Genomic DNA, 57,671 nt, shown 5'->3' with positions numbered 1-57,671 from the left:
GTGGATCGAAACAAATCAGCATCCGCAAGCTCCTGCTCCGATACTGGGTCGCCCGTTCCCACGCGGGCGTGGATCGAAACTCATAGGCATCGGCGGCCTTCGATATTTCGGGAGTCGCCCGTTCCCACGCGGGCGTGGATCGAAACCTTTAAGTAATTCTTCGTCAAGGACTCTATCAGTCGTCGCCCGTTCCCACGCGGGCGTGGATCGAAACGCGGCGGGACTGCGCCTGCTCGACGCCGACGCCGACGTCGCCCGTTCCCACGCGGGCGTGGATCGAAACTCGCCGATCGGAACGCCTTCGCCGGCCGCCAGCAGGTCGCCCGTTCCCACGCGGGCGTGGATCGAAACCCGTAGGTTCGTGTCCGTCGAACCCACGAGCTAAGGTCGCCCGTTCCCACGCGGGCGTGGATCGAAACACGCGTGGACGGCGTCGAAAGAGCGTCAGAGCTAGGTCGCCCGTTCCCACGCGGGCGTGGATCGAAACATCCTCCCGCTTTATGCTTCAGCGGACGCTAGCATGTCGCCCGTTCCCACGCGGGCGTGGATCGAAACATCGAGAAATCGCGCCGCATCGGCGAGACCTGGGCGTCGCCCGTTCCCACGCGGGCGTGGATCGAAACACGCCCGCAGGGCGTCGTTGACGTCCTTGCCCCAGTCGCCCGTTCCCACGCGGGCGTGGATCGAAACATGGCCGAGGCGCGCAAGCGCGGCCTTTCCGAAATGTCGCCCGTTCCCACGCGGGCGTGGATCGAAACGACACGACAGAGCACGACCCGAAAGCCGCCACGAAGTCGCCCGTTCCCACGCGGGCGTGGATCGAAACACGCCATGCTGACCGAGATCGCCACCCTCTTCAATGTCGCCCGTTCCCACGCGGGCGTGGATCGAAACGAGCGGCCGGCGAGGATCTTCTGGACCTCTTCATTGTCGCCCGTTCCCACGCGGGCGTGGATCGAAACATTCCGGTCAGCGCGGCCCGCGCCGCGGCGTAGGTCGCCCGTTCCCACGCGGGCGTGGATCGAAACTTTTCCTTGGCAAAACGCACCACGCCATGGTCTTGTCGCCCGTTCCCACGCGGGCGTGGATCGAAACATTGTCCATCACCCGCCCGCCAATTCCTTGCGCCGTCGCCCGTTCCCACGCGGGCGTGGATCGAAACTTCAGCCCGTAGCGATCCTCGCTCCAGTCGACCGGTCGCCCGTTCCCACGCGGGCGTGGATCGAAACTCGGCCGAAAGCTTGTCGTGGCCCGGGCCGATCGGGTCGCCCGTTCCCACGCGGGCGTGGATCGAAACCGTTTGGGCACTCTGCGGTCAGGCGATCTGGCAGTGTCGCCCGTTCCCACGCGGGCGTGGATCGAAACTTTTGGCAGGTCGTTATTCGCGACAAACGAACGGGTCGCCCGTTCCCACGCGGGCGTGGATCGAAACATCTGATCCACTTCGTGGCCGCCACCTCCTCCCGTCGCCCGTTCCCACGCGGGCGTGGATCGAAACGGCCGCTTTTGGACAACACCTATTCCAACGGCACGTCGCCCGTTCCCACGCGGGCGTGGATCGAAACTCACCGGTCGGGCGCTGTTCCGTTCGCGTGTAGCGTCGCCCGTTCCCACGCGGGCGTGGATCGAAACTCCGCCGATACGGACGAGAAGGTGACCGGCCGCGCGTCGCCCGTTCCCACGCGGGCGTGGATCGAAACATCCTTGGCGCTATCGATTACGGGGCCAAGCACGGGTCGCCCGTTCCCACGCGGGCGTGGATCGAAACCCTCGATGGCCTGGCGTAGTAACCTAATCCCAATCGTCGCCCGTTCCCACGCGGGCGTGGATCGAAACCCGACCTTCTGCTCGTCGAGCTCGCGAACGAATAGTCGCCCGTTCCCACGCGGGCGTGGATCGAAACCGGATTTCGAGCTGACCTCGGCCGACGTCGACGCCGGTCGCCCGTTCCCACGCGGGCGTGGATCGAAACCTTAGGGGGATGACGGTGGGTCAGTTCAAGCAGTGTCGCCCGTTCCCACGCGGGCGTGGATCGAAACACAAACTCCATGAGCGTGCATCGTTCCGAGGGAACGTCGCCCGTTCCCACGCGGGCGTGGATCGAAACTCGGCAGCTCAGGCGTCCAACTCCTCGATACAGAGTCGCCCGTTCCCACGCGGGCGTGGATCGAAACTCTCGGGAAAACTCTCCGGTGAACAGCCCCGGAGGGTCGCCCGTTCCCACGCGGGCGTGGATCGAAACTTCTCGAAACCGGCATCGTCAACGGCGTCGTATCGTCGCCCGTTCCCACGCGGGCGTGGATCGAAACAAGCTGACGCATTCGGATGACGACAGCACCTATTGTCGCCCGTTCCCACGCGGGCGTGGATCGAAACCTCAGCGTAGACGAGGTCGAGGGCGTGGGGCGCCAGGTCGCCCGTTCCCACGCGGGCGTGGATCGAAACGGCGCCTTCCCGGTCGTTGCCATCGGCGCGACCGCGTCGCCCGTTCCCACGCGGGCGTGGATCGAAACACTTCGGGCTCTATCAAATCACCGAGGTCATCGAGTCGCCCGTTCCCACGCGGGCGTGGATCGAAACACCGCCGGCCAACCGAACTGCACCTGCCGGCGCATGTCGCCCGTTCCCACGCGGGCGTGGATCGAAACAAGTTTCAAGTGTAATTTTCTCCGGGGCGGGGGGGTCGCCCGTTCCCACGCGGGCGTGGATCGAAACTTTTGAGCCGCGGCACAGGTCGACGAGTTGCCCGGTCGCCCGTTCCCACGCGGGCGTGGATCGAAACCCTTCGATGGCTTGAGCATAGAGATCGGTGAGCAGTCGCCCGTTCCCACGCGGGCGTGGATCGAAACAAGAGCTTCCTCATGCCGGCGGTTGCGCCAGACGTCGCCCGTTCCCACGCGGGCGTGGATCGAAACCCGGCCTAGACGAGAACACGGTTGTGCCGCTCGGGGTCGCCCGTTCCCACGCGGGCGTGGATCGAAACTGCTAGACCTCGGTCCGCCGGCCCCGGCAAGATCGTCGCCCGTTCCCACGCGGGCGTGGATCGAAACAATCCGTTCCAGGCGCTGAACGCCACCATGCCGAGGTCGCCCGTTCCCACGCGGGCGTGGATCGAAACTTCGACAGGAACAGGGCGCGCCCATGTGGCGCAGAGTCGCCCGTTCCCACGCGGGCGTGGATCGAAACACCAATCACATGCTCGCCATGCTTTCGTCCGCGTGTCGCCCGTTCCCACGCGGGCGTGGATCGAAACTTCGCGAAGGCGATGTGCCGAGAATAAGGCCGATGTCGCCCGTTCCCACGCGGGCGTGGATCGAAACCTTCCGTGCGTCATATCATTGCGCAGTCGAACCGGTCGCCCGTTCCCACGCGGGCGTGGATCGAAACCCTGATCGGTCGTGACCGTCTTGCGTAGCGGCCCTGTCGCCCGTTCCCACGCGGGCGTGGATCGAAACATGCGGTTTTTGGCTACGGCCTCGGCGTCGATCACGTCGCCCGTTCCCACGCGGGCGTGGATCGAAACAAGCGCTCAAGAATATCGTCAGGAATGCGCTGCGTCGCCCGTTCCCACGCGGGCGTGGATCGAAACAGATTGCCATTCGATCATTTTCCCCCGGCCTCCGTCGCCCGTTCCCACGCGGGCGTGGATCGAAACCCTGATCGGTCGTGACCGTCTTGCGTAGCGGCCCTGTCGCCCGTTCCCACGCGGGCGTGGATCGAAACTGCGCCTGTTCGATGATCTCGCTCTGGCGATGCGGTCGCCCGTTCCCACGCGGGCGTGGATCGAAACAATCAGTCGCTCTCACCGCCTATGCCGCTGTTATCGTCGCCCGTTCCCACGCGGGCGTGGATCGAAACTCCCGGTATGTAACGACAGTCCGGAAATCGAGTGCGTCGCCCGTTCCCACGCGGGCGTGGATCGAAACCTGCAATAATGATCCTTGCCAAACAGGCGGAAAGGTCGCCCGTTCCCACGCGGGCGTGGATCGAAACCTTGATCGTGAAGAGCGGGAGGCAGCCTAACCATGTCGCCCGTTCCCACGCGGGCGTGGATCGAAACTCGCCCTCTCCGCGCAGGAGGGCCGGTCATGAGCGTCGCCCGTTCCCACGCGGGCGTGGATCGAAACCCGTCGATCTCTCGAGCAAAGGCAATGGCATATGCGCATCGTGCGCCAGCGTGGAAAAAGAGGACTCGGAGCATGAGGCCAGTTGATCTTCTGATTATCGGAGCCGGACCAGCCGGTATGGCAGCCGCGGTCACCGCACGGCGAGCAGAGCTCGATGTCCTCGTGATCGACGAGCAGCCAGAGCCCGGCGGCCAGATTTGGCGTGGCATCGAGACCGTTGCGGCGACGGAACGTGGCAAACTGCTTGGCCCGACCTACCTTGGAGGGCTCTCGGCCGCCGAGGCCTTCCGTGCAAGTGGTGCAGCCTACGAACCAGGCTCGCAGCTTTGGCAGATCGAACCCGGCTTTCGCGCCTTCGTGACCAAGTCGGGCAAGGCACGGATCATCGAAGCACGTACCATTCTGCTTGCCACCGGTGCGCAAGAAAGGCCTGCGCCATTTAGAGGATGGACTCTCCCAGGCATCCTCACGGTCGGCGCCGGCCAAATCCTTCTCAAGAACGCAGGCCAAGTGCCGACAAAGCCTGTTTGGCTCGCAGGCAGCGGACCGCTGATGCTGCTTTACATGACTCAACTTTTGAAGGCGGGGGGCAAGATCGGTGGGTATCTCGATACGATGCCAACGGGGCGGATGGCCTCAGCCTTACGACATCTCCCAGGCGCACTGAGAAACATGGGGGACCTTTTCAAAGGGATCGGGTGGTCACTGGCTCTTCGGATGTCCGGCGTTCGACGCATCCGCCATGTTACGGATATCGAGGCTTTGGGAACGGATCGACTTGAGACGATACGTTACCGGACAGCCTCGGGTGCAGAAGAGGCGGTGCAAGCGGACACCCTTCTCGTGCATGAAGGTGTGATCCCTGGCATTCACGTTGCGCTGGCGCTCGGCTGCGCAGTGACTTGGCGTGACGATCAGGATTGCTACGTTCCCACCCTCAATGCGTGGGGGGAGAGTTCTCAACCGAAGATTTTCATCGCAGGAGACGGCGCTGGTATCGCTGGCGCAAATGCTGCCGCACTGCGTGGTGAGATCGCCGCTTTAGGCGTTGCAGTGAGACTCGGCAGGATCACATCAGAAGGCGCGGCCGAAGCTGCGAGGCCCGCTCGAGCGAAGCTTGATCGCGAACTGGCGCTCCGCCCGTTTCTCGATGCGTTGTTCCGACCGCGTAGGGCAATCTTTGTCCCGGACGACGAAGTCGTTGTCTGCCGCTGCGAGGAAATCGCCGCCCGCGAGATACGTACGATGGCGGGGCTCGGGCGTCCCGGCCCCAATCAGGTGAAAGCCTTCACCCGGGCAGGGATGGGGCCCTGTCAGGGGCGCCAATGTGGCTATACCGTTAGTCACATCATCTCGGCTGCACAGCACCGACCGATGGAGGACGTTGGCTTCTACCACATCCGGCCTCCTCTGAAGCCAGTAACCCTCGGAGAACTCGCCTATCTTTCCGACGAGGCACCAAGGCCGTGACTACCGACACCGTCGATTTGGCCGGGTTTGAGGAAGATTGGAAGGCTGCAAGAGCGCGACGATGCTTCCGATCAGATCAATGCACTCAAACGGACTCGTTGGCGGTCCAGGCTGACAAGCCGCTCGTCGAAATTTCACCACCACATTTTGGGTAATCTTATGCGTGTCGCCATCATTGGTTTCGGCGGGATTGGGCGTGGCTACACCGCTTATCTCATTAATCACGGCCATGAACCTGTTGTCTGGTCGCCCAGCGGAGCCGCCCTCGTAGATTTCGATGGCGGGGCGCCGCTTCTCATTTCCGGTAAGCTTGAGGGTTCCTATCAAATCCGAGTAGTTCGCGATCCTGACCAAGCATTAGAAAGCGCCGAAGCGATCATTATCACTGTTCAGGCAAACGGGTTCAAGAATGCCTTCGATGAGCTTGCGCCGCGATTGAGAACGGGTCAGTGCGTTATCATCAGCTCCCATTGCTCGTTCGCAGCGCTTTATCTTCACCGTTTACTTTCACAACGCAGCGTGGATTTGCCGATCGCCGTCTGGGCAACCACAGTTCTGACCGCGCGAAAGACGGGTCCGCGCAGTGCTCATATTTCCGGTGTTCGAACAAGGCTTGATGTCGCGACGTTACCGACCCGGCACAGAAACGTGAGTCTCGAAAAGTGCCACGCCCTGTTTGGCGACCGCTTCGATCTGCGAGAGAACATGCTTGCAATCATGCTCAGCAACCTTAATCCGCCGGCGCATGTCGCGAACATGCTCGGAAATCTCACCCGTGCTGAACGAGGCGAGGACTGGTCAAACTACGGCTCGATCACGCCAGGGGTCGGTCGCATCATCGACGCAATGGATGTTGAACGGATGGTTCTAGCGAAGACTTTTGGTCTCAAGGTTCGCAGTGTCCAGGACCACTACGTCCACTCCTTTGGCGTCGCTCCGGGGCCTGTCGGTGAGATGGCTGCGGCGGTTTACAAGAAGCGGCCGGAGTTGCTCGGTCCGAGGTCCCTAGAGACCCGCTTCATCACCGAGGACGTACCATTCGGGCTGGTGCCCCTTGAGGCACTTGGAGAGATTGCTGGACTGGACCTCCCGCTGCACCGCGCCGGGATTGCTCTATTTGACGCCATCTGTGCGCGTAATTTTCGTTCGGAGAATGACCTTTTGCCAGCACTCAATCTTAACCGTCTGGGCGTCGAACAGCTCTATCGGGAGTTGCGTGGCGACTAAAGTGTCCGATCGAACTCAAGCTTCAATTCGCCTGGCAACCTCCATAAGAAAGCATCACCGCTCCCGCCAACATACATCAACGTCGTGATGAGGCGTGAAATGTTTCTAAGTATTCTCGACATCTTCAAGATCGGTATTGGTCCTTCTTCATCTCATACTATGGGACCGATGACGGCGGCTGCGAGCTTCCTGGATCTACTAAATCAGAACCCGGTGTGCTACCGCGTCGTTCGACTAAGAGTATCGCTCCACGGATCACTTGCTTTCACGGGAAAAGGACATGCGACAGATCGCGCAGTGGCGCTGGGCCTTCTCGGCTGGCGACCTGCGGAGATCGAGCCCGATGTGGCGGAACGTCAACTCCAAACGCTTTACGAAACGAAAACCCTACGGCCCAAGGGGCTTCCAGTTCTCTCGTTCGACCCCGAAAGTGATATCGCGTTTGACTTCGGTCCTCCTTTACCGGGTCATGCGAATGGACTTGTATTTGCCGCGATGGATTCCACCGGGGCCGCACTGCTTTCTGAAACCTACTATTCGATCGGCGGAGGTTTTGTAGTCACGGCGGCCGAGCGCGAAATGCCAAAAGGAGCTGTCGCTGCTGATTTGGCGCCTTGGCCGTGTCCGTTTGAAAACTCAGCTATGATGCTTCGCATGGCGCGTCAAAGCGGGCTATCGGTTGCCGCGATGAAGAGGGAGAATGAGATCTGCATTCGCACGCCGGAAGAGGTTGACGCCGGAATTGGTCGAATCGCGTCGGTGATGGATAGCTGCATCGACCGGGGCCTTAGTCGGGAAGGCGAATTGCCAGGCGGCTTGCAGGTGCGCCGCAGGGCAAAAAAGATCCATCAGCAACTGCTAGCCGAGCGTCGGACAAATAGTGGCCAGCCACATTCAGCGACTGACTGGCTTAGCGTTTATGCCATGGCAGTCAACGAGGAAAACGCGGCGGGCGGCAAGATCGTGACGGCGCCCACAAACGGCGCAGCCGGCGTCGTTCCTGCTGTGCTCCGATACTACCTGGATCACTGCAGTGGAGCGGATCCCAGCAAGGTTTCAGATTTCCTTCTGACGGCAGCAGCGATCGGCGGGCTGATCAAGCATAACGCGTCGATTTCTGGCGCGGAAGCCGGATGCCAGGGCGAAGTTGGCTCGGCCGCTGCGATGGCCGCTGCCGGTCTTTGCGCGGTGCTCGGCGGCACACATGAGCATATCGAGAACGCCGCCGAGATCGCGCTCGAGCACCATCTTGGCATGACCTGCGATCCGGTCGCCGGCCTAGTCCAAGTGCCCTGTATCGAGCGCAATGGTATCGGCGCCACGAAAGCTGTGGCTGCAGCCTCACTTGCTCTGCACGGTAAGGCGATCATTCCGATCGACGACGTCTGCCGGGATTACTTCTTCCACCTGACGCCCGCAAAGTTGGTACGAAAAATCTCTAGGGGCGAGATTGCTCTTCCGCTCGTGCGGATTGAGGAGAGTCAGAAATGCGCGAAAGGTATTCATCTCGCCGATCTGGCCAAATATCTTGAGTTCCGTGCGGAGGCGGCCCGGAAAGAGATGAGGGCCCTTACCGAGTAGCAATGCCGTGAGGAATGCCCTTGCGGCGGCATTGGTCACCAAAACCCCTTGGAAGTCCTGTCGCGGTCAGCTCTTGTGGCAAGGCGAACTACGCTTGTCCTCGCGTTTCGGTACTGCCTTACCCGACACCTTCGACACTACGTTTCGAAGGTAGACCGCGTAGTGTTAGAGCGTTTCCATAACCATCGTGGAGCTTTTCCTGTCGGAGTTTGAACGATACTTACGGTTTGAGGTTGAGTGGCAGCGATAGCTCTAAGACAGGCATCTTCTGTTGATCGCGCCAGACGAGCATTAAGAGTGGGTGGTCGCTTCTCACCCGTGACGGTCGCAGTTTTGACATCAGATCGGCAAGTTTGTCTCCTGCCACTGCTGCCAGCGGATCTCCTGTCAGCGAGAGCTGGCGCATGTCGAACGTTAGGGAATTCGTGCCACTCCCGAACAGGAAACTCAGATCGGGAAGGGATCGGACGACCATGCCGTTGACTTCGAAGTCGGCTGTCGTCATCCACGGTTCCCAGAGGCTCTCTTGATTACCCGTATCGGTGTTGACGAAGACCTTGGCGTTCAGGGTGGTCACGAGATCGGTTCCGTGATCGACGGTTGCACCAAGGTCATCAATGGCGCTAATCCAATTGGCCAACGCATTGACGTCGTGCGCCCTGACCTCCCTGCCTTCCGCCGGCACTTTGCCTTTGGTGAAAGCCGCCTCGTCTATTACGACAGGCGTGCGCCCCTCTGATTTCCAGGACGAGAACCGCTCGCCGAGGAAGAACTGTGGGGCTATATCGGGAATGCCGTCATTTCCGACGTCGCGCCAATTCCTGACCACGCGCAATCGTGCACGGCTGACGAGGGATGGCGTGTCGAGCACTGAGACCCTTATCAGTACCGATGCGAGCTCCGGCGGAACGATGTCATCATAGCGCGGGCCGGATGTCGCATCGGGCCTGGTGCGGGCGAGCACTTCGAACGCGACGACGGCGCCGATCCCGTCGATCGCCCCTTTGCCTATGGTCTCACTCAAGCTCCATGCCCCCCCTGCGGGCGGGCGTGTAATCCTGAACGTCCGTACGCGCTCAGCGTCGGATAACTTGTTTGCAGCAGAATTTGGAAGCTCAAGCAAGGTTGCGCCTTCCTGACCGGATCGGAACCAAGCATCAAGGCTCTTCTCCAAGTCCGCCCGCGTAACCTGGGGCGGCGGCGGCGGGGTGGTCTGAGAGGTCTGGCGGAGCCTTCGGAACGCCTGAAGCAATTTGTCGTTGCTGTCGGGCCGGGAAACAGACTCTTCAGGCTCTGTCGGCGGAGCGCCCTTCCACATCTCCACCTCAACCTCGTAGGTGTCGTCTTCGAGGTTGACTGACCAGTTTTCGCTTGGCTTCTGCAGGTCGAGCTCAAACCAGAAATGAGAGATGCTGGTGGTGAGCAAATGCCACCCGGCCGTCAACGGCCCCGCCGTGGCGACGATACTGGGAAGATAGCGGGCCGGGCCGGTCGATGATTTGGCCTTCTCGATGCGTTTGTAGCTTTTCGCTGGGCCCGTGGCGGATTTGACGGTTACCGCTTTCAGGTCCTTATGGACATCGCGATCGTATTGGATTGGCCATTTGGCATTGGGACTCACTCGAGGGGGTGTCCCCGGAGCACCCTTGAAGTCGAGGAAAACGGGTGTGCTACTCCAGACTTTATCGCCCAGAAACGCATCCACGCTGCGAGCGCGGGGCGGCGGCAAGCGCTCGGGCAGGAGATAAAAGGTCCGCAGGTCCTGCGAGCCATTGGGGTTTGTTTCTTTCAAACGCCAATCGGGGAAGACATGCACGACGTTGGCAGCGATGCCTCGATTGACCGGAGGGGACAGGATGTCCTCTCCTCGAACCGCTGTCACAAAGTCGGCGGCCAGGACGTCGTTGATACTCCTCGGAAGTCCGAAAAGATCACCATCGTTCGGATCAACGCCGCGATAGGTGTTAGGCTTGATTTCGATTAGATCGTCGTAAACGCGATCAGGAAGTAGATCGGCGAAATAGTAGGCCGGTTCGCCCTTGAGGATTGCGCCCTGGAAGTCAGACGCGGGAAACTTGTCGCTATCTTCCGTCACCCTGTCTTGATCGTCGATTAGACGCTTCATGACGCCAAGCTCGATCAACTCGCTGCTGAAGGTGGAGTGATTGACTGCGGGAGTGGGATCGGCTGCTCGCACGAGCTTACGGTTGAAGACGCCGACGCCTATGGCGCGCAAGCTCGTAAAGAGCGAAGGCGATGCGAGGAGTTTCTCGCGCACCAGTTTGTGCGGCGGTTTAGCGAGGTCGGACAAGGAATTCAGCACCTCGCCGGCGTGCCAGTGCAGTTGCTGCGCAGGTGTGCTGCCGGCCGTTGCCGGCGGAACGTCGACACGGCTATAGAGCTTCATCATACGCTCGACGGCGCCGCCGGGCTCTTGTTCAAGGATGGAGCGCAGGGTTCGGCGAAGCAGGACAGCGTCAGCCGCTGTCAGTTCATCAATCAAATTCACGCGGTCGCCGATCGGGCGACCTTGAAGAATGTCCTCTGTGAGGCGCAGGAGAAAATCGAGAAAGTCGATGGTCGCGCGACGATCCGCAAGCACCGGATGCGCGTTCGGCAACACGAAAGCGTGCGGCATGAAGAAGAGGTCGGCCACACGGTCCACCGGCGGCGTCGGAGCTATCGGCGCCAGAAACTTGGTGGCACCCGGACCCATTCCGCGCAACGCAGGCCGCTGACCGGGATTAGGGTCCTGGGCCTCAATCCAGGTCGTCGATGTGAACAGGCGCGAGGTTGGCGCAGATAGGTAGAGGGTCAGATCATCAAGGGCGGTTTTCGCGAGACCGCTTCCGGCCTCAGGTCCGTCAGCAGCGAGCGGAATTAAGCCACCTTTTGCCCAATCACTCTCGGCACGAACGTCGTCAGGACGTGTCAAGGTCAGACGCGCACGGAGCATGGAGGCCGTTTGATCGAACGTGCTGCTTGGTGCGACATAAAGAGCCGCCAGGTGATCCGCTTTCGTCGACAGCGTCTCGCAGAGCTTTTCGAATTTGGCGAAGGTGCCATCGAGCGCGGAGAAGAGCTTCTGAAGGTCGGTGCCCGCTACGCTTTGTATCGCAACGGTCGTCACGGACGCAGGCCGCATGCCTAGAGCGAGCGTTGCATGTGCGCCTGATCCGATCACGGCCGCGTTGTCATAGACCCAGGACTCGATCGCAAGCTCGACATTGCCTCGATCAAGACTGTCGCGAAGCTCCGCCAGAGCTCGATAGAAATTTCGGAGTGGGCCGGGGGTGTTGGTGTTGTACTGTTCGAAGGCGAGTTTTAGCGCTTCGCGACGAACGACGATCTTGATCTCGGCCTTACCTGACGGGCCAACCTCGATGAGCTCAAGGAGCGGCTCGCGACTATTCGTCTCATCAGCCTTACCGGAGTTTTTGCGTTCAGGGACCATGATGTCGGCTGGGCTGACGACGTCCACCGATCGCCGCAAGTCGACGTTCGGCAGCGTCAAGCCGACCCGGTGTCCGAGCTGGTGCTCGAGGTAGCCGGAAAGCGCGAGTGGCTTGCCCGCTGCATTCCAGAGCTGAAAGCGCGTCTCTTCGCCTTCGTCGTCGTTTCGTGCGGCTTCCTGATCGAAGTGCTCGGCAAGCCAGTACCATGCCTGCGGGCCGGTCGGGGCGACCGGTCCTCTATGCGCCCAAGGGCGATCGAGCTTCGGATCGTTTTCAGGCAGCGGCAGTTGCGCATCAGGATCCGAGAGATTTCTGACCATGCCTTTGATTGGCAACGCGAGCTTGAGCCGGAGCTTGTTAGCCTCCGAAAATTGCACGGCCTGAATGTCCGGATGAGTGCGCTTAGCAAAGCCATAGTCAGGATCGAAATCGACCGGCCAAGTGATCGTGATCGCGCCAGCGAGGCGATCGACTGACCGGGATAGGCGTGTCAGCGGCGCTTTGGTCAAGATGAGATCCGGCGGAGTCGAGGCTACGCCAGAGGGCCACTCTACCACGTCAAAAATTTGAGAAGTATCGTTGGTCGTCCGGAATGCGATTTCGACCTGAAACGCTTTCGCTTGCGCCGGGTCATAGCCCAATATTTCTGACAGCGAGCCCGCGGTCTTTGGGTCGGGATCGAAGACTAACGCCGCGCCGTCTGCGTCGCGGCCAAGCGTTGCTGGCGCAAGTTGCAGCTCGCCGCCCTTCCCCTTGTCCGATGTGCGCACCCAAAGCCAAGCCTCAGGAAAACTTGCGCCGGTACCGAGGGCGGCGATCCAGTTGTTGACGATAGACTCGTCGGGGTGCACCTGCTCCACCAGCCGCAGCGCGTAGGCTATGCCTTTGCTGCCGGTCAGGCGGCGCGGTGAAAGTTCGACCTGACGGCGATGCCAGGCGTGCACGTCCTTTCCGTCGATCTTGGGGGGCAGCACGTCGCCTTCATTCAGGAGCTCGTCCCGAAACAATGCCCTGCGTGGCGCGTTTCGGATTACGGTGCCGTCTCGCCCGCGGTCCACAAACCTCTGAACGTTGTCGACGACGTCCAGCAGCGCTTCAGGAGCGGCATAAAGGACGCGGTTGACAGGCGTATGGCCCTCAAGGCGCTGCATCGGACCCTTGCGCGCGGCAAAGAAAATTATGCGGTCAGGACTGGCGGCAGGGGTCGGCTGCTCACCGGCGGGCCCGCTGAGGATAGCCTCGGCCAAGCCTGGAGTTCTTGCAGGAACCTTCGCCAGTTCGTCGAGACCCTCCTGCAGCAATTTCTTAAGCGCGTCAGTGTTTTGCTCGACCGCCCTGCCGCCAATCAGCATCTGGCAGTCGACGATGGTGGTTATCGGATCGTTCACGTCCCAGGGGATTCTGAGGACTAGCCCCGCCAGGGAAGGGACGTTGGTCGCGAGCCAGGCTTTGCCGTCGATCCCATTGGGTACCGTGATGTGCGACAGGTCGGTGCGGAGCGCCATGATGCGCTTGGAGGCTGCAAGGCCTCCGTCCACGCGTGAGAGCGGCCATGCCAGGCGTTCGCCGAATCCGAAGAGCCGTCCGAGCATCTGATTGATCGGCATATCGGTATTTCCGCCGGCATTGGCCTCGGCGGTTGCCAAGCCTTTCAATTCGCTCCAAAGCGCATCGAGATAGCCGCGCTCCGCTTGCCCTTGTTCGAGGAACAGATCGGGGCGGGTGCGAACGCCGTCGACCGTCCACTGAAAGCCCGGCAGGCTGATAACAGGATCGCGCGGTTGGATCGGGATGTCACGCTTCGCGATAGGAAGCAGCAAGTCATATGCCCAGGAGCCATTCGTACCTCCGCCGGCGCGTTTCTTTTCCAGATGCTTGCGCCAGGCCTCCACATCGCTGAGAGGTGTGGGCAGCTTTGGAGATGCCGGTTTCAGCAGCGGTTTGACGACCTCCGTCCAGACAAGGTCGCGATCGTCGCTTCGCGTGGGATCTTTGTCGGCCCAGGCGACGGCCATGACCGAAAAAACCGCCAGCAGTCCCTGAAACGCAGCCTCCTTTTGCGAACTCCACTGCCCGCCGCCGTCGAGCTCGGCCCAAGTTCGCACAGGCGGCAGAGCATTCGAAAGCGCGGCGAAGGCTGGCCACCCTCCGTCCGGGTCGCCATCCAGTTGATCCCATTGACCAATAGCGGGCTGGGGCTGGAGGCCTAGCGGGCGATAATCTGTCCAAGTCCTGGTGACGCCTAATCGCGTAAGCACATTTAAATTGACGGATAACTGCGTGCCCGGCGGCAGGGGAACTGGGCAGGGCCTCACGGTGCCGGAATTGATCAGCTTAACTTCGTCCGGGCCCGCCAGGTAAACTCCGTCTGATACGAGTTTGGCGGCCGACCACGTCTGTAGATAGTCGCGTGCGAGAATCTGGTTGCCGGTGGGACTGCCCAGTGCGGGCTCCAGCACGAAGGGTTGGAGCACAAGATAGGTGACGTCTGCATCGTGCGGATAGGTTTCGTCGCCCGGAGGCGTGGTCGCCAGTAAGCGCGGTTGATGCTGGTGTATCGAGAAAAAGAGCTTGGCCACGCAAGAACTCCCTAGCCGAAAGCTGCGCTGCCGGAGATCGACATCTGCACGGCACCGGAGACGCTGAAAGTCCAACTGAATATGCCCGAGCCGACACGAACTGAGGCGCTGTAGGCCGCAGCGAGTGTGGCATTGTATGTGAGATAGCTGCGCGCGTTCGGAATATAGACGAGCACGACCTCAACGAATGCCTGCGCCGACACGCGAAACCGAGCTGACAGGATCCACACATCGACGCCGCCCTCGCCATAAGCGTAGACACCGAGGACGCCCGTGACGCTGAGTTTTGCAAGCGATGTCTTCAGGAGCGCGAGTGGATTGTTGCCGATGTTCTGTGGCGCGCGCAGAGTGGCTGAGCCGACCAAAATGCCAAAGACCCCGATGCCGGCTCTGACCCAGGCGATCGATCTGGGAGTCGAGAAGGCGTAGCCGAAATAGAAACCCGCGCCTGCGGAAAGCGTGATGTCCTGGTATCCGGCTGGCGCTGGCGGCAATCCGTCTGGCGGCTTGAGCGACGTACGCTTCTCGACGAAAAAGCCGAATTTCGCCTCGTAAACTCCCATGGGAATGGAGAAGGCCCGCTCCCACATATACCCATCAGGGCCACGCCACGGCTGACCGAGATCGATAAGGAAGTCCCATGCCGGATTCCATTCGAGCGCGATCTCGCCCGACTCCATCACGCCCATCAGGTCCAGGGCGGCGATTCGCAACGCGACGCGGAAGCGATCGACCTGCGGCGTGTCACCGGGGATATAGGCGAGACTGATGTCATCCTCGCCGGTGATCAGCTTAGCGATGGGACCCCCGAGCCTAACGCCGTAGTAGACGCCGTCGTGGAAAATCAGCGCGCATGGTTTGAAAAGCTCGCCGAGTTCAAAGCGAATACCAAAAAGCCAACCGAAGTCGCGATCGAGCTTGAAGTTGAGCTTGTCTTTATACTTCAGCGCCTGAATCGCTTTGATTTCGTTCGCCAGATCGGCTTTTGTCAGGTCGAGCAATCCATTGAGGAGTTTGGGGTCTAGACTGATATTTTGCGCGATCAGCAGCCATTGGAGCTTGAAGAATCCGTCGGCTGCGCCGGGCGAAGCATACCAGGCGAGAAAGCCGCGATTCCTGGCATCCGTGGTATCGTGCGCGTAAACGAGCGTTCTCGCCTTCTTCTTCCCGGCGTCATCCTCGTTCTTGAAAAGCTGCCAGGACAGGAGGCTGAGGTTGAAACCATCAGCCCAGACTGCACCCGCGTTCTTGCCGTCGGCGAGCGTGAACACGCCGGCATCGATTTCCTCAAATTCGACGGTGAGAAGGCGAAACAGCGATATCTTCAAGTTGCGCCCGGTCAGAGACGCGAGGCCGACCCCTGGCTTTCCGAACTGTGGCAGTTGTGTCGGATCGTTGGAAGACGCGACCGAGACGCCGGCGCGAGCGACGAGGGAAAATTGCCCAGCGCCGTCGAGCGTTGGCGTCCGACCAAATTCAATTCGCGTATCAAAGTAGGGATAGCCATAATGGCTGTCGGCGGAACCTCCCACGAATGTCGGTTCGACCAATGGCACAGTCTCGGCGGCAAGGCGTGACCTTATCTCGTCCGATTTGCCCCGTAACATTCCCACGCCGACGGGCCGGATATCCAGCCCCGCTATAGTGATCCTACGCGGGTCGGCCAGGGGAAAGCGGATGCCACGAAGGTCGAAAGACAGCCCGCGCATAAGTCCCATCGCGATGGCCCGCCCTCCTTCAACTTCCGGAATGCGGATCCGAAAATCAGAAAGCTTGAGCGGCTGGGACGCCTCGAAGCTGAACGCGCCAAGACTGTAGTCCTGGCAGATGATGTCGGCGTCGATATCAAGTGTGGTATCGCCGTCGTGGGAGCCTACACGAATGCCCCTGAGCTTTACCTGGTCAATGAAAGCGACATCAATTTCCAGGCTCCGCGGCATGTCGAAAGTCGCAGCGAAAGTGAAATCACGCGGTTTGCCCGTCACTGATCCGGTAGTCGGAGGCAATGTACCGGAAACGGTGATCGGGTCCCAATCGAAGCGCCGACCGAAGAGCTCGCGAATGTCGAGCTTGAACGAAATATCGCCGCTCAGAATCGTTGTGCCCTTCACGGTCGCGGAGAAGCGTATGAGCGACCACGCGACATCGGCGTTGCCCCAAGTTGGCGGCGCGTTCTGGGGCTCGCCCTCATCGCTGGTCCAGCCGGCTACTTCAGCGACTTTCTCGATCCGTCCCCAGACATCCAGATTCACCGGCAGCGAACCTTCGGGGGCGCGCCCGCCTACCGCCGCGAAACGCGCAGCGATATGGGAGAAGCCGCAAAGCGTCTTCAGTACCGGATCACGATCGAGGTCGATTTTGGGATTGATGATGAGCGTTCCGCGCCACTCCTTAAGCTGCAACTCGTCAGGCAAGAGGCCGACAAATGCGGCGACAGGATCGTCGCCCTGTTGCGGATCAAGCATAAAAGGATCCGCGCGCCCATTATCCGCGTAGGCGTTTGTCGCTTCCCTGAGTATTTCGGGGAACCCGCGCGCACCGCCGAGTTTGATGATCAAGGTGGTTTGGTCATCGAGGAACATGTCCCACGCCTTGCCGCCACCGAAAGTGCAGAAATCAAATCGATGATTCCAAAGCGCGGCAACGCGATCAAGCGGATGAAGGCGTGTGGAATCGGCATTGGGGTCCCCTGAATCGGGGCGGCGGAGGCGGCGGGAGATGATCAGGTAGTCCGGCGGCTCGCCGGCGAGGTCGGCCAATCGGGCCAGCGGCACGCCCATATCGCGCAGAATTTGCGCGAACGTCTCGGCGTCGTCCGCGACTTTCAAAAGCTCGGAATAGACTTCATGTGTTAGTTCGGCGCCATAGCGAGCGGCGAGATCGATAAGTTGATCGCGCATTTCGCCGGCCAGTTGGTCACGATTCTGCCAGATCGCCTGTGCGAATTCGAAGATGGGAGGAAGACCTTGGAGAAGCTCTGCCAGGAAGCCTTGCGGCGCCTCTTTTAGGCCCTTGAAGTAGTCGTTCACCGCATTCGTGAGTTGGTCGGTGATAAATGTTTCGAGAATGGCGCGGTCGTCCGCCAATGTTTTTGACCCGAGAGCAGCAATCGCCCTGTTCGCAAGCTCCATAGTGGGAGGCGCATACGCGAACTGCAGCAACCGGTCGAGCAGCCCGCTCCCGCGATCCGGATCCAGCAGTTCGCCGATCTCATCCGGCGAGGCTTCCTTGAGGGCTTCGTCATAAACGTCGAAGCCAAGAATATCTGGCGGATTGCGTGCGAGAGCGCCGCGAGCAGATTCGAGACGCTCCGACGCCTCGATGAGATCGTCGAAACTCCAGTCGTCTGGGCTTGGCAGAACCGGTCTGAGTCCGACGAGGTAGTCCCAAAGATGTTGGCGGGCCGCTTGCCAGCCTGCTGGCGGATTGCCGCGTGGGTCACCGGTCCAGAACCAGTAGAAGCTTTCGAGCGGGCCGTCGAATGCGGTTCGGCCCGCGGCAAGCGCCTTAGCTGGCTGTTGGAACGGATCAGTGCTGGCGGCAGCCTTTGCCCGAACTCGTTCAATAAGGCTTTCGGCGGATGGCCCTCCGAACAGGAAGTTGGCGGAATCATTTGGGGTTGTTGAAGCGGACCATACGGTCAGGGCGCCCGATCTCATTGGCTGTTTGCCGCTGGCAAGCACTGTGGCGGCTTGCCCAACCGAACGACGATCGAACGCGCCATTTGCAGTGCGGGTTGTCGTCGGGGCCGGGGCGAGCACGCGCAGGAAGGGCAATTGGTTCGGCGCGACACGCAGCCCTTCGATATGTTCATAGTCCGTCGGATCGGGCTTCGAGAACGCATCCCGCATGTCTTGATTGATCTGCTGCAGCCATCTGGCTCCTTTCTCCGCAAGGCCATCCGTTGGATTCGGGGCGCTTCCCAGATTCGAGAAGGCCCATTTCGGATCAAGCATGGGCAGCACCAGGGTGGGCCGACTGGCGATTGCGACTCGGCGAGAGACCTCCAACGTCTTGACGCCAGCGCGGGTCTGGTAGGTCGCCTGCTCGGGCAATTGCATCGCGAAAGCCGTCGCCTGCGCGCCTGATGTCTGCAGAGGGATTTCGGCTGTCGGGAACATGAAGCGCAGGCCGTTCGACCTGTCTCTGACCGGCTTGAAATGGAGGGTCACCACTTGAGGATTTCTTGCCCCCACGGCGCCTTTCGGCGCGGGTGCGTCGAAAATCAAGGTAGCGTCTGCTGCGAAGCCCAAAATCTCGCGCGGCCGTTTGCCTTGCAGCAGCGTCGACCGGCCCTGAACCCAGTATGGGGGCTGCAGCCGCTTGTTCTTCAACGATTGCGGTTTTCGCGCCGCATTATAGAGAGCCACCGGATCGACGGTTTCCACTCGGGCGGTCATGTGGAGATCCTGCATCGAGTCTCCGATCACAATGGCCTGATTAGTCTCCCCTTGCGGATCGACTGTCGGTTTGACGTGGCCCTGGCGCCCGCTGAGCGGCAACCGGTCTTCAATCGAGAAGATCAATGGATGGCCGTGCTCGTCCATGAGAGCCGGCGTGGCGAGCCGCATTGCTTCCCCTCGCTCGGCCGCAACAATTGACCAACCGCCGTTGACCCATGTGCCTGTCTTGAATTCCATGTGGGTGACGAGGTGCGCCTCGGAAACAACGTGCTGGAAGTGGAAGCCGTTCTCCCTGTCATCGAGTTGGCGGGTTGGGTCGAGCACATCGGCGTTCAGATAAATGGCGTTCGAACGCGGCCAAAACAGTACGTCGAAGGCGTCGTCAGACATGCGCAGCCGCTCGACGACGAATTCCTGTATCACTTGCGTCCCGGTCGGCGTCTTGCTGAACCGGTCCTTGATGGTCAGGTAAGGCGCACCCCCGCGCGGCCATATCTCGACATCGCCCTTCGATGCGTCGGGAGACATCAGCGTCGAGGTCCAGTCGAGCATCCATTCCGAGGATTTGAGCCAGCCTCTGTCTGCGGTTGTAGCGGCGGATCTGAATTCGTAGGCGCGAGGTGTGACTAGAACCACGCCCAGTTGCTGGTCCGGTGCGGGAACTGTAATTTTGGTAAAGCCCAAGGGGATCGTCGACGGACCGAGCTTGAAATCAACAGTTCCTGCCCAAGTTGCGTTCCCGACCAAGAGTTCTATGTCATTGCCTGCCACGCGGCATTTAAGATCGAAGGTGAGTTGCTTGAAGATCAGGCCCGCGAAGGGACCGTTAATCCAGACTCGTACGGCGGGACCGGCTATGAGCTGCAAGGACAGCTTCGCGGAGCCAAGTGGGTAATCGCGCGCTGTTCCGTCAACCTCGTAGACCTTGGCAAAGAGCGTCAATGCACCCATGTCTTTAGCCTTCCCGTCTCGCGACGCAGCCCGTTGGCGATACCGTTTTCGACTCCGGTGTTCTGTCGGAAGCCCAAATCAACTCGTCGACGTCTGCGGCGGTCAGCACGGAAAGCACGGTGACCGGCAGACTCCAGTTGAAGATCTGTTTGTGCAAAGTAACGAGGTCGCGTTTTGCATTCGCGAGCACGACGTTATGAGTCGTTTCGAAGTTGGGATCGTCGACAATCCGAAATTGCTGACTGCTGCCGCGCAGCCGCAGCGCCTTGATCTTGAGTTCGGCCGGACGTCCGCAGATTCCTGCGTTTTCCCATTCTTTCAAGGACCAGGTCGGAGGATCTGTTTGGAACGGCGCGACCGCGTCGAACTCGATCGTTCCCTGTAGTGTTTTGGGAGACGCAAGCACCCACTCCTGGGCGTAGTAGTTGTCAGCTTCTCCCGGATTCGCGGCGAGCGCTGCGGACGCCCAGCTTCCAAGAGCGGTATCGCCGCGGACCCCGAAGATAGTCATCGGCTCACGCGTTAGGTGTGCTGCGCCGCACCCTTTCAGATATTCGCCGTCCGACCCATCGGTGACCAGGAAAGCACGAGCGAAGCTTTGCCGATTTTGCCGGCCTGGCAGCGCGCGGCATAGGGCGCGGATGTCTGCCTGAACCGCTAGCACAGGCGCCGCACGTGCAGCTGCGCCTGCATTCTTGGAGCGAACAATCGACTTGACGCAAAGACTGCCAACAAAGGCGTTCCACACGGCCGCCTCATGCATCTTCAACGCTTCCGCCAACTTCTGTCGCTCGGGGCGGGTAAGGCCATCACCCTCGCTGCCGGCGTCCTCGACCCACGCTCTTGAGCGATTGACCTGGAGAAATGTCGCAAGTGTCTGCTGCTCGTCGACATCCAGATGCCCACCTGACGGATTCACCTCTCGCAATCGGACATCGATTGTTCGAACGATCGGCGGATGGGTATTTTTGTTGTCGAGGTCCTGCGTGCCGGCCGACCAGATTGCTAGACGCATGCGATCGCCGGGAAGCACGCTGGGTCCGGAGCTGGGGCGACCGCCGTAGTGAAAGCAGCGGCGATTATCGAATGCCTCGGCGCCGTACTGGCGATCCGTGATGGTTTCCGGTCCGACGACCGTTGTGGGCGAGAGGTTTCCTGCGGCGCAACCCGTCGCGAGAATTGCGATCAGGAGGGCTGCCAATCCCTTATGGAGAGTGCCGTGACGGACGTTGGAAGCCGGTGAGGACACGAGGCGCTCTCCTATATCAAGGCATCGGCGGCAGACCGGCCTCATCAAGTTTGAACGAAGACGTTGTTTTAGAGAGCGCTGGACTACAGACGCCTTTCTGAAGCGCGTACTTTCCGGCCGGCGGCTTCGCATAGTTCCAGCGGTATTCCGCTGCCTTTGGCCATTCAGCGAGCGCCCGGCAATCCGCGTAGAGCTTGTCACTCGTGAGTGGCCTCTTCGCGAGCCGACTCCGATGCTCGTGCAGTTCGTCCAGTTTGCCTTTCAGCTCTTTCTTCTCAGCGCTAGTGAGCCCATTGAAGGCGCAGGCTGCGATCACAGCCTCGATGAGCTGGGCTTGCTCGGCGTCTCCCCATTTTCCGACGTTTGTGGGGAGATTTGCGAAGGCCAGCGCAAGCCGCAGGCTCGGCCCACGGAAGGAGGGTTGCGAAAGGAAACTGGCCCACCGAACGTGGCATCGCACAAGCAGTGCGACGGCGACCTCCGATGTGAACATTTTCGACAGACGAACTTTCTTTGAACCCGCGGGTTTGCCGGGTCGGTCGGCAGGGTCGATCTCGAAGGCGAGAATGTCGCGAATGCGCGCACGACCCAAATCCCACTGTCGCTTGCGATAGCTGGGCACGTAGCGGCTGAGGGCCAACCAGCGCCAGAACCAGTGAGTGGTGTGCATCCACTGCAAGTCATCAAGCCGCTTTTTGCCGGAATCCTGCGGGTCATTATCAAGTGGCGCCCAATCGATCCGACCGATGTAGTTCCTGGTGCTTGGCCAACTTGGCTTCTTCGGCCCTGCCGAACCAGCAGGCCAGTCGGGTTTCAGCGACACACCTAATGGATCGAAGAATTTCGCTTTGGCGTCGGTCGCCTCTCGTCCTGCCCAGTATGCGAGATAAGGCGCTAGCTCCCCTGCCCCAGCGACTGCGTCCGGCTTGCTGGGTTTGGCGCCGCGCGCTGGGGCAAGCGCCCAATTGTAAGGTCCGCAGGAAATTGCTGCATCATCGTAACCGTTGATCCCGTCGAACCGGCCTCCCGACTCGATTTCAGAAATCGCGCGAAGAACTCGGAAGGTCGCTTTGGTTTCGGCCTTTGTGATCGAACCCCAATCCACTCCTATCAGTGTCTCTGGAAGTATCTCGTCCGCATCGCTGCCATGGCGAACATAGCCGCCCTGCCAGTCCTTGCTGAAAATCGCGATACCGCCGCTCGGCTCCATCTTGTCCGGCGCGGTTTCATGCGCCGGACGAAAGAGCTCCGTGAGATCGCAAACACGAACGACAAGGCGCTTGAGTTGCGTTTTCTTTCCCTCGTGGAACGCGACAAGGCGCGGATCGTCAAATCGCCAGTAGTTCCCGTAGATCGGCTCGTCTGCCTTCTCGATGTGTTCCAGTTTGCCCTTATTGCGACAGAACACATCAACCACGACAGGGCAGCGGTACCGCTCGGTTTCCCATGCCGCGAGACAAGTCATGAAGCCCGCAGCGTTCTCGTCTCCGTCTTTGGGGCCATTGTAGATATGCTGATTGGCAACAGCCTGAAGTCTGTCAAGCCACCTTCGAGGTGCTGGCCCCATCACTTCTTGGGCAACGCGCGGTCCCGACGCATAGATTTGGAACTCGCGAACCGCATGCCGTAACCAAGTGGCGTTCGCTCCTGCGCCATCACCGGCGAAGAACAGATTGAAGCCCACTGCAGCGAGGCGATCCGCGAGGTCAACCACACGACTCTCCGCTGCAATGTGCCGAGTGCAAGGATTGAGGTGCGAGATCGACGCAAGGCAGCATGGCCCTGCGCACCGTTACGGAGCGCAAGAGTCCCCCCTTTTTCGCTGTCCATCCCCTCAATACAGTGGCGGCAGCCTTGTTCTTATTGCATTTGTTTATATACTACGCTTACTTTACATTACCTGCAATAGCGTGACTCAGCGTTCTTTGAAGCGACTGATTCGAATTTGCATCTCGGCGGCGAAGTGTGTCAATCGCGCTCTGTTTGCGTTCTAGCCCTGATGAACTCCGCGGATCGCATCCCTAATCACGTCATCGCGCTCGAAGCGCTCTGCTCCCCTGGGCTTGTGCGATCCCCGGTCTGACCGGTCTGTCATCACCACTGAGCTACCCGTTGTACTACCTCGCCACTGCTCAGATGGTGGCGAGGATGACAATCACTCGGCAGTTGCCACATAGATCTCGTTGCGCGCCATCACCGCCCAGGCGATCCGCGCTGTCTTGTTGGCCAGGGCAACAGTTGCGATCTTCACCGGCTTGCGGTCGAGAAGCTGAGCTGCCCACGGCTGCCGGCTCGCATCTTTGCGCGCCATGCGCATCACCGCCGTGGCGCCAACGACGAGCAGACGCCGGAGGTAGCCGTCGCCCTGTTTGCTGATGCCGCCGAGCTTCTCCTTGCCCCCCGAACTGTGCGGGCGCGGAGTGAGGCCGAGCCAGGCCGCAAACTGTCGACCCGACCGGAACATGGTCGCGTCCGGCACAGCCGCCGCGATAGCTGAAGCGGTGATCGGACCTATGCCGGGGATAGTGGCAAGCCGACGGCTCGCATCGTCGGCGCGATGCCAAGCGAGAATCTGCGCCTCGAGCCCCTCGATGGCACCGGCCAGTGCGCGAAGCTGCGCGCAGATAACATGCAGTGCCGATCGCGCATGAAACGGCAATCGCTCCTGAGCCTCGTGCAGAACGGTCATCGAGGCAGGGACGCCGCCCGGTCCTTTGCTGCTGATAATACCATATTCGGCAAGGTGAGCACGGAGCGCGTTGATGAGCCCGGTTCGCTGCCGGACCAGCAAATCTCGGATTTTATGAAGCATCAGCACCGCTTGCTGCTCGGGCGTCTTCACCGCGACGAAGCGCATCGTCGGCCGACCGCCTCGCAGATCGCTTCAGCGTCGGCCGCATCGGTCTTGCCTCGCTTCACATACGGCTTCACGTAAGTTGGAGGCATCAGCCGCACCTCATGGCCGAGCTTAATGAGCTCGCGACCCCAATAGTGCGCCGAGGCGCAGGCTTCCATCCCGACGAGGCACGGCGGGAGCGCGGCGAAGAACTTCGGCAGCTCATTGCGTCGGAGCTGTCGGCGGACCACTACGCCTCCGGCTTCGTCAATCGCGTGGACTTGAAACACGTTCTTTGCCAGATCGAGTCCGACGGTGACGATATCTTGCGGCATGGGACGGCTCCTTTAGACGTGGCTCTACGGCCGCATCATCGCACAGCTACGCTGGTGCAGGGGCCGTCCACCCCATCAGGTCAGGCCGAGAAAGCGGCTCGCGGAGAGCGGAGGCCTACTCAAGGGACACGGGGTTTCGTTCAGACAATCGAGCGATACCGATCAGTGCTAGCGGAATTCGGAGGAGCCCACTTGGATGTCTACGCCGGGGGACTGGAGTCTTGGGTAGAAGACTGGGGGCCTGGACAGAAGAACAGCGTCAGGTAGCCTAGCACCCGGAATCGCCGATGTCGGAATCGGGTGAGATACGAGTCGTATTTGATAAGCCTGGCTTTGTTTCAATGAGCCCAGGACTCCCTCAAACCGGAGGAGGATAGGGGCTCGGGTCACTCGCCCGTTCGGCTGTCGCCGACCCGTGCTGGCCACCTCCTAATCTCTGGAGCTAGTGAATGAGGCTCATCCCACAGCGGCGACCGTCTTTGTCGAACTCACACGCGGATCTATCTCACACGTTCAAATGCAGTTTCCTCAGATAAAGAGCAAGCCCTTCAGGACCGGGCATCATCCTGAAATCGTTGACGCCCTCCGCGATCAGCTTTTCGCGTATCGCGTCCACACTCGAGTGATTGACGAGAACCCGCGTTACTATCCTGCTGTCGACCAGGTCCTCCAGAGGTCGCTCGATTGAACCGTGTAGCGTAAATGCTCCCGACTGAGCCCGTACGCGCGGATTCGACCAAGCCGGCCTCATCGCAATCGGCATGTCGGGGAACGAGTTTGCTCGCACCGCATCATAGTAGTGAAAGTCGACTTGATCGACCTTGTCGTATATAATCATATTTCCTTTGTACTTAATATTTAGACGATATGGGTTTAGCACCCATATGCATGGGTCTCCAGTCCCGTGTTTTCGGGAATAAGCAATTGCGAAGTAAAGTGCTACGTTGAGATCCGTTGTCCAGTCGAGAAGGCGAGTCGGAACTCCGAAATGTTGCATGAAGGAAAGCCGCTCCCAGGTTTCCTCAATGGCTGTTCCTTCGACCATCGTCCAGAAGTCGGCGTAGAGATTGGCTTCGGCCTTTGGATGCGGCCTCGAGAAACGAAGCAGGGAGGGGAGCAATTTGTATCTGCCATCGCCTACTCCACGGTACCACGCACCTCCGTTGCTCGTTCGTGTACGCCTCTTCGCCGCCTCGATGTCTTCGAAAAACTTGTTGAATGGCATTGGGAGAGTTCCTAAAATGGGTTGCCGGTAGGTGGTGTAACGGACAACACGCTCAGTGTGGACTGAGAGATCTTGGTTCGAATCCAGGCCCCGGTGACAACAAATAAATGCGGTGGTCTGGTTGGGGCAAGATCGATGCTTTTTCCGGCCTTACCGCGGATTATTTCCTCCAGCTCGGGCTGGATTCCGCCCCCCCATTTCGGGTGCGTACGGATGTAGAGAAGCAGCTTGCGGAAGAGCAACTCATCGCGATGTCGTACGAGCATGGGCTCAGCTGCTGGGTAACGGCATCAGCGGCAGGCGGTTCAACGGGCCTGCCATTCGGCGAGGCTGTCGCACATCCGCGAGCCACGTAGGCCTTCGAAGCGTTGGGACCGCTTGATCGCCGGCGGCAGGCTACCGGCGATCGCTCACCTTGGCAGACATGAGAGCGGGCCTCTCGTATCGATCGCATCCACCGCCTGTGCCGCAAGGAATGTTGACCGCGCCAAGAGTCACGCCGCCTGGCTGTCCCCATACGAGCGCAGGTGAGCGAAGCCTATTGCACACTGGCCGACGGATTATCCAAAATCAGTTTGCCTGCCGCCGTCTCCCCCCGCGCTCGCCATGATCGACGACATGACGTGCGAAGCATCTATCTATAGAGCCAACGGATACTGCATTCGGTATAGCATGGCTCACTCGACCAAGCGCTATGGCTTGATTTCTATTGACTTTTCCGCCTCGATCCGTCCAATCGATCATTGGGCCTAACGGCAACTTGCAGCCTTTGGAGCGTGGTACCCAGGACCGTTCTCAACGAAGGTAAGCCTTCGAGCGAGGAATCCTGGTCCGCTGGAGGCACTTTTGGGTCCGAGCTCCGCGTTCAGCGATCTCGCGCCGGAAGACTCAGCTGGACGCCGGCGAAAAAGGGCTTTGCGCTTCCGCAGACTAAATCGCAGACTAATTCGTCTCTCTAGTCTGCGGTGTCCGGCTAAGTCGTTGAAATGATGGCGCGCCCGAAGAGATTCGAACTCCTGACCCCCAGATTCGTAGTCTGGTGCTCTATCCAGCTGAGCTACGGGCGCGCAACCGGCCCTTGGATGGGCCGAACCGGACCGCAATGCAGGCAACCCGGTGAACCGTGCGCGGTTACCTAGCGACTGGCGCATCGAAAAGCAAGACGATCGGAAGAAAAGTTCAGGCGCACACCTTGGCAGCACGGATGAGCGTGCGGGACTGCGGCCACGCCGTTGGAAACACCTCCAGGCGCACCCGGCCGGCCGATCTACCCGCACGCCGCTCATGCCGGCCGCCTGAGCGCGCTGCGCGCTTCCTCGATGCGCACGGGCTGGTCGGGAATGGTGAAGGCGAAGACCGTGCGACCGCCGACGCTCTCGACCAGTTCGATCGATCCGCCATGCGCGCGCACCAGTTCCTGCGCGATGGCCAGACCAAGTCCCGTGCCGCCGCTGCGCGCGGAGCCGCGGAAGGCGGCGAACAAATTCTCCCGCGCCTTCGCCGGCAGGCCGGGTCCGGTGTCGGCCACCATGACGCGGCTGACGCTGCCCGCCCGCGTTGCGGTTATGGAAAGCCGCTTCACCACTTCCGCGCCGGCGTCGCCCGCCATCGCCTGGGTGGCGTTGCGGCTGAGATTGGCGAGCACCCGGAAAAGCTGCTCCGGATCGGCGTCGATCTCGAAGCCGGCATCGACATCGTTCTCGAACTCGATGCCGCTTCCCGCCTCGATGCCGAGCATATCGCGCACCTCCTCGACGAGTTGGCGCAGGCGTATGCGCCGACGCGATGGCGGCGCCTCCTGCGTACGCCCGTAGGCGAGCACGCCCTCCGTATAGGCCACCGCACGATTGAGCGAGCGCACCAGCTTGGGCACCGAGGCCTGGACGGACGGATCCCTGACACGGCTCAGCCGGTCCGAGATCAGTTGCGCGGAAGCCAGCACGTTGCGCATGTCGTGGTTGATCTTGGAGACGGCAAGCCCGAGATCGGCAAGGTGCTTCTGCCCGGCCAGCGTCTTCTGCAGCTTCTCCTGCATGGAGGAGAGTTCGCGCTCGGCGACCCCCAACTCGTCGCCACGCGGCTCGGGGTGGATGATGCGGCCCGGATCGTCCGGCGCCCGCGCGAAATCGAGCATGGACCGGGTCATCTCCCGGATGGGCCGGATCATGATGCGGTTGATGGCGTAGAAGACGAGGCCGGCTGTTATCAGTGAGATGAGCAGCGACAGAAGCGCGATGTTCCGCGCATAGACCATCATCGCCCGGCGCAGCCCTTCGTCGGGGATGATGAGCTCGAAGCCCATATCGCTTTCACCGACCTTGCCGTAGATTCTCAGCATCCGGTCGCCGCCGAAGAGAGCCGTATCGATGGCCCCGGCGATAGCAGCCCATGCGCCGATGTGGTTGATGTCGATCTGCTCGTCGACATGCGGCGGCATCCTCGACACCACGAGCACATGCGATTCGCCGGCGTCGCGCACCGCGATGGCCCTTGCGTCGAGCGCCATCAGAAGCTCGTCCTGGGCAGAACGGCTCAGCATGTCCGGCTTGCCCTGCACCAGCGCGACACCGACGGCCGCCGCGGTGCCGAGCTTCTGCTGCATCCATGTCAGCCGGAAATTGGCGATCGACGGCACGAAGATCAGGACTTCGGCGATGAGCACGAAAAGAATGGTCAGAAGAAGAAGCTTGGTCGACAGGCCACGTGTCAGCGGCACGCTGTCGGCAAGGGCCGGCTCGGCCTCCTTATCCCGGCTCTCGTCCTGCTTCTCCATCATCTTCTTCCGCTTCCACGGCGGACGCCGGCTTTCATCAGCCGAACCTCCGCAGGAACCCGACAAGCCGGCGCACCCACCCATTTCGGGTTGTATCCGAAAAATAGGCCAGTGCCGCGCGCTTGCCAATTTCCCCTAAGGTCGGATAGGGCGCGACATAACCGGCAATGTCGCGAACGCTCATCCTCTTCGACAGCGCCAGCGCCCAGAAACCGATCATGTCGCCTGCTCCCGCGCCGACGATCGAAACGCCGAGGATGCGGCCGCGCCGGCCCGCCACCAGCTTTATGAAGCCCTCGGTCCGCCTTTCGGTCTGCGCGCGGTCGTTCCCGGCATAGGGCGATTTCAGCACGCGCACGGCGCCATGCGCCTTGCGCGCTTCCTCCTCCAAAAGCCCCACATGCGCCAGTTCCGGATCCGTATAGGTGACGCGCGGCACGATGAGCCGGTTCTCGGCTGCCGGCAGGCGGAACAGGAGCGCGCGCAGCACAAGCCCGGCATGATAGTTGGCGGCATGGGTGAATTGCGGCCCGCCGGCGACGTCGCCGATCGCGTAGACGCGCCGATTGGTCGAGCGCAATCGACGATCGACCCTTATGCCCTTGCGATCGAAGGCAATCCCCGCTTTTTCGAGATCGAGTCCCTCGATATTGGCGGTCCGCCCGGCCGCCACCAATATATGCGTGCCATCGACGGCGAGGGCGCAGGTATCCGTCTCCGCTCCAACCCGGATGCCGCCATCCGCCTTCCGCTCCACGCCGACGACGCGCACCCTTTCGTGGATGATCACGCCCTCGCGCCGAAGCGCGTCCCGAACGACCGCCGCCAGTTCGGGATCCTCCCGTGAAAGCACGCTTGCCGCCTCCAGCACGGTCACCTTCGCGCCGAGCCGGCGATGTGCCTCGGCTAGTTCCATACCGAGCGGCCCCCCGCCGATGACGACCAGGTGGCCCGGCCGCTCGGCAAGATCGAAAACCGTCTCGTTGGTCAGGTATCCGACCTCTTCCAGTCCCGGGATTCCCGGTACGAACGGAGAAGAGCCGGTGGCGAGGACGAAGCGCCGGGCATGGATTTCGTGATCGCTCCCATTGGAGCTTACCACCACCGTATTCCTGTCCTTGAAGCGCGCCGCGCCCGCGACGACCCTGACGCCAAGCGCGGTGAAGCGCTCGACGGAATCGTTGGGCGCGATGGCATCGATCACTTCGCGGATGTGCCGGTGGACCCTGGCGAAATCGATCTCGGGAACGACGTCCGCCACCCCGAAAGCCGAGACGTTGCGCTGGCGGTGCGCCGCCTTCGCCGCCGCGATCAGCGCCTTGGAGGGGACGCAGCCGAAGTTGAGGCAGTCGCCCCCCATCAGTCCTTTTTCGACAAGCACCACCGGCGCGCCGAACTGGGCCGCCGCCGCGGCAACGGTCAGCCCGCCCGATCCGGCGCCGATCACGCAGATGTCCGGTATAAGGGTTTCCGTCATCGCCCGCCCCGCCGGTCTCCCCGCCCCGTCGCTCAGGGCCGTCGGCGGCGCCTGAGCGTCCGCACCGCCACCGGCAGCAAGGCGATCAATGCCAGCAGCAGGAAGGCAACGGTGACCCGGGACGACACCAGATCGGCAAGGCCGACCGCACGGCCGGCCAAGTGCGCTTCCGTCAGCACCGCGTCGATGCTCCTGCCGAGATAGGCATAGACGAAGGTGCCCGGCAGGATGCCGAGAAAGGTCGCCGCCAGATAGGTGCGGAGCCGAACATGGAAGAAGGCCGGCGCGATGTTGACGACGAAGAAGGGAAAGACGGGCGCCAGCCTGAGCGCCAGAAGATAGCCGAACGCGTCCTTCTCGAAGCCCTCCGCCAGCCGCAGGACGCGCTTGCCTGCCCGCTCGCGCAGGAAATCGCCGAAGGCCGTCCGTGCAGCGAGGAAGAGCACGGTGGCACCCGCCGTCGCCGCGACCGCGACGAGGATGCCACCTGGAAACCAGCCGAAAAGGAAGCCGGCGAAAATGGTCAGGATCGACGCGGCGGGAATGGAAAGCGCCACCACCAGCGTATAGAGGCCTGTGAAGGCAATCGCCGCGGCAGCGGGATTGTCGGCAACCGTCTCTTTCAGCGCAAGGCGGCTCGCGGCTAGATAGTCGAGCGTCAGATAGCGTTGCCAGCCAAGCGCATAGCCGGTAGCGAGGCAGGCGACGATCAGAAGAAGCGGCAAAAACCGCCGCCAGTTCCGGCGAGGATCGACGGCGCTGCCAACGGCCGCGGGCCGGCGCGAACGCGTGGACGTCGCGTCCGGCGGACGGTCCGCCATCCGATCTTCATCGAGCGCGCTTTGCGCCATTATTCGCCGCTCCTGACCGGTGAGGTTTTCATGAACTGCCGCCTACCAGTGAAGGAAGGGCACCTTACGGGCAAGTGATTTGCACTTCCCTCACCCGCATTTGAGCCCCCCGGCGGCCGCTCTCACCCTTTCGTGTATCTTCTTCTCGCTCACGCCCGTACGCCGCTGGCGCGGCTGGGCTCCGCGGGGGCGCGGCACATGCCGCGACGCCCGGTCGGGCGCTTGTGGGATGCGTGTGCCTGAAGCTCATTGTCGTTGTGGACATCGTTGCTTGTCCTCTGCCCCTTTGCACCCCCCTCTGTCCTGCCGCACATCTCCCCCTCAAGGGGGGAGATCAGCCGGCCGTGCCGCTTACACCCTTTCCTGCAGCTTTGAAGGTTTGCGAAAGCGGTGGTGACAGCCGATCTCCCCCCTTGAGGGGGAGATGTCCGGCAGGACAGAGGGGGGTGCGAAGGAGCAGAGGATTATCCGCATTTGCCTTCCAAATATGCCTCATCCTCGCCACGCCTCGTTTCCGATCTGGCCATTGTTCACTCGGGAAAGACGGGCGGCCGCAGGCTCGCTCATCTAGTAAATTACGTGCGTCCTTGCGGCCGCCCGCTGGGACGCGCGCGTATTGGGTCGCCGCCTCCGCCCTTCGCTATCGCTGCGCACTGCCGGAATCAGAATAACGGCGGCGTTTTCCATCCTTCGCCACCCTATCGCCCGGTTGACTTCCGCGAACCGCGTTTCTATAAGCCGCCGCACGTTCGGGCCGTTCGCCCGGCGCTTTTGTTGTTGCGCCGAAACGGACGGTCAGCTCCCGTTCCCCGAGCATAGGCAGGCTTGAACAGGCCTGAACAGAACCAAGAAGGGCCGCACGCCGCGGTAGTCAAATAAATGAAGCGTACCTATCAACCATCCAAGCTCGTCCGCAAGCGGCGCCACGGCTTCCGCGCGCGCATGGCCACCAAGGGCGGCCGTAGGGTCATTACAGCGCGCCGCACGCGCGGCCGCAAGCGTCTTTCGGCCTGAAGCGTGCCCTTCGGCCGGACATCGCGGCAATTCCGGTCGCGGATCGTTCCGGCATGAACCGGCCGGGCGGATGCCTGTCGAACCGCACACCGCCGACGAGAAGAGCAAAACGCCTGCGGCCGGCATGCGGCCTTACGGTCGGCTCAGGAAACGCGCGGAATTCCTGGCCGTGCGCCAGGGCGAGAAACGGCGTGGACGGCTTTTTCTCCTCGAGGTGCTCGAGCGTGGCGACGGCGGAGAACCGAGGGTCGGCTTCACGGTCACGAAGAAGGTCGGCAACGCGGTGACAAGAAACCGCATCCGCCGGCGGCTGAAAGAGGCGGTAAGGACGCATGCCGCCGGTGACACGGCGGACGGCAACGATTATGTCATCGTTGGCAGGCGGGACATACTGGACGTCCCATTCGGCGCGCTCAAGGCCGAGCTTTCGCGGCGCATAAGCAGGAAACCGTAGAACCTCTTATGGAAAACCAACGCAATTTCTTCATCACGATCGCGCTTTCGATCCTGATCCTGACGCTGTGGCAGGTGTTCTACATGAACCCGCGCATCGAGCATCAGCGTCAGGCCGCGCAGGTCGAGCAGCAGCGCACGGAACAGGCCAAGAAGCAGGCTGAGGCTTCGGCCGGCCAGCAGGGCGCCTCAAACCAGGCAGCGACCAGCCAGACCGCCGGCCAGGCGGCGCCGGCCGCTCCCAATGCCAACGTGCCGGGCCAATCCTCCCAGGAGAAAGTGCAGGCCAACCGCGCCGAGAGCGTCGCCGACACAAAGCGTGTCAAGATCGACACGCCGAGCCTTTCGGGCTCGATCAGCCTCACCGGCGCGCGCCTCGATGATCTGGTGCTGAAACACTATCGCGAGACGGTCGACAAGAATTCGCCCAATATCGAACTGCTCAACCCCGCCGGCCTGCCGGATGGGTACTATGCCGAGATCGGCTTCGTCGGCAGCGACCAGACCGGCCAGGTGCCGGGACCGACGACGGTGTGGACCGTCGAGGGCAATTCGACACTGACGCCTTCGACGCCGGTTACGCTGACTTACACCAACGACAAGGGCCTGACCTTCAAGCGGACCATCTCCGTCGACGACAAATACATGTTCACCATCGACGACAGCGTCACCAACGCCGGCAGCCAGCCGGTGTCGCTGTCGAATTACGGCCGCGTCACGCGCTTCAACAAGCCGGACGACCGTTCGAGCTACGTCCTCCATGAAGGCCTCATCGGCGTGACCGGCAAGGAGGGCCTCCAGGAAATCAAATACTCCAAGATCGAGGAGGAAAAGCAGGTCACGCCTGGCAAGTCGGACGACGGCTGGCTGGGCATCACCGACAAATACTGGGCCGTCGCGCTGGTGCCGCCGGAGAAACAGGCTTTCCAGCCGCATTTCAACTATTTCAGCGACGGCAGGCCGCGCTACCAGTCGGATTATCTCACCGATCCGATCAAGATCGCGCCGGGCCAGACGACCAGCGTAGAATCGCTCGTCTTCGCCGGCGCCAAGCAGGTCGGAACGATCAACCAGTATGAGAAGGACCGCCATATCAGGCAGTTCGACCTGCTCATCGACTGGGGGTGGTTCTATTTCATCACCAAGCCGATGTTCTGGCTGATCGACACGCTCTACAAGTTCTTCGGCAATTTCGGCCTGGCCATCATCGCCACCACGGTCATCCTGAAGCTCGCCTTCTTCCCGCTCGCCAACAAATCCTACGCCTCCATGGCGAAGATGAAGCTGGTGCAGCCGGCGATGGCGGAACTCCGCGAGAAATACGCGGACGACAAGATGAAGCAGCAGCAGGCGCTGATGGAGCTTTACAAGAAGGAGAAGATCAACCCGATCGCCGGCTGCTGGCCGATGCTCCTTCAGGTGCCGGTCTTCTTCGCGCTCTACAAGGTGCTCTACATCACCATCGAGATGCGGCATGCGCCGTTCTACGGCTGGATCCACGACCTCGCCGCGCCCGACCCGACCTCGGTCTTCAACCTGTTCGGGCTCCTGCCCTACACGCCGCCGGCCTTCCTGCCGCATCTGGGCGTCTGGGCGCTGATCCTCGGCGTCACCATGTTCATGCAGATGCGCATGAATCCGACGCCGCCCGACCCGACCCAGGCGATGATCTTCAACTGGATGCCGGTCGTCTTCACCATCATGATGGCGAACTTTCCCGCGGGGCTGGTCATCTACTACGCCTGGAACAACTCGCTTTCGATCCTGCAGCAGGGCATCATCATGAAACGCCAGGGCGTTCCGATCGAACTCGGTAACAATCTGAAGACGCTGTTCTCGCGCAAGAAGAAGCCCAAGCCGGCCGAATAGGCCGGCGTCTTCTGTGTGTGCGTCCTTCGAGGCTCACCTTTCGGGTTCGCGCCTCAGGATGAGGACCGTCGGCGCTAGACCTCCCTCATGGTGAGGTGCGAGCGAAGCGAGCCTCGAACCACGCACCAATAACCGCCACAGGTGCCTTCCATGCCGCTTCCCGACCCGAACACCATCCATCCGATGCCCGACCAGAAGCGCTGCGGCTTCCTGAAGCCGCTGGTGACGCGGCCGACCATCGAGATCGGCGATTTCACCTATTACGACGATCCGCTCGGGCCGGAGCGCTTCGAGGAACAGTGCGTCCTCTACCATTTCGAATTCATTGGCGATCGGCTGGTCATCGGCAGGTTCTGCGCGATCGCCGCCGACACGCGCTTCATCATGAACGGCGCCAACCACGACATGCGCGGCTTCTCCACCTATCCCTTCGGCATCCTCGGCGGCGATGCCCGCGCGGCCTGGGACGACGGCTCGGTCGAAGCCGGCTTCCGCGGCGACACGATCGTCGGCAACGATGTCTGGTTCGGTACCGAAGCCATGGTGCTGCCCGGGATTACGATCGGCGACGGCGCCATCGTCGCCGCAAGAGCCGTCGTGTCGCGCGACGTGCCACCCTATGCGATCGTCGCCGGCAATCCCGCGCGCGTGGTAAGGATGCGGTTCGACGAGGCGACGGTATCGCGCCTCCTGGCGGTCGCCTGGTGGCATTGGCCGATCGACAGGATCATGCGCAATGTCGATACGATCGCCGGCGTGGATATCGAAAAGCTGGAAGCCGCATCGTGAAGGATAGAGGTTCGCAGACAATCGCCGCGGCGCCGTTCGGGCGACCCTTCGTGTTCATCCGCGGCGTTCCGGCGATGAAGTTCCTGCCGCCGGAGGGGCCGCCGGAGATCGCGTTCGCCGGCCGGTCGAATGTCGGCAAGTCGTCGCTCATCAACGCGCTCGTCGGCATGAAGGCGCTGGCGCGCACCTCCAACACGCCCGGCCGCACACAGGAACTCAACTATTTCGTGCCGGACGGGTTTTCGGGCGCGGCGAACGACCTGCCGCCGCTGGCGCTGGTCGACATGCCGGGATACGGCTTCGCCAAGGCGCCGAAGGACGAGGTCGACCGCTGGACGAAACTCGTCTTCGACTATCTGCGCGGCCGCGTAACGCTGAAGCGTGTCTATCTCCTGATCGACGCGCGTCATGGCGTGAAAACGATCGACGGCGAGGTCATGGACCTGCTCGATCGCGCGGCGGTCTCCTATCAGCTCGTGCTGACCAAGATCGACAAGATCAAGCCGCCCGCCGTCGAGAGGCTGGTTTCGGAAACGCTGGAAAAGATCAGGAAGCGCCCGGCCGCCTATCCGGAGGTGATCGCCACCTCGTCCGAGAAGGGACAGGGCATCGACGATCTCCGCGCGGCGATCCTGACGGCTACGGCCTAGTTCTTCTCTCCAGCCATCTGCCGCCGCAGCTTCTCGGTTCCATATGCCTTGAGAAAGACATCGACGCCTGCCGTCACGACATAGCGCATCTCCTCCTCGCTCGGCGGGTCGCTGCGGTAGGCGAAGATGCACTGACGGAAAAGGCCGGCGAGCGCGAGATCGGTGAACTGGAACGCCGCCAGCGAGACATCCTCCATGTCGAGCAGGCCCTTTTTTGCGGCCACCTCGAGGAAATCCATGAAGATCTTGTGTCCGTGCATCGGTCCGCGCTCGTAGAAGCGCTTGCCGAGGTCGGGCATCCGCTCCGAGACGCCGATAATCGTGCGCTGCGCGCTGATGACCTTGTCGCAGGTTATCTTGAACGACAGCGCCATGCCGAAATTGATCAGCGTCTCACGCAGGCTGCCACCGCTTTCCAGCGCGCCATAGAGATTGTTGAAGATGGAGCCGCGCTCCTCCTCGACGATCGCCTCGAAAAGCTCTTCCTTGTTGGCGAAATAGACATAGATCGTGCCCTTGGACACGCCCGCCTCGCGGGTGATGTCGTTCATCGAGGCAGCATCGAAGCCCATGTCGATGAAGACGCGGCGCGCGCCGTCGATAATCTGCTTGCGCTTGACAGGGTCCTGTCCCGCTGCCGGACGCCCTCTCCTCACGCCTTCCGGCGCAAACGGACAAGCATCCGTCACGGTCTTCTCAAGCTCCAATTTAAGTTCGCGCTCCATTTTTTCTGCCCCGGAAATCCGCCCGAATTTCCATTTCGGAAATTTTTTTTCGAACCGATCGGTTCGATGCCCTTGATATGGGCCCTTCCATGGTCTATGTCAAGTTCGAACCGAACGGTTCAGTTCACCTATACGAAGGTTATTCCATGTCCACTTCCGCCAGTTCAACGGTTGCCGAACTTCGTCCGTTCCCGAACGCCCGGACCGTGCCCGAGATCGAGAGGCCGGTCGACAAGCCGAGAGAGGATGCCCCAGCGGCGGCCGAAACGCAAAAGAAGAAGCGTTCCGCACGACAGATCGTGCTGCCGATCATCGGGCTCGGCCTTCTCGCGGGCGCCGCCTGGTACGGCTACGATTACTGGACCGTCGGCCGTTTCATGATCTCCACCGACGACGCCTATGTCCAGGTGGACATGGCTTCCGTCGCGCCGAAGATCACCGGCTATGTCGAGCATGTCGCGGCGACCGAGAACGAGCACGTCAAGGCAGGCGACCCGTTGGTCACCATCGACGCGGGCGACTACCGCATCGCGCTCGACGAGGCCCGCGCCAAGATCGCGACCGAGGAAAAGACGCTTTCGCGCATCGATGCTCAGATCGAGGCGGCGAAGGCTTCGCTGCAGCAGGCCGACGCGCAGAAGACCGCCGCGCAAGCCGCGGCCGACAATGCTGTGCGCACGCGCGACCGTGCGCAGAGGCTGGTCGCCACCAAGGTCGGCACGCAGGCGCAACTCGACGATGCCCAGACCGCCGTCGAGCAGGCCAATGCCAATCTCTCCGGCGCCGATGCGCAGATCGCTGCGGCCAACGCCAACATCGGCGTGCTCAAGGCACAGTACGAGGAGGCGAAGAGTTCCATCCGCTCGCTGGAACTGGCACGCGACAAGGCCGCGCGCGACCTCTCCTTCACCGTGCTGCGCGCGCCCTATGATGGCGTCGTCGGCAATCTTTCGGTCAAGGAAGGCGATCTGGTGTCGCCGGGCCAGAAGCTCGGCGTGGTTGTACCGCTGAACAAGCTCTACATAACCGCGAACTTCAAGGAGACGCAGCTCGCGCGTATGGAGCCCGGCGAGAAGGTCCGTGTCGAGGTCGACGCTATGGATGGCGGCGGCTTCGAGGGCACCTTGTCCTCGCTTGCCCCGGCTTCCGGCGCCCTGTTCTCGCTGCTGCCGCCGGAGAACGCGACCGGCAACTTCACCAAGGTCGTGCAGCGCATCCCGGTCCGGATCGCCATCCCGGCCGACGTGCTCGCCAAGGGCAAGTTGCGCGCGGGCTTGAGCGTCGTGGTCGACGTCGACAGCCGCACCGCGCCACGTACGTCCGTCGTCCGGTAACGCTGCTCAGATCAGGGAGCCGACCGCCATGGCCACGGCAACCACAACGATGAATGTCGCCATCGCGCCTTCGGTACGGCCGGAGGAGGCGATGGACATGCGCCGCGTCTTCGCCTTCCTGGCGATGGTCTTCGGCATGTTCATGGCGATCCTCGACATCCAGATCGTCTCCGCCTCGCTCGGCGAGATCCAGGCCGGCCTTGCCGCCGGCCCCGACGAGATCGCCTGGGTACAGACGTCCTACCTCGTCGCCGAGGTGATCATGATCCCGCTGTCGGGCTTCCTCGGGAGGCTGTTGTCGACGCGCGTGCTCTTCACCATCTCGGCGGCCGGCTTCACGGCGGCGAGCGGCCTTGCCGCCACGGCCACCAACATGGACCAGATGATCGTCTACCGTGCCATCCAGGGCTTCATCGGCGGCGGCATGATCCCGAGCGTCTTCGCGGCCGCCTACACCATCTTCCCGCCGTCGAAGCGTTCGGTCGTGACGCCGATGATCGGTCTCGTCGCGACGCTGGCGCCGACGATCGGCCCGACCATCGGCGGCTATCTCAGTCACGCCTTCTCATGGCACGCGCTGTTTTTGGTCAACATCATCCCCGGCATCATGGTGACGGCCGCCGCCTGGACGCTGATCGATTTCGACGAGGGCGATCACTCGCTCTTCAAGCGCTTCGACTGGATCGGGCTCGCCGGCATGGCGGCGTTCCTCGGCTCGCTCGAATACGTGCTCGAGGAAGGGCCGCAATATGACTGGCTGCAGGACGACACCGTCTTCAAGTTCGCCGTCATAATGGTGATCGGCGCGGTGGTATTCTTCTGGCGCTCCTTCCGGGCGGCGGTTCCGGTCGTCGATTTCAGCGCCTTCAAGGACATCAACTTCACCTTCGGCTCGATATTCTCCTTCGTCATGGGCATCGGCCTCTACGGGCTTACCTATTTGTATCCCCTCTATCTCGGGCGCATCCGCGGCTACGATTCCCTGATGATCGGCGAGGCCGTCTTCATCAGCGGCGCGGCGATGTTCGTGACAGCGCCGATCTCGGGCTTCCTCTCGCGCAAGCTCGACCCGCGCCTGATCCTGCTGATCGGCTTCCTCGGCTTTGCCGCCGGCACATGGATGACGACCGGTCTCACCTCGGACTGGGACTATAACGAACTGATCGTCCCGCAGATCTTCCGCGGCGTCTCGCTGATGCTGTGCATGGTGACGATCAGCAACCTGGCGCTCGGCACGCTGTCGCCGGACAAGATGAAGAACGCTTCCGGCCTCTTCAACCTGACCCGCAACCTCGGCGGCGCTGTCGGGCTGGCGCTGATCAACACGCTTCTGATCCACCGCTCCGACATGCATTATACGCGGCTTTCCGAAAGCGTGAGCTGGAGCAATCCGGAGGCGCTGAAACAGCTCAGCCAGATGGCGGGCAACCTCAAGGCGCACGGCATCGATGGCGCCACCGGCGCGATCGCGCAGATGGCCGGCAGGGTGCATCTGCAGGCGCAGGTGATGGCGTTTGCCGACATCTTCTACCTGCTGACGGTGCTTTTCGCGATGCTCGCCGTCTTCGCCGTCATGATGCGCAGACCTCCCGCGTCCGCAGGCGGAGGCGGCGGGCACTGAGAGCCCGTGGCGCGGTTTGAGGCACGCTTCGTCCGCACCTCAGGATGAGGGAGGTCTGCACAAGTCTTCCTCATCCTGAGGTGCGAGCGAAGCGAGCCTCGAAGGACGCACCTGAACCTATCGTGTCCGATGGCAGCGAACTCAGCTCGCCGTAGGGCTATCCGCCTTGAAACCCAGTGCAAGGCCATCGATGCAATGGCGCTTGCCCGTGGGCGGCGGGCCATCGTCGAAGACATGGCCGAGATGGCCGCCGCAGCGGCGGCAATGGACCTCCGTCCGCTCCATGACCAGCGCATAGTCCGACTTCTTCGCGACCGCGTTCGGCAGCGCCTCCCAGAAGCTCGGCCAGCCCGTGCCGGACTCGAACTTGGTCTTGGACGAATAAAGGGCGAGGTCGCAGCCGGCGCAATGGAAGATGCCGGCACGGTGCTCGTTGAGAAGCGGGCTTGAGAAAGGCGGCTCGGTCCCTTCTTCGCGCAGGATATTGTACTGCTCCGGCGTCAGGATCTTGCGCCACTCGGCTTCGGTCTTCGTCACCTCGAAGGTTTCGGCCTCCGCGCTGTCCACGGCGAACAGCCGAAAAAATGCCGATCCGCCCGCCGCGATCGCCAGCGTGCCGGCCGAAGCATAAAGAAAATTGCGCCGGTTCATGCTCATCTCTCCTCTCGGGAAATTCCTGCCGGCCGCTTCCGCCGCCGGCTTCGAAGCCATAATGCCGCAAGGGGCGCCAATTCCGGCATCATTTTCGCCGGCGACGCCTTCACATCTTCGGGAATATGCAACGTGAACAGGGTCCGGCCCAAGAGCCCCGTCCGCCGCCTTTGCAAGGATGCCTGGACGGTCCAACAGAGCGGCGAACGGGGCAGAAGGCCGGCATTGCGATGAGGGACTGACGCCGCCGGCCTTCTTCGGACGGAAACCGCGCCGCCGGGGTGGCGCGGCCCGTCCATCCGTCAGGATTTCGGCAAGAGCACCTTGTCGATCACATGGATCACGCCGTTCGACTGCTTGACGTCGGCGATAGTGACGCGGGCGGTATTGCCGTTTTCGTCGGTAACGGTGACGTGGCCCTTCTTGTCGCGCAGGGTCAGCATGCAGCCGCCGACAGTCTTGACCTTGTGTGCGCCGCCGTCTTCCTTGACCATCTTCTTGACGACCGAGGCGGTCGCGTCGGCGGCGATGACGTGGCAGGTCAGGATCTTGGTAAGCTTGTCCTTATTCTCCGGCTTCAGCAGGGTTTCGACCGTGCCCTTCGGTAGTTTGGCGAAGGCTTCGTTGGTCGGCGCGAAGACGGTGAACGGTCCCTTCCCTTCGAGCGTCTCGACGAGGCCGGCGGCCTTGACCGCCGCGACAAGCGTGGTGTGGTCCTTCGAATTGACGGCGTTCTCGATGATGTTCTTCGAGGCGTACATGGGTGCGCCGCCGACCATCGGGTCCTTGGCATAAGCCACGCCGCCGAAGGCGGCAAAGGCGACGGAACCGGCGAAAACGGCGGCGAGGATGTTGCGAGCAGACATGAAACTCTCCTTGGTTGATCCCTTGATGGGCGAAGGGAGTCACGGATCGCGCACAGGAAAGTTTCACGCCTGCCCGCCGTTCATGTTTTCGTGATGGAAGCTTGATTCAGATCTGGTTCAGGCCGCCGAGGGCGACGACGGGACCGGTCGGTTGGCCGGTCGTCGATCCGCCAGGCGCCTCGAGGCTGATCGCGAGCGTGCCGCCATTGGCAAGCAGCTTGCCCATTTCGGGAGTGATCCTGACGCGGATGGTCTTGCCGCTGGGGATGACGCCGAGCGAAACCGGCTTCGCCTGTCCTTCGATCGCCCAGAGTTCGAAAGCGTGTCCCTGCTCCCGCTCGCCAGAAACATGCGACAGGGACAGGCTTTGGGTGGCCGGATCGTAATAGGCGAGATAGCTGACATCGCTGTCCTTGGGCGCGATCGAGGCGACGAATTGCGTGCCGCCTTCCGGATGCATGACGCGCGGGACAAGCAACGGAACCGCCACGGCAACGATCAACAGCGCCAGCGCCGCCGCCGCGAGGCCCCGCCAGAAAGCGAGACTGTGCCACAGGCCGGTTGGCGCTCCGTTTCGAGCCGCGGCCTCGCCTCTGGAGAAAAGCAGACGGTCGATCGCCTGCTTCGCCGCGGCCGGCGGCTCCACTTCGGGATAATCGTCGGCCAAGGGCGACAACCGCGCTTCCCACGCCTCGACCAGCCGCGCGAAACCGGGATCGCGCTCGATGCGAAGGGCGGCCTGTCGACGCTCCTCGGCCGACAGCGCGCCGACGACATATTCGGCGGCGATGAGATCGTCGCTTCCGTCCATCGGGCCGTGATCGTCCTCGGAAATCATCTTTCGAGACATTCCCTCAGCTTCATCAAACTGCGCCTGAGCCAGGTTCGCATCGTATTGAGCGGGACGCCATGACGGGCGGCAAGCTCGGCGTAGCTCTCGCCTTTCAGATAGGCGCCGCGCACCGCGTCCGCCTTCGTCTTTTCGAGCTCCTCGAGGCAGCCATGGATCTTCTCCCGTTCGCCCGCCGTCACCGCGGCCGCTTCGGGCCCCGGCGCGGGGTCGGCAATATCGAGCGCGTCGTCGATGTCGGAATGGGGCCGGCGCCGCGCCCTGATGCGATCGATCGCATGATTGCGCGCGATCGCCACCAGCCATGAAATCGGACTGAGGTCCGAAGCCGCGAAACGGTCGGCCTTCGTCCATATCTTGACGAACACCTCCTGCAGAGCCTCCTCGGCCTCGGCACGATCGTTCAATACACGCAAGCAGACGCCGAAAAGTTTCGCGCTCGTGGCCCGGTAGAGACTGTCGAACGCCGTCCTGTCCCTCATCGAGGTACGGACAATCAGCTTGGTGATGTCTTGCGGCGTCATCAATTGCGACTATGGAGCGCCGGTCTCTCCAGGCAGGCCAGGAAGCCGCCGGCTTGCCCGAGGACCGCCCTATTCCACGTCCGCCTGAGGACGGTCGTCGCCACGCGCGACTTCCTCATGCCACTTGCCGCTGGAATCTTCAAAGACGATACCGGAGGTCTGCCCGGGTATCTCCTGTTCCATGGCCACCTGCTTCGCCGCCTGCATTGCAGCTTCGCGCGTGCGGAACGTTTCCGAAAACACGTCGCCGAGCTTGTAGGCCCAGCCGCCATCATGCTCCACGATGTGATACGTCACATGCACCATCTTCACTCTCCTTCGGTCGGGCGAAACGCGTGGCCGCGGCCCCGGTTCCGGTAGATTCAGGGGCCCGCGCGGATGATCGCAACGAGCCGGTCCAGCCCGTCTGTCAGGGCCGCCGGTGCAGGCTGCAGGATAACAGTCGATTTGACTTCGTAAATACGACCGTTGCGGATAGCCGGTATCGCCCCCCAGCCCTCCCGCGCGGTGACTTTCTCCGGCCGGAACTTCTTGCCGCACCACGAACCGATGATGATGTCGGGACGGGTTGCGATCACGTCCTGTGGCCGCACGATGCGGTCGCGCGCGCCGGCGCGACGGGCAAGATCGGGAAAACAATCCTCGCCGCCCGCGATCTCGATCAGTTCCGAGACCCAGCCGATGCCGGAGATGAGCGGCTCGTCCCACTCCTCGAAATAGACGCGCGGGCGGCGCGCGGGCGCCGTGGCACGGAGCGCGGCGATCTTCTCGCGATAGCCCACGACCAGACGGCCGGCCGCCTCCGCCCTGCCGACCATCGCGCCGAGCGTCTCGATCATGGCGAAGATGCCCTCGACCGAACGCTGGTTGAAGGCATGGACCTCCACGCCCTCGCGGATCAAGCTGGCGACGATATCGGCCTGCATGTCGGAGAAGGCGAGCACAAGAGCGGGCTCGAGTGCGAGGATCTTGGGAATGTCCGCGGAAATGAAGGCGCTGACGCGCGGCTTCTCCTTGCGCACCCGGGGCGGCCGTACCGCGTAGCCTGAAACGCCGGCGATACGGCTCTCTTCGCCCAGCAAGTAGAGCGTCTCGACCGTCTCTTCGGTCAGGCAGACGATACGTTCGGGCGGGAAGGCCATCTTTCGCGCTTTAGCTTTCGGGTTGCCAGCGGAATTCGACACGATGCAGGGCCGCGCCACCCGGTTCGAGGAAACGCATGGAAGGCTTTTCCATGATGTCTCCGGCAAAGCCATCCAGATCGCCGTGGCCGGTCCACGCCTCGATCGAGACGAAGGGTGCGCCGGGCAGGCCCCACAGCGCCCAATGCGAAAAATTCTCCGCGCTCATGCGGATCGCGCCGCCGGGGCCGACGAAGCGGACCCAGAGGCTGCGTGCATCGAGAAAGCAGAGCGCTTCCCTCGCCAGCACCTTCTCGTCGAGCGGCAGTCGTCGCCCCTGGAGCGGCACCGGCCGCTTCTCGCTTGAAAACAGCCCGTCCTTCGTGATGACGGGAACGGCCGGACTCTCGGCAAGCTCGAACTCGATTGCATAGCCTTCACGGCCGCCCTTCGCGAACGGCCAGCGGAAGCCCGGATGGAACCCGAGCGCGAAGGGAAGTACCCCATCGCCTGGATTGACGATACGGAATTCCGTCGAAAACGCATCTCCCGTCAGTTGGTAGGCGACTTCGAGCCGGAAAGAGAAAGGATAGCGTTTCCGCGTTTCCTCATTATCTTCGAGCACGAGCCGCACGCTATCGCCCGATCGTTCAGCGATCAGAAATTCGCTCTCCGGCGCGAAGCCATGGATCGCCATCGGGTAGGCTTTGCCGTCGACGCGCAATTCACCGCCGCGCACGCGTCCGACGGTAGGAAACAGAACCGGGCTGATGCGCGGCCAGAACGCCGGATCGCCGCTCCACAGGAGATCGCGCCCGCCGACCCACCACGTGAGCGGCTCGGCGCCGAATGTCGAGATCGTCGCGGACGAACCGCCGCTCGTAAGCCGGATCGTCTCGGGCAATACGCTCTCTCCTGTTTGCACGGCAGCCGCGACCATAGCGGAACAGGTGGGGCATTCAACAAGCGATAAATCGCAATGAAATTCGAATTCGGCTTACAAAGTGGGATTACCCCCACTCCGCCCCGCTTCGCGGGCCACCTCTCCCCCTCAAAAGTGGAGAGGAAAGGTGCCTGCGTTGCGGCCGGCGCTTCCTCTCCCCCGTCGAGCGGGGGAGGTGGTTTGCGAAGCAAATCGGAGTGGGGGTCGAACACTTTGCTGCGGCGCAAGCTCTACTGCGCCAAGCAACCATCCGCTCACGACTTTTGCGGCATGGTGCGCTGATGATAGCGGGCGAAATTCGCCATCAAGTCCTTCAGGTTCTCGCCCTGTATGGAGATATGCCGGCGAAGCGTGTCGGCAGCCCCTTCGGCGTCGCCGGCCGTTACCGCCTTCTGAACCTCGCGATGCTCCTGCATCGATTGCCCGAGCCGCCCGCGCACGCGAAGCTGCAGCCGCCGGAAGGGCTGCAGGCGTTTGTGCAGGCGGGACGCCTGTTCGGCCAGGAAGGAATTGCCGCTGGCGTGATAGAGCACGTGATGGAAGCGTTCGTTCTCGCGGTAATATTCGTCCGCGTCGCCCCGTTCCATCGCGCTTTCGCACGCAAGCGCCGCCGCCTCCAGCCGTTCCAGTTCCTCCTCCGTGATGCGCCGCGCGGCAAGCCGCCCGCACATCGCCTCCAGTTCGGCCATCACGTCGAACATCTCCACAAGCTTGATGAAGCTCGGATAGCGCACGAAGACGCCGCGCCGGGGGATGGTCTCGACCAGGCCCGAAGCGGCGAGCGCATGCAGCGCCTCACGCACCGGCGTGCGCGACACGGAGAAGCGTGCCGCCAGCGTCACCTCGTCGAGGCGTTCGTCCTCGGCGAACTCGGCGGCCAGGATCGCCTGCTCGAGTTCCTCCCTGATCCTGTCCGCGCTTCTCAATGCCATAGCCAAGCGTAGAGCAGCTTCCTGCATTCAGCAATATGATTCTTGTATACAAGAACGTTGACTCCGCGTGCATGTCGGTTAGAGTGGCCCGGGTTCGGAGGAAAACCCAACGTCAAAGCGGCCCCCGGGCCGCAGGGAGGAAACAATGAAATCCTGTATCGCAATCATGGCCGCTGCCGTCGGCCTTTCATTCGCCTTGGCCGGCAATGCCGGCGCCGTCACGCTTAAGGCCTCGCACCAGTTTCCCGGCGGCAAGGGCGACCCGCGCGACGAGATGGTGCAGATCATCGCCAAGGAAGCCAAGGCCGCCAATGTGGACCTCGACATCCAGGTCTATCCGGGCGCCTCGCTGTTCAAGGCGAAGGACCAGTGGAACGCGCTGGTCAAGGGTCAGCTCGACATCTCGTCCTTCCCGCTCGACTACGCTTCCGGTCGGGTGCGCGAATTCGGCGCGACCCTTATGCCGGGTCTCGTCAGGAACCACGAGCGCGCAGCGCGCCTTAACGATTCCCCGTTCATGAAGGACATCAAGGCGAAGATCGAGGAATCGGGCGTCATCGTGCTGGCCGACGCGTGGCTCGCCGGCGCCGTCGGTTCCAAGGAAGGCTGCATCCGCAAGCCGGAAGACATGAAGGGCCTGAAGACCCGCTCCGCCGGCCCGACTTTCGCCGCCATGTGGCAGGCAGCCGGCGCCTCGATCGTCTCCATCGCCTCGAACGAGGTCTATAACGCCCTGCAGACCGGCGTCGCGGAAGCCACCGACACCAGCACGGCAAGCTTCGTCTCCTACCGCCTCTACGAGCAGCTCAAATGCATCACCGCTCCCGGCGACAACGCGCTCTGGTTCATGTACGAGCCGGTCCTTATGTCGAAGAAGAGCTTCGATCATCTGAACAAGAAGCAGCAGGACGTTCTGATGGCCGCCTCGAAGAAGGCGCAGGAATTCTTCGCCGGCGAAGCGCTCAAGATGGACGACAAGATGATCAAGGCGTTCAAGGACCACAATGTCGAGGTCGTCACCATGACGCCCGAGGAATACAACGCCTGGATCGACGTCGCCAAGAAGAGCTCCTACAAGCAGTTCGCCGAGGAAGTTCCGGACGGCCAGAAGCTGATCGACGAGGCGCTTGCCGTGAAGTGATGCGGAAGAGGCATGAGCCGGCGAGACCGGCTCGGCCCGCTTCTGATAGTAGACCGATAAAGCATCACTCTACCCCACTCGGTCCCGTTTCGCGGGCCACCTCTCCCCCACTTTCGTGGGGTAGAGGAAGGGAGCCAGAGGCATAGCGGCCGGCGCTTCCTCTCCCCCGTCGGCCGGGGGAGAGGTGGCCCGCGAAGCGGGACGGAGTGGGGGTCGACGCTCACACGTGAAAACCCTGCGCAAACCAGGCTGGAACCAATGGACAGATTCATCCGAACGGTCAGGCTGATCTCGACGCTCTCGGGCTTCGCCGCCGCAGCGCTCATTTCGGCCGGTGTCATCGTCGTATGCCAGATGGTCTTCGTGCGCTTCGTGCTCGGCTCCAACACGATCTGGCAGACCGATTTCACCACCTATTCGATCGTCGCCGCGACTTTCCTCGGCAGCCCCTACGTGTTGCTGACGCGCGGGCATGTCAATGTCGACATCCTGCCGCATTACATGGGCCACACCGGGAAATTCCGGCTGGCGATGTTCTCCGCGATCCTGTCCTTCTGCTTCTCGGTCGCGATGACCGTGTTCGCGTTCCTCTACTGGCTGGAGGCGTGGGACGGTAACTGGGTCTCCGATACGATGTGGCGCGCGCGCCTTTGGATCCCCTTCGCCGCCATGCCCTTCGGCTTCGCCCTTCTCACGCTTCAATACATCGTCGACCTCTACTGCCTCGCCACCGGGCGCGAGCCGCCCTTCCCGTCCGCCGGCAGTCACGAAGCCGATAAAGAAATCAATAAGGGGGGAGCGCCCGCATGAGCCCGGCAGTGGAAGGCGGCATCGTCCTCATCGTCACCCTTCTCATCCTGCTCTCCGGCGCGCCGGTGGCGTTCGGGCTCGGCGCCATCGCGATGGTGTTCATCGCCGTTTTCGAGGGCTTCGGCGCACTCAACGTCGCCGCCGAGACCTTCTATGGCGGCCTTAACGACTTCACCCTCGTCTCGATCCCGATGTTCGTGATGATGGGTGCGGCGATCGGCTCCTCGCCCGCCGGCCGTGACCTCTACGAGGCGCTCGACCGCTGGCTCTACCGGTTGCCCGGCGGGTTGGTGATCTCGAACCTCGGCGCCTGCGCGCTGTTTGCCGCGCTGACCGGCTCCTCGCCGGCGACCTGCGCCGCCATCGGCCGCATGGGCATCCCCGAGATGCGTCGGCGCGGCTATCCGGACGACGTCGCGACAGGCTCCATCTGCGCCGGCGGCACGCTCGGCATCCTGATCCCGCCTTCGATCACCTTCATCCTCTACGGCATCGCGACGGAAACCTCGATCGGACGGCTGTTCCTGGCCGGCGTCTTCCCCGGCCTGATGCTGACCGGCCTTTTCATCCTGTGGACGATCTTTCTCTTGTGGAAGCGTGGCTTCCACGCCTACGCGGCAGATTTCCGCTATTCCTGGAAACAGAAATTCGAAGCGATCCCGAAGGTGGCGCCGTTCCTGGCTATCGTCATCGGCGTCATGTACGTTCTCTATGGCGGTGTCGCCACGCCGTCGGAAGCGGCTGGCGTGGGTGCGGCGCTTTGCGTTCTGCTCGCGGTCGTCATCTACAGGATGTGGCGGCCGGAAAGCTGGTGGCAGATCCTGCGCGACACCACGCGCGAGAGCGTCATGATCCTGATGATCATCGCGGCGGCCGTGCTCTTCGGCTACATGCTGACCTCGCTCTACCTCACCCAGACGCTGGCTCAGGCGATCGCCGAGATGGAGGTCAACCGCTGGGTGCTGATGTTCATGATCAACATCTTCCTGCTCGTCTGCGGCTTCTTCATCCCGCCGGCGGCGGTGATCCTGATGACCGCGCCGATCCTGCTGCCGATCATCACGGCGGCGGGCTTCGACCCGATCTGGTTCGGCGTCATCATCACCATCAACATGGAGATCGGCCTGATCCACCCGCCGGTGGGTCTCAACATCTACATCGTCAACTCCATCGCGCCCGACGTGCCGCTGACACGGATCATCTGGGGAACGCTGCCCTTTGTCGCATGCATGATGCTGGAGATCGTCATACTCTGTATCTTCCCCGGCATCGCGACATGGCTTCCGACCTATTTGATGGGACCCGGCATATGAGCAGGACGAGCTTTCTGCAGGACCTTCTGGCGACGATCTTCGAGCGCACCGCTCCGCGGCTGGTCAGCGACGATCGCCGCTCGCTGGAAGAGCTTGCAGCGGCGCTGATCTCGGAACGGGGCGAGGCATCCGGCACCCGTCTCGCCGCCGCGATCCTCGACCGCTACGAGAAATCCCCGGCCGGGGAGAAGGCCGATTTCTTCCGGCTTCTGACCGAAGTGCACGACCTCGATGCCGGCGCGGTGGCCGAGGCGGCAGAAGCCTACAAGGCCTCGCCCGACGCAGCGACGCTTGCCCGCCTTGTCGAGGAGGCGGAGCCGCCACGCCAGGAGCTTTTAAGGCGGCTGAACCGCCTGCCCGGCGCCACCGGCCGGCTGGTCAAGATGCGCGAAGACCTGCTCGCGGTGCTGAAGGAGCATCCCGATTTCCGCCGCGCCGACCTCGATTTCCAGCACCTGTTCATGTCGTGGTTCAACCGGGGCTTCCTCGTACTGCGGCGTATCGACTGGACGACACCGGCGAATATCCTCGAAAAGATCATTGCCTACGAGGCCGTCCACGCCATCAACGACTGGGACGATCTGCGCCGCCGGCTGCAGCCCTCCGACAGGCGCTGCTTCGCCTTCTTCCATCCGGCCATGCCGGACGAACCACTGATCTTCGTGGAAGTGGCGCTGACCAGCGAACTGCCGGGCTCGATCCGCTCGCTGCTGTCGGAGGAGCGCACGGTGATCCCGGAGACGGAGGCGACCACGGCCGTCTTCTATTCCATCTCCAATTGCCAGCGCGGCCTCGACGGCATTTCCTTCGGCAATTTTCTTATCAAGCAGGTCGCAACCGACCTGATGCAGTCGCTTCCCAACCTGAAGAATTTCGTGACGCTGTCGCCGGTCCCGGGGCTTACGCGCTGGATGCGCGAGGAGGCGGAAGCGGATGATACGGACCCAGACCGCCGCATCCTGCTGACGCGGTTGACGGAGGCGAAATCCGCCAACAATCTCAGGAGCGACGACGCCATCCTCTCCGCGCTGACGGCCGAATATCTGGTCTGGGCGAAGCGCGGCGACGGCCTGCCGCGCGATCCCGTCGCACGCTTCCATTTCGGCAATGGCGCGAGCCTCGAGGCCATCCATCCGGGCGCCGACCCATCGCCGAGGGGCATTGCGCAATCCTGCGGCGTGATGGTCAACTACCGCTACGACCTCAAGACCGTGGAGACCAACCACGAGCTTTTCGCCCACAAGCGCGAGATCGTCACGACGCGGGCGATCCGGTCGCTCGCCGGCTCCCGCAAGGGGCAGAAAACTTCACGGAGAACCGAAAATGCCTAACGCGCTCTATGATGCGCTCTTCGCGCCCCATCAGGGCAGCGCCAGGCCTTTCCTCTATCTGCCCAACGGAACGGTCCTCACCTACGACGACTTCCTCAAGCTCACCGCGCAGATCGCCCACGTCCTTCAGGAACAGGGCGTCAAGCCTGGCGACCGCGTCGCGGTTCAGGTGAAGAAGAGCGCGAAGGCGCTCGCGCTTTACGCCGCCTGTATCCAGGCCGGGGCCATCTTCCTGCCACTCAACACCGCCTACACGCCGAATGAGGTCGAATATTTCGTCGGCAATGCCGAACCCAGCCTCCTCGTCTGCGACGGGGCCTCAAAAGAAGCGTTGGCGCCAATTGGCGAAAAGGCCGGCGCTCGCCTGCTGACGCTGAACGGCGACGGAACTGGCACGCTGGCGCATGAGGCGGCACGGCAGCCGGACCGTTTCGTCACCATTTCGCGGACCGGCGACGATCTGGCGGCCTTCCTCTACACGTCCGGTACTACAGGTCGCTCCAAGGGCGCGATGCTGACGCACGATAACCTCCTCTCCAATGCGAAATCGCTGGTCGAGGCGTGGCGCTTCACGGCCGACGACGTGCTCCTGCACGCGCTGCCGATCTTCCATACACACGGCCTCTTCGTCGCCGGAAACGTTATCCTGCTCGCCGGCGGCTCGATGATCTTCCTGCCCTCCTTCAAGACCGACGAAGTGATCGGCTGGCTGCCGAAGGCAACCTCTATGATGGGCGTGCCGACCTTCTATACGCGGCTGCTTGACGACCCGCGCTTCACCAAGGAACTCGCCTCGCATATGCGGCTCTTCACCTCCGGCAGCGCGCCCTTGCTCGCCGAGACGCATAACGCCTTCGAGGAACGCACCGGCCACCGCATCCTCGAACGCTACGGCATGACCGAGACCAACATGACCACGTCGAACCCCTATGACGGCGAGCGGCGGGCCGGTACGGTCGGCTTCCCGCTGCCCAACGTTGAAATCCGCGTGGTCGATCCGGAGACGAAGAAAGTACTGCCGCAAGGCGAAATCGGCGTGCTGGAAGTGCGCGGGCCGAACGTCTTCAAGGGCTATTGGCGGATGCCGGAAAAGACGAAGGAGGAGTTCCGCGAGGACGGCTTCTTCATCACCGGCGATGTGGTGACGATCGATCACGACGGCTATGTCCAGATCGTCGGCCGCGCCAAGGACCTGATCATCTCCGGCGGCTTCAACATCTACCCGAAGGAAGTCGAGCTTCTGCTCGACGAACAGGAAGGCGTGCTCGAATCGGCGGTGATCGGCCTGCCGCATCCCGACTTCGGCGAGGGCGTCGTCGGCGTCGTCGTACCGAAGAACGGCAGCACGATCGACGAGGAAAAGCTCCTCGCCGCGATCCACGACAAGATCGCCCGCTTCAAACAGCCGAAGCGCATCTTTTCCATCGACGAACTGCCGCGCAACACGATGGGCAAGGTGCAGAAGAACATCCTGCGCGACCGCTTCGTCGATATTTTCCAGACGAAATAGCGACTGCATCACGAGCATTTACCCCCACCCCTGTCCCCTCCCCACAAGGGGGAGGGAGACGCCGGCATCGCTTTCCGAGCCTAAATCACCAAGGACCGGCGCTACACGGCACCGACGCAAAGTCCCCTCCCCCTTGTGGGGAGGGGTTAGGGGTGGGGGTAACCTCATGCGCGATTGCCCCGCATGGAATCGTAAAACCTACTCCCGGACTTGATCTGCCGCTCTCGAACGGGCAGGAGACGGGGAGTGCTGTCCGAACAGGAGATTCCAATTGTCCGATATCAAGCGCATCGAGCCTGGCAAGCGCATGAGCCAGGCCGTGACCCATGGCGATACGATATGGCTCTCCGGCCAGGTCGGCACCTCCGGCGCCAGCGTTACCCAGCAGACCAAGGACGTTCTGGCCAAGATCGACCGACTGCTGGCCGAATGCGGCTCGTCGAAGTCCCGCATCGTGCAGGCCATCGTCTGGCTGGCCGACATGGGCGATTTCGAGGAGATGAACGCCGTCTACGACGCCTGGATCGATCCAGCCAACCCACCGGCGCGCGCCGCGGGCGAATCGGCGCTGGCGGCCCCCGGCTACAGGGTCGAGATCATCGTGACCGCCGTCAAATAAGGACCGGGATCTTGTCGGGGATCGTTCAGATCGGCGCGGCCGACATGGAAGGCCGCCTAAGCTGGGAGGGCATGGTCGAGGCGCTTCGCGAGGGCCATCTCGGCGCCGCGGCCAAGATGGACGATCTGTTCCTGACCAGCGGCAAGGACACGATGCTCAACCGCGCCGCATGGATTCCCGGCCTCGGCATCTGCCTGAAATCCGTCACCATCATGGAAGCCAACAGGGCGCGCGGCCTGCCTTCGGTCCAGGGCGCGCTCCTTCTCTTCGACGAGGAGACCGGCACGCCCGAGGCGATCATCGACAGCCATCTGGTGACCCGCTGGAAGACCGCCGCGGATTCCGGACTCGGCGCCAAATTCCTGGCCCTGCCGGATAGCAAAAAATTGCTGATCGTCGGCGCAGGAGAAGTCGCCTCTTCACTGGCCGAAGTCTACGCCGCGCTTTTTCCCGAAATGACGCGGATCGCGATCTGGAACCGCACGCGGGCGACGGCGGTCGCGCTGGTCGAGCGGCTGGTCCAGCAGGGTCTGCCCGCGCATGTCTGCGGCGACCTCGAGGTCGAGGCGGGTGAAGCGGATGTCATCGCCTGCGCGACCATGGCGCGGGAGCCGGTTCTGCACGGCGACTGGGTCAGGCCGGGTACCCATGTCGATCTGGTCGGCGCCTTCCGCCCTGACATGCGCGAAGCCGACAACGCGCTGATGCGAAAGGCGCGCATCTTCGTCGACAGCCGCGAGACCACGCTGCCGCATATCGGCGAGCTCATGACCCCGCTTTCCGAAGGCGTCATCACGCCCGACGACATCCGCGGCGATCTCTACGAACTGACCGCCGGCAAGGCCGGCCGCCGTAATGCCGAAGAGATCACCGTCTTCAAGAATGGCGGCGGCGCCCATCTCGACCTGATGACGGCAAGGGCCATCCTCAAGGCTTTTCAGGGCTAGAATCCTTTCGGGAGATCGCCGAATGAAGTTCGTCTTTTCCAGCGAGCAGCGCAGGCACGACCCGCACCATTTCCTGTCCTCCGGCGCGCAGAAGCCGAACCCGGAAGTGCCGGAGCGCGTGAACCGCCTTCTGGCTGGTGCGCGCGCCGCCGGCCTCGAGGAGATGGCGGCCGTCGATCATGGCCTGGCGCCCATCGCGGCCGTCCACACGCCCGAATATATCGACTTCCTCCAACGCATCTACGAGCGCTGGCAGCGCATTCCGGACGCCTCGGCCGAGGTGATCCCGAACATCCATCCCAACCGGCGCGATTTTCCGTATCCGGCGTCGGCCGTCGGGCAGGCCGGCTATCACATGGCCGATACGGCCTGCCCGATCTCCGCCGACACGTGGAACTCGGCCTATTGGAGCGCTCAGACCGCCGCAACCGCCACCGAACTCGTGCTCGGCGGAGAACGCGCCGTCTACGGCCTCAGCCGCCCACCCGGCCATCACGCCTTCGCCGACATGGCCGGCGGCTTCTGCTTCCTCAACAACAGTGCCATCGCCGCCCAGCATCTCAGGCAGGCGCATGACCACGTTGCCATCCTCGACGTCGATCTGCACCACGGCAACGGCACACAGGGTGTCTTCTACGCCCGCTCCGACGTGCTGACCGTCTCGATCCATGCCGACCCGATCCGCTTCTATCCCTTCTTCTGGGGGAACGCTTCAGAGCGCGGCGAGGGACCTGGCCTCGGCTACAATTTCAATCTCCCCCTGCCGCGCCACTCTGCCGACGAGCCGTTTCTGGAAGCGCTCGATGCAGGAATAGAGCGCATCCGCGCCTTCGCACCCGGCGCGATGGTGATCGCGCTCGGTCTGGATGCCTTCGAAGGCGATCCCTTCGGCGGGCTTTCGGTGACGACGGACGGCTTCGCCCGGATAGGCGAGCGTTGCGCAGGCCTCGGCCTGCCGACAGCCATCATCCAGGAAGGCGGCTATGTCTGCGACGCGCTCGCCGACAACCTGACCGCGTTCCTGACCGGCTTCGGCGCCAAGGCAGGCTGAGCCAGGGTGAAATGGGGTACCTCGCGCATAATCGGCTATAAGAGGATGCCCTTCTGATTCCCGCCGCAGGCCGTCTTGACCGCCGATCCCGCTCATATCCTGAAAACCGTTTACGGCTATGACGCCTTTCGCGGGCCTCAGGCGGGTATCATCGATCATGTGATGGCGGGTAACAACGCCTTCGTGCTGATGCCGACGGGCGGCGGCAAGTCGCTGTGCTACCAGATTCCGGCGATGTCGCGGCCCGGCATGGGCGTCGTCGTCTCGCCGCTGATCGCCCTGATGGCCGATCAGGTCGCCGCCCTGCGGCAGGCCGGCGTCAGGGCCGCCGCGCTGAATTCCGACCTGCCGAGCGACGAGCGCCGCGCCCTGTGGCGGGAAATATCCGCCGGCACGCTCGACCTTCTCTATGTCGCGCCGGAGACGCTGCTCAGGCCCGATACGCTGGAGTGGCTTGGCCGGGTACCGCTGTCGCTGATCGCCATCGACGAAGCGCATTGCCTGTCGCAATGGGGGCACGATTTCCGCCCTTCCTATCGCGGGCTCGACGTGCTGGTGACGCGGTTCCCCGATACGCCGCGTATGGCGCTGACGGCCACCGCCGATGCGCCGACCCGCACCGAGATCCTCGCGCATCTCGATATCGCTGAGACCGACGCCTTCATCGCCGGTTTCGACCGCCCCAACATCCGCTACGCCATCCGGGAGAAAGACAATACGCGGGCACAATTGAAGCGTTTCCTGAAAGAGCACGAGGGCGAGAGCGGCATTGTCTACTGCCTGTCGAAACGAAAGACGGAGGAGACGGCCGCCTGGCTTTGCGCACAAGGCTATGACGCGCTCGCCTACCACGGCGGCATGGACAAGGCGGCACGCGCCGCCAACCAGACGCGTTTCCAGCGCGACGAAGCCGTCGTCATGGTCGCCACCATCGCCTTCGGCATGGGCATCGACAAACCGGATGTCCGCTTCGTTGCCCATATCGATCTCCCGGGCAGCATAGAAGCCTATTATCAGGAGACCGGACGCGCCGGTCGCGATGGCCTGCCGGCCGACGCGTTGATGCTCTACGGCTATGAGGACATCGCGCTGCGCGGCCGCTTCATCGAGGATTCGGATGCGCCTGAACAGCGCAAGCGCATGGAACGGCAAAAGCTCGACGCACTTCTCGGGCTGGCCGAGACGGCGGGCTGCCGCCGTCAGGCGCTGCTCTCCTATTTCGGTGAGCGCTGCGAGCAGTGCGGCAATTGCGACACCTGCGCCGAACCGCCGAAACTGTTCGACGGAACGATCGCCGCGCAAAAGGCCCTCTCCTGTATCCATCGGACCGGCGAACGCTTCGGCCAGGCCTACATCGCCGATGTGCTTTTAGGGGCCGATGACAGGCGCATCGCGGAATTCGGGCATGACCGCATATCCACCTATGGCATCGGCAGGGAACATGACAAACGCACTTGGCGGGCGATCCTGCGCCAATTGATCGCCTTGCGGCTGGTCGCGGTCGACCTCGCCGGCCATGGCGGGCTGTCGATCTCCGAGGTGGGGCGCCGGTTCCTGCGCGAGAAGCCTACGCTCATGCTGCGCGTACCCTCGGCGCCGCGCGCAAGCAGAGAAAAAACCCCTCGCAACCGAAAATCGGCCGTACTGCCCGATACCGACCGTGTCCTGTTCGAGGCGCTGCGGGAAAAGCGCATGGAAATCGCCCGCACCCAGAACGTGCCGCCCTATGTGATTTTCCACGACCGGACGCTCATAGAACTCGCGGCAGCCCGTCCCACCTCACGGCGTGAAATGGCTTCTGTCCCGGGTGTCGGCGAGGCCAAGCTGGAACGCTACGGTCCCGCATTCCTGGCGGTGATCGCCCGCCAGGCGAACTGAAGCGAGCGACCGGGGGGACACATTGACCCATAAACAAAAACGCCCCGATCCGGAGATCGAGGCGTTTTTGTTGTTCCGATGTTGCCGCTGGATCTTGGTTGCGGGGGTAGGATTTGAACCTACGACCTTCAGGTTATGAGCCTGACGAGCTACCGGGCTGCTCCACCCCGCGTCACCAAGTGCGTAAGCCTGAGCTTACAAGAGGCGCTGTTCCTTCAAATGCAAAAGGCCGCTCGAGGCGGCCCTTGCCGCCGAAAGGCGGGCCATCGAAAAGAGAAGATTTCAAAACATGCGCTTGGCAGACCTGGCAGCGACCTACTCTCCCGCGTCTTGAGACGAAGTACCATCAGCGCTGGGGCGTTTCACGGCCGAGTTCGGAATGGGATCGGGTGCAGCCACCCCGCAATAACCACCAGGTCAGCAAAGGGCATGTTTTTCGAGAAACTGATTTTTGATTTCGGAGCGAAGCTCCGCAAGCGCGACTGCGCGTCGCCGGCCATCCGGCGCCCTCGCGGAGCATAGGCCGCCCGAAGGGCCGCTCATGCATGAGCGCGAGAAGATGGGCATTGGCAAATGAGAATGATCAAGCCAATCGAGCTATTAGTACCGGTAAGCTTCATGCGTTGCCGCACTTCCACACCCGGCCTATCAACGTGGTCGTCTACCACGACTCTCAGGGAACACTCGTTTCGAGGTGGGTTTCCCGCTTAGATGCCTTCAGCGGTTATCCCGTCCGGATTTAGCTACCCTGCTATGCGGCTGGCGCCACAACAGGTCCACCAGAGATCCGTCCATCCCGGTCCTCTCGTACTAGGGACAGATCCTCTCAATATTCCTACACCCACGGCAGATAGGGACCGAACTGTCTCACGACGTTCTGAACCCAACTCACGTACCGCTTTAAATGGCGAACAGCCATACCCTTGGGACCTGCTCCAGCCCCAGGATGCGATGAGTCGACATCGAGGTGCCAAACAACCCCGTCGATATGGACTCTTGGGGGTCATCAGCCTGTTATCCCCGGCGTACCTTTTATCCGTTGAGCGATGGCCCTTCCACGCGGGACCACCGGATCACTATGACCGTCTTTCGACTCTGCTCGACTTGTCAGTCTCGCAGTCAGGCAGGCTTATGCCATTGCACTCAGCGAACGATTTCCGACCGTTCTGAGCCTACCATCGCGCGCCTCCGTTACTCTTTAGGAGGCGACCGCCCCAGTCAAACTACCCACCATACACTGTCCCGGACCCGGATGACGGGCCGCGGTTAGACATCCATAACGATAAGGGTGGTATTTCAAGGGTGACTCCACCAAGGCTGGCGCCCTGGCTTCAAAGTCTACCACCTATCCTACACATGCCGATACGAATGCCAGTGTAAAGCTATAGTAAAGGTGCACGGGGTCTTTCCGTCTAACCGCAGGAACCCCGCATCTTCACGGGGAATTCAATTTCACTGAGTCTCTGCTGGAGACAGCGGGGAAGTCGTTACGCCATTCGTGCAGGTCGGAACTTACCCGACAAGGAATTTCGCTACCTTAGGACCGTTATAGTTACGGCCGCCGTTTACCGGGGCTTCGATTCAAAGCTTGCACCTCTCCTCTTAACCTTCCGGCACCGGGCAGGCGTCAGACCCTATACGTCGTCTTGCGACTTCGCAGAGCCCTGTGTTTTTGATAAACAGTCGCTACCCCCTGGTCTGTGCCACCCCCCTCCGGTTGCCCGAAGAAGGGTCACGCTTATCCCGAAGTTACGCGTGCAATTTGCCGAGTTCCTTCAGCAGAGTTCTCTCAAGCGCCTTGGTATTCTCTACCAGTCCACCTGTGTCGGTTTAGGGTACGGACTATAAGGAGGAGCTATTTCCAGGGACCGCTTCGCTGCCAGACCAATCCGATAAGGACTGACAACACACGCGATCCGTCACTACCTCCAGGCTCACGAATATTAACGTGATTCCCATCGACTACGCCTTTCGGCCTCGCCTTAGGGGCCGGCTAACCCTGCTCAGATTAACTTTAAGCAGGAACCCTTGGACTTACGGCGAGCGGGTCTCTCACCCGCTTTATCGTTACTCATGTCAGCATTCGCACTTCTGATACCTCCACCACCCCTCACGGGTATGGCTTCATCAGCTTACAGAACGCTCCGCTACCGCTCGCATTGCTGCGAACCCAAAGCTTCGGTGTATGGC

The 57,671-nt window shown here is 62.1% G+C and carries 36 protein-coding genes, 2 tRNA genes, 2 rRNA genes, 1 pseudogene and 1 CRISPR repeat array (2 of these 42 only partly in view); of the genes and pseudogenes, 19 read left to right on the top strand and 22 right to left on the bottom strand.

Translation table 11 applies throughout. The features are described 5' to 3' along the window. Positions 1 to 4,127: a CRISPR direct-repeat array (repeat unit 33 nt; unit sequence GTCGCCCGTTCCCACGCGGGCGTGGATCGAAAC) (it extends 566 nt beyond the left edge of the window). A gap of 72 nt (positions 4,128 to 4,199) precedes the next feature. The 3 genes from RBH77_RS08665 to RBH77_RS08655 all read left to right on the top strand — a co-directional run bounded on the left by RBH77_RS08665 (position 4,200) and on the right by RBH77_RS08655 (position 8,405). Next, complete coding sequence (locus tag RBH77_RS08665) at positions 4,200 to 5,597, top strand: FAD/NAD(P)-dependent oxidoreductase (RefSeq protein WP_311031716.1); 1,398 nt, start codon at positions 4,200 to 4,202, stop codon at positions 5,595 to 5,597. A gap of 159 nt (positions 5,598 to 5,756) precedes the next feature. After that, positions 5,757 to 6,824: an NAD/NADP octopine/nopaline dehydrogenase family protein gene (locus RBH77_RS08660; RefSeq protein WP_311031715.1), complete on the top strand. Its 1,068-nt coding sequence runs from the start codon at positions 5,757 to 5,759 to the stop codon at positions 6,822 to 6,824. 99 nt (positions 6,825 to 6,923) lie between these two features. After that, positions 6,924 to 8,405, top strand: coding sequence for an L-serine ammonia-lyase (locus tag RBH77_RS08655; protein WP_311031714.1), 1,482 nt, complete (start codon positions 6,924 to 6,926; stop codon positions 8,403 to 8,405). Positions 8,406 to 8,625: 220 nt separating this feature from the next. On the opposite strand, the gene RBH77_RS08650 is transcribed toward RBH77_RS08655, so the two are convergent. The 10 genes and pseudogenes from RBH77_RS08650 to RBH77_RS08605 form a co-directional block, all read right to left on the bottom strand. Next, positions 8,626 to 14,439 carry a hypothetical protein gene (locus tag RBH77_RS08650; protein ID WP_311031713.1) on the bottom strand — a complete coding sequence of 1,938 codons (5,814 nt, stop codon included), beginning with the start codon at positions 14,437 to 14,439 and terminating at the stop codon, positions 8,626 to 8,628. A gap of 11 nt (positions 14,440 to 14,450) precedes the next feature. Next, a complete protein-coding gene (locus tag RBH77_RS08645; RefSeq protein WP_311031712.1) occupies positions 14,451 to 19,793 on the bottom strand; it encodes a hypothetical protein in 5,343 nt (1,780 codons plus the stop codon). 4 nt (positions 19,794 to 19,797) lie between these two features. Beyond that, positions 19,798 to 21,042 (bottom strand): hypothetical protein, encoded by a 1,245-nt coding sequence (locus RBH77_RS08640; protein WP_311031711.1) that lies wholly within the window; start codon positions 21,040 to 21,042, stop codon positions 19,798 to 19,800. Positions 21,043 to 21,058: 16 nt separating this feature from the next. Beyond that, positions 21,059 to 22,756 carry a hypothetical protein gene (locus RBH77_RS08635; RefSeq protein WP_311031710.1) on the bottom strand — a complete coding sequence of 566 codons (1,698 nt, stop codon included), beginning with the start codon at positions 22,754 to 22,756 and terminating at the stop codon, positions 21,059 to 21,061. Between the two features lie 441 nt (positions 22,757 to 23,197). Further along, positions 23,198 to 24,213, bottom strand: a pseudogene (locus RBH77_RS08630) (IS110 family RNA-guided transposase). Positions 24,214 to 24,718: 505 nt separating this feature from the next. Beyond that, positions 24,719 to 25,438: an FRG domain-containing protein gene (locus RBH77_RS08625; protein ID WP_311031709.1), complete on the bottom strand. Its 720-nt coding sequence runs from the start codon at positions 25,436 to 25,438 to the stop codon at positions 24,719 to 24,721. Positions 25,439 to 26,428: 990 nt separating this feature from the next. Continuing rightward, positions 26,429 to 26,505, bottom strand: a tRNA-Arg gene (locus RBH77_RS08620). A 215-nt stretch (positions 26,506 to 26,720) separates the two neighbouring features. Continuing rightward, positions 26,721 to 28,214 carry an ATP-binding protein gene (locus RBH77_RS08615; RefSeq protein WP_371832851.1) on the bottom strand — a complete coding sequence of 498 codons (1,494 nt, stop codon included), beginning with the start codon at positions 28,212 to 28,214 and terminating at the stop codon, positions 26,721 to 26,723. 34 nt (positions 28,215 to 28,248) lie between these two features. After that, a complete protein-coding gene (locus RBH77_RS08610) occupies positions 28,249 to 29,688 on the bottom strand; it encodes a dihydrolipoyl dehydrogenase family protein (protein ID WP_311031708.1) in 1,440 nt (479 codons plus the stop codon). Positions 29,689 to 29,720: 32 nt separating this feature from the next. Beyond that, the gene (locus RBH77_RS08605; RefSeq protein WP_311031707.1) at positions 29,721 to 30,539 is read right to left on the bottom strand and encodes a TVP38/TMEM64 family protein; all 819 of its coding nucleotides are present in this window, start codon (positions 30,537 to 30,539) and stop codon (positions 29,721 to 29,723) included. An 879-nt stretch (positions 30,540 to 31,418) separates the two neighbouring features. On the opposite strand from RBH77_RS08605, the gene rpmH reads away from it, so the two are divergent. The 5 genes from rpmH to yihA all read left to right on the top strand — a co-directional run bounded on the left by rpmH (position 31,419) and on the right by yihA (position 35,314). After that, entirely contained in the window at positions 31,419 to 31,553 is a 135-nt protein-coding gene (rpmH, locus tag RBH77_RS08600; RefSeq protein WP_311031706.1) for a 50S ribosomal protein L34, read from the top strand. A 124-nt stretch (positions 31,554 to 31,677) separates the two neighbouring features. Further along, on the top strand, positions 31,678 to 32,007 hold the full coding sequence (gene rnpA, locus RBH77_RS08595; RefSeq protein WP_311032477.1) for a ribonuclease P protein component: 330 nt from the start codon (positions 31,678 to 31,680) through the stop codon (positions 32,005 to 32,007). Between the two features lie 8 nt (positions 32,008 to 32,015). Next, complete coding sequence (gene yidC / locus RBH77_RS08590) at positions 32,016 to 33,875, top strand: membrane protein insertase YidC (RefSeq protein ID WP_311031705.1); 1,860 nt, start codon at positions 32,016 to 32,018, stop codon at positions 33,873 to 33,875. A gap of 150 nt (positions 33,876 to 34,025) precedes the next feature. After that, positions 34,026 to 34,664 (top strand): CatB-related O-acetyltransferase, encoded by a 639-nt coding sequence (locus RBH77_RS08585; protein ID WP_311031704.1) that lies wholly within the window; start codon positions 34,026 to 34,028, stop codon positions 34,662 to 34,664. Then, on the top strand, positions 34,661 to 35,314 hold the full coding sequence (yihA, locus tag RBH77_RS08580) for a ribosome biogenesis GTP-binding protein YihA/YsxC (RefSeq protein WP_311031703.1): 654 nt from the start codon (positions 34,661 to 34,663) through the stop codon (positions 35,312 to 35,314). The genes RBH77_RS08585 and yihA overlap by 4 nt, the downstream gene beginning before the upstream one ends. On the opposite strand, the gene RBH77_RS08575 is transcribed toward yihA, so the two are convergent. Next, complete coding sequence (locus RBH77_RS08575; protein WP_311031702.1) at positions 35,311 to 36,039, bottom strand: TetR/AcrR family transcriptional regulator; 729 nt, start codon at positions 36,037 to 36,039, stop codon at positions 35,311 to 35,313. The genes yihA and RBH77_RS08575 overlap by 4 nt on opposite strands. A 146-nt stretch (positions 36,040 to 36,185) precedes the next feature. Between RBH77_RS08575 and RBH77_RS08570 the strand changes: the two genes are divergently transcribed. After that, positions 36,186 to 37,373 carry an HlyD family secretion protein gene (locus tag RBH77_RS08570; protein WP_311031701.1) on the top strand — a complete coding sequence of 396 codons (1,188 nt, stop codon included), beginning with the start codon at positions 36,186 to 36,188 and terminating at the stop codon, positions 37,371 to 37,373. Between the two features lie 28 nt (positions 37,374 to 37,401). Beyond that, a complete protein-coding gene (locus tag RBH77_RS08565) occupies positions 37,402 to 38,994 on the top strand; it encodes a DHA2 family efflux MFS transporter permease subunit (RefSeq protein ID WP_311031700.1) in 1,593 nt (530 codons plus the stop codon). 141 nt (positions 38,995 to 39,135) lie between these two features. Here the strand turns inward: RBH77_RS08565 and msrB are convergent, their stop codons facing one another. The 8 genes from msrB to RBH77_RS08525 form a co-directional block, all read right to left on the bottom strand. Further along, the gene (gene msrB / locus RBH77_RS08560; RefSeq protein WP_311031699.1) at positions 39,136 to 39,645 is read right to left on the bottom strand and encodes a peptide-methionine (R)-S-oxide reductase MsrB; all 510 of its coding nucleotides are present in this window, start codon (positions 39,643 to 39,645) and stop codon (positions 39,136 to 39,138) included. Positions 39,646 to 39,947: 302 nt separating this feature from the next. Next, on the bottom strand, positions 39,948 to 40,496 hold the full coding sequence (locus RBH77_RS08555; protein WP_371832870.1) for a fasciclin domain-containing protein: 549 nt from the start codon (positions 40,494 to 40,496) through the stop codon (positions 39,948 to 39,950). A gap of 121 nt (positions 40,497 to 40,617) precedes the next feature. Further along, a complete protein-coding gene (locus tag RBH77_RS08550; protein WP_311031698.1) occupies positions 40,618 to 41,361 on the bottom strand; it encodes an anti-sigma factor in 744 nt (247 codons plus the stop codon). After that, entirely contained in the window at positions 41,346 to 41,885 is a 540-nt protein-coding gene (locus RBH77_RS08545) for a sigma-70 family RNA polymerase sigma factor (RefSeq protein WP_311031697.1), read from the bottom strand. The genes RBH77_RS08550 and RBH77_RS08545 overlap by 16 nt, the downstream gene beginning before the upstream one ends. Positions 41,886 to 41,954: 69 nt before the next feature. Continuing rightward, a complete protein-coding gene (locus RBH77_RS08540) occupies positions 41,955 to 42,191 on the bottom strand; it encodes a DUF2188 domain-containing protein (protein WP_311031696.1) in 237 nt (78 codons plus the stop codon). 56 nt (positions 42,192 to 42,247) lie between these two features. Continuing rightward, on the bottom strand, positions 42,248 to 43,027 hold the full coding sequence (locus RBH77_RS08535; RefSeq protein WP_311031695.1) for a cobalamin-binding protein: 780 nt from the start codon (positions 43,025 to 43,027) through the stop codon (positions 42,248 to 42,250). Between the two features lie 10 nt (positions 43,028 to 43,037). Then, complete coding sequence (locus RBH77_RS08530; protein ID WP_311031694.1) at positions 43,038 to 43,910, bottom strand: aldose 1-epimerase family protein; 873 nt, start codon at positions 43,908 to 43,910, stop codon at positions 43,038 to 43,040. A 293-nt stretch (positions 43,911 to 44,203) separates the two neighbouring features. Next, a complete protein-coding gene (locus RBH77_RS08525; protein WP_311032475.1) occupies positions 44,204 to 44,881 on the bottom strand; it encodes a GntR family transcriptional regulator in 678 nt (225 codons plus the stop codon). 145 nt (positions 44,882 to 45,026) lie between these two features. On the opposite strand from RBH77_RS08525, the gene dctP reads away from it, so the two are divergent. The 9 genes from dctP (at position 45,027) to recQ (ending at position 55,481) form a co-directional block, all read left to right on the top strand. Further along, positions 45,027 to 46,022 (top strand): TRAP transporter substrate-binding protein DctP, encoded by a 996-nt coding sequence (gene dctP / locus RBH77_RS08520; protein ID WP_311031693.1) that lies wholly within the window; start codon positions 45,027 to 45,029, stop codon positions 46,020 to 46,022. Positions 46,023 to 46,280: 258 nt separating this feature from the next. Next, the gene (locus tag RBH77_RS08515) at positions 46,281 to 46,832 is read left to right on the top strand and encodes a TRAP transporter small permease (RefSeq protein WP_311031692.1); all 552 of its coding nucleotides are present in this window, start codon (positions 46,281 to 46,283) and stop codon (positions 46,830 to 46,832) included. Then, on the top strand, positions 46,829 to 48,145 hold the full coding sequence (locus RBH77_RS08510) for a TRAP transporter large permease (RefSeq protein ID WP_311031691.1): 1,317 nt from the start codon (positions 46,829 to 46,831) through the stop codon (positions 48,143 to 48,145). The genes RBH77_RS08515 and RBH77_RS08510 overlap by 4 nt, the downstream gene beginning before the upstream one ends. After that, positions 48,142 to 49,476, top strand: coding sequence for a malonyl-CoA decarboxylase (locus RBH77_RS08505; RefSeq protein WP_311031690.1), 1,335 nt, complete (start codon positions 48,142 to 48,144; stop codon positions 49,474 to 49,476). The genes RBH77_RS08510 and RBH77_RS08505 overlap by 4 nt, the downstream gene beginning before the upstream one ends. After that, the gene (locus RBH77_RS08500; protein ID WP_311031689.1) at positions 49,469 to 50,986 is read left to right on the top strand and encodes a malonate--CoA ligase; all 1,518 of its coding nucleotides are present in this window, start codon (positions 49,469 to 49,471) and stop codon (positions 50,984 to 50,986) included. Before RBH77_RS08505 ends, RBH77_RS08500 begins: the two co-directional genes overlap by 8 nt. A 307-nt stretch (positions 50,987 to 51,293) precedes the next feature. Further along, positions 51,294 to 51,605: a RidA family protein gene (locus RBH77_RS08495; RefSeq protein ID WP_311032474.1), complete on the top strand. Its 312-nt coding sequence runs from the start codon at positions 51,294 to 51,296 to the stop codon at positions 51,603 to 51,605. Between the two features lie 11 nt (positions 51,606 to 51,616). Beyond that, positions 51,617 to 52,552: an ornithine cyclodeaminase family protein gene (locus RBH77_RS08490; protein WP_311031688.1), complete on the top strand. Its 936-nt coding sequence runs from the start codon at positions 51,617 to 51,619 to the stop codon at positions 52,550 to 52,552. Positions 52,553 to 52,574: 22 nt separating this feature from the next. Continuing rightward, positions 52,575 to 53,603: a histone deacetylase family protein gene (locus tag RBH77_RS08485; protein ID WP_311031687.1), complete on the top strand. Its 1,029-nt coding sequence runs from the start codon at positions 52,575 to 52,577 to the stop codon at positions 53,601 to 53,603. Positions 53,604 to 53,678: 75 nt separating this feature from the next. After that, complete coding sequence (gene recQ, locus RBH77_RS08480; protein ID WP_311031686.1) at positions 53,679 to 55,481, top strand: DNA helicase RecQ; 1,803 nt, start codon at positions 53,679 to 53,681, stop codon at positions 55,479 to 55,481. Between the two features lie 95 nt (positions 55,482 to 55,576). Here recQ and RBH77_RS08475 read toward each other — a convergent pair. From RBH77_RS08475 to RBH77_RS08465, 3 genes are all read right to left on the bottom strand, one after another. Then, positions 55,577 to 55,653: transfer RNA gene (locus tag RBH77_RS08475), tRNA-Met, on the bottom strand. 130 nt (positions 55,654 to 55,783) lie between these two features. Further along, positions 55,784 to 55,898: ribosomal RNA gene (gene rrf, locus RBH77_RS08470) — 5S ribosomal RNA — on the bottom strand. Positions 55,899 to 56,060: 162 nt separating this feature from the next. Continuing rightward, positions 56,061 to 57,671: ribosomal RNA gene (locus RBH77_RS08465) — 23S ribosomal RNA — on the bottom strand (it continues 1,196 nt past the right edge of the window).

Origin of the sequence: Mesorhizobium koreense (genome assembly GCF_031656215.1) — a bacterium.
GTDB lineage: Bacteria > Pseudomonadota > Alphaproteobacteria > Rhizobiales > Rhizobiaceae > Mesorhizobium_L > Mesorhizobium_L koreense.
Note: the sequence above shows the minus strand (reverse complement) of the source record. Positions and strands in the feature narration are given on the sequence as shown.

What these genes read in the sequence shown, in the direction of transcription:
- RBH77_RS08505 (WP_311031690.1), top strand. Translation starts at nt 48,142, where the DNA reads ATGAGCAGGACGAGCTTTCTGCAGGACCTTCTGGCGACGATCTTCGAG.
- RBH77_RS08660 (WP_311031715.1), top strand. Translation starts at nt 5,757, where the DNA reads ATGCGTGTCGCCATCATTGGTTTCGGCGGGATTGGGCGTGGCTACACC.
- RBH77_RS08605 (WP_311031707.1), bottom strand. Translation starts at nt 30,539, where the DNA reads ATGGCGCAAAGCGCGCTCGATGAAGATCGGATGGCGGACCGTCCGCCG.
- RBH77_RS08545 (WP_311031697.1), bottom strand. Translation starts at nt 41,885, where the DNA reads ATGACGCCGCAAGACATCACCAAGCTGATTGTCCGTACCTCGATGAGG.
- rpmH (WP_311031706.1), top strand. Translation starts at nt 31,419, where the DNA reads ATGAAGCGTACCTATCAACCATCCAAGCTCGTCCGCAAGCGGCGCCAC.
- RBH77_RS08535 (WP_311031695.1), bottom strand. Translation starts at nt 43,027, where the DNA reads ATGGCCTTCCCGCCCGAACGTATCGTCTGCCTGACCGAAGAGACGGTC.
- RBH77_RS08485 (WP_311031687.1), top strand. Translation starts at nt 52,575, where the DNA reads ATGAAGTTCGTCTTTTCCAGCGAGCAGCGCAGGCACGACCCGCACCAT.
- msrB (WP_311031699.1), bottom strand. Translation starts at nt 39,645, where the DNA reads ATGAACCGGCGCAATTTTCTTTATGCTTCGGCCGGCACGCTGGCGATC.
- RBH77_RS08540 (WP_311031696.1), bottom strand. Translation starts at nt 42,191, where the DNA reads ATGGTGCATGTGACGTATCACATCGTGGAGCATGATGGCGGCTGGGCC.
- yidC (WP_311031705.1), top strand. Translation starts at nt 32,016, where the DNA reads ATGGAAAACCAACGCAATTTCTTCATCACGATCGCGCTTTCGATCCTG.
- RBH77_RS08625 (WP_311031709.1), bottom strand. Translation starts at nt 25,438, where the DNA reads ATGCCATTCAACAAGTTTTTCGAAGACATCGAGGCGGCGAAGAGGCGT.
- RBH77_RS08525 (WP_311032475.1), bottom strand. Translation starts at nt 44,881, where the DNA reads ATGGCATTGAGAAGCGCGGACAGGATCAGGGAGGAACTCGAGCAGGCG.
- RBH77_RS08615 (WP_371832851.1), bottom strand. Translation starts at nt 28,214, where the DNA reads ATGATGGAGAAGCAGGACGAGAGCCGGGATAAGGAGGCCGAGCCGGCC.
- RBH77_RS08610 (WP_311031708.1), bottom strand. Translation starts at nt 29,688, where the DNA reads ATGACGGAAACCCTTATACCGGACATCTGCGTGATCGGCGCCGGATCG.
- RBH77_RS08570 (WP_311031701.1), top strand. Translation starts at nt 36,186, where the DNA reads ATGTCCACTTCCGCCAGTTCAACGGTTGCCGAACTTCGTCCGTTCCCG.
- RBH77_RS08510 (WP_311031691.1), top strand. Translation starts at nt 46,829, where the DNA reads ATGAGCCCGGCAGTGGAAGGCGGCATCGTCCTCATCGTCACCCTTCTC.
- RBH77_RS08575 (WP_311031702.1), bottom strand. Translation starts at nt 36,039, where the DNA reads ATGGAGCGCGAACTTAAATTGGAGCTTGAGAAGACCGTGACGGATGCT.
- RBH77_RS08585 (WP_311031704.1), top strand. Translation starts at nt 34,026, where the DNA reads ATGCCGCTTCCCGACCCGAACACCATCCATCCGATGCCCGACCAGAAG.
- RBH77_RS08550 (WP_311031698.1), bottom strand. Translation starts at nt 41,361, where the DNA reads ATGTCTCGAAAGATGATTTCCGAGGACGATCACGGCCCGATGGACGGA.
- RBH77_RS08565 (WP_311031700.1), top strand. Translation starts at nt 37,402, where the DNA reads ATGGCCACGGCAACCACAACGATGAATGTCGCCATCGCGCCTTCGGTA.
- dctP (WP_311031693.1), top strand. Translation starts at nt 45,027, where the DNA reads ATGAAATCCTGTATCGCAATCATGGCCGCTGCCGTCGGCCTTTCATTC.
- rnpA (WP_311032477.1), top strand. Translation starts at nt 31,678, where the DNA reads ATGCGGCCTTACGGTCGGCTCAGGAAACGCGCGGAATTCCTGGCCGTG.
- RBH77_RS08645 (WP_311031712.1), bottom strand. Translation starts at nt 19,793, where the DNA reads ATGGGTGCATTGACGCTCTTTGCCAAGGTCTACGAGGTTGACGGAACA.
- RBH77_RS08665 (WP_311031716.1), top strand. Translation starts at nt 4,200, where the DNA reads ATGAGGCCAGTTGATCTTCTGATTATCGGAGCCGGACCAGCCGGTATG.
- RBH77_RS08515 (WP_311031692.1), top strand. Translation starts at nt 46,281, where the DNA reads ATGGACAGATTCATCCGAACGGTCAGGCTGATCTCGACGCTCTCGGGC.
- RBH77_RS08655 (WP_311031714.1), top strand. Translation starts at nt 6,924, where the DNA reads ATGTTTCTAAGTATTCTCGACATCTTCAAGATCGGTATTGGTCCTTCT.
- RBH77_RS08495 (WP_311032474.1), top strand. Translation starts at nt 51,294, where the DNA reads ATGAGCCAGGCCGTGACCCATGGCGATACGATATGGCTCTCCGGCCAG.
- RBH77_RS08500 (WP_311031689.1), top strand. Translation starts at nt 49,469, where the DNA reads ATGCCTAACGCGCTCTATGATGCGCTCTTCGCGCCCCATCAGGGCAGC.